Here is a 56,951-nt window from a genome sequence, read left to right on the forward strand (position 1 = left end):
GTACTGGGCCAGGTGCGCGGCGAGCGCGTCGTCCCGTGACCCGACCTTGAACAGGGCGTAGGTGTCGACCTCGTTGTTGAGGCGGATGCGCAGCACCGTCTCGACGACGTGGCGTACGTAGTAGTCGCGCTCGATCCATTCGCCGGCGTGCAGTTCGCGCATCCGCGGCACGCGGGCGAACTGGCGCTCCATCAGCTCGGCCGCCAGCGACTCCAGTCGCTCCCGGTCCAACACGGCTCCCGACACAAGAACCTCCCAACTCACCAACACGGACACCCCCACCCTGCACACCGGCCCCGCACCGCCCACAGAGCCAAACCCACACCCATGGCCCCGGGGCGCCGTATTCAGGAACCGGCCGATCGCGCCGCGCGCCACCGCGACAGGGCGTACACACCCGCCCCGGACACCGCGAACACCGAAGCCAGCACCAGCCAGCCGAAATCGCCCGCGGTGAAAACGAATCCGATGAGAAAGACGGGACCGACGACCCGCTGCAATCCGTAGCCCGTGTTGAAAGCCGCCATGTATTCGGTACGACGGGATGTGGGGGCCAGGTCGAAGGAGAGCCGGTAACTGGTGACGGAATGGAGATTCTCCCCGACCGTCAGCAGGACGAGGGCCAGCGTGCACAGGGTGACCGTCGCTCCCGGGGAGACCCGTCCGGCCGCCATGCAGACCGCGCAGAACACGACGAGGAGGACGACGGCCAGGCCCAGCATGGCGGCCGGGCGCCGCTGGGCGCCCGCCATCCGGCCGAGCACGATCTGGAGGACCACACTGAGTACCGTGTTGACCACCAGCAGGGCGGACATCACCACCGACGACACGCCCAGCGACGCCACCATCCACAGCGGCAGCAACTCGTTGAGGACGGAATCGTGCAGGAACAGCATGCCGTTGACGCCCGACAGGGCCAGGAAGCGCGCGTTGCGTACGACGGGCGGCGCGTCGGCGGGTCCGGAACCGGGTTCGGGCGGCGGGCCGGCGGGTCCGGAACCGGGTTCGGGCTGCGCGTCGGCGGGTCCGGAACCGGGTTCGGGCGGCGCGTCGGCCGGTCCGGAACCGGGTTCGGGCGGCCCGGCCGGTCCCTCCTGCGGGTTGCCGGGCCCGTGCGGGAGCCGGCGTCCCAGTCGCGCGATCACGAGGGCGAAGAGGAGGAACGACAGCCCGTTGGCGGCCAGCAGCGAGGCGTTGACCCACCGGGATCCCGTCGACAGCGCCAGCCCCCCGAGGAGGGTTCCGGCGCCCAGCGCGGCGTTGCGCACCGCACTGACGGCGGAGATGGCGCGCACCCGCCCCGCCTCCCCGAACAGGCCCGCGATCAGGGACTGCTGGAGCGAACTCGTCGTCCCCTCCACGGACATCAGCAGCAGGGTGAGACAGAAGAACCAGCGGTAGTCGTCCACGACCGCGTACGCGAGGAAGCCGGCGCCGCGCAGGCACAGCGCGGTGACGTACACCCGGACCAGGCCCAGGCGGTCGGCCATCCGGCCGACGGGAATGGGGGTGAGGAGACCGAGCGCGGCGCCGATGGACAGGGCGGCGGAGACGGAGACGGTGCTGAAGCCGATGATCCGGACGAAATACAGCAGCACGACGACCGTGCTGAGCCCGGTGCCCAGGGAGTCCACGGCCGAGCCCGCGACCAGCCGTCGCAGCGCCCGGCGCCCCGGCCGGGACAGTCCTGGCGCCGCTGCCTCGTCCGCCAACGCGTCGGTCATGTGGGGTGCCCCTGTTCCGGTACGTCCGTTCCGGCGGGCAAGCATCGGGCGGGCCGGTGGTCGCTCGGTGGTGCGCCGGGCGCCCGGGCCGGGTGCGGCGGCTGGAGGTGGTGGCCGGGTGCGGTGGCCGGGCGTGGTGGCTGGGGGCGGTGGCTGGGCGTGGTGGCCGAGGGCGGTGCCGGGCGCGGCGGCTGGAGGTGGTGGCCGGGTGCGGTGGCTGGGGGCGGTGGCCGGGCGCGGCTGCTGGGCGTGGTGGCCGGGCGCGGCGGCTCAGGTGTTGGCGCCGCGGGCCGTCACCGGCCAACGGTCGACGACCTCGCCGCGCTGGACGACCAGCAGCTCGTCGGCGAGATTGACCGGCGTGCAGACGTGGGAGGGAACCACGGCGACCGTCGACCCCAGGGCCGGCCCGCGCACCTCGGCCGACAGCCGGACCACGGCGTGGTGTTCCCACAGCGAGGTGATCGTCGCCTCGGGGAACGCGGGAAGCAGGCCACGGCCCCGCACCCAGGGGGACCGGTCCGAGCCGAGCACTTTGCTCCCGACGTCCAGCACGAAGCGGTCCGGGGCGGGAACGCTGATCACCGTGGCGACGGCGGCCAGCGCCAGGTCCCCGGCCGCGCAGGTGCCGATGGCGAGTTGCGTGGCGTCGTTGAAGACGTAGACACCGGGCCGCAGTTCGTTCACGGTGCCGGGCCGCCACCGGCCCACGGTCGGGGTCGATCCGCCACTGAGCACAGCGGCCTCGAGACCGGCATCGCGCAGCGCCTCGGCGGCCTCGCCCAGCGCCCGCTCCTCGTCCCGCGCGGCTCGCTCGCGCGCCTCGGGGTCATGACCGTAACCGTGCCCGGGGAACGTGAAGGCGCCGACGACGCGCAGGCCCGCCTCCGCGGCCGCCTGCCCCACCTCCCCGGCGGCCTGCGGCGGCACCCCGGTCCGGCGGGCACCGCTGTCGACCTCGACGAGCGCCTCGACCGGTCGTGCGGCGCCCCGCACGGCCTCCCCGAGCCGCCGCGCGCCCTCCGCCGAATCGACGCCCACTCTCAGGGCGACGTCGTCCGCCAGCCGGCGCAGCCGCCGTGCCTTACCGGCGTCGGGCCATACAGGAGAGGCTATGAACAAGTCGTCCACGCCGGCCCGGGCGAATGCCTCGGCCTCGCTGATCGTGGCCACGGACAGCCCACGGGCACCGGACCGCAGCTGGAGGCGGGCGATGTCCGCGCACTTGTGGCTCTTTGCATGCGGGCGCAGGGTGAATCCCCCCGCCCGGGAAGCCTCGGCCATGCGTGTGATGTTCCCGGCCATGACGTCCAGGTCGACCACGAGCGCCGGCGTGACCAACCCCTCGGGCAGCTGTGTCGCCATGTCTTGCTCCTCCTGCCGATCGTGATCAAACGATCATGACAGCAGCGACCTGACCAGGACTGTCACCCCCCGACTCCTCGAGCCGGACCGAAGACCGGGACAATGGCCGGTGGCGCCCCGGGCAGGACTCGAACCTGCGGCCAAGCGCTTGGAAGGCGCTTGGTGTGTTTGCATGGGGCCTGCTCCTGACCTGCGCAGTCACGCCTTCCCTTCGCCGCGTGCCACCTGCCGTCGACACGCATTCGACACGCCCTTGGTGGGCCTGTCGGCCTCAGGCTTACGGCCGTTGGTACGCCGAGGAGTCGACACCTGCTGCGGGATCTCTGGTGAAGGTTACGTACGCGGGGTGCTCAGGGTCGCCGACCTCCATGAGCGCGAAGAGATCAAGGTCGTGGTTCGCGAACCTGTGGAGGTACTGAAGGAACAGCTCCATCTCCTCGTCCGACAGCCGCTCGCCGTGCCGCTCGTTGCGCATGCGGTCACGATACGGGCCGAGAGAGGCGACCTTGCCGGGGAGCGGGCCCGCTACCGGTTGATCGGGATCTCGTAGACGATCTCGCAGTGGGCGGCGGGCACCACGATGTCCGCCGTCTCGACCGGCCGTCCCTCGTCGCTGTAGTACGTCCGCCGGATGTGCGTGACGAGCGCGGCCTTCTGGATGCCCAGGAGTGACGCCTCCTCGGCGGTCGCCTGCCTCGGCTCGGGCTGCTCCACGGCGTGGCTGACGGTGATCCCGATCGCGGCCATGCGGTTCACGACACCCGCCCCGGCATGCGGGCCGCCCTCGGGGAGAACGATGATGGTGCCGGCGGTGAGGTCGTACGGCTCCCAGCTCGTGGACAGCTGCACCGGCCTGCCGTCGCCCAGGAACTCGTACGTCGTCCGGACGCACAGATCACCCTCGCTGATGCCGAGCCGCGCCGCGATGTCCGCGGGAGCCGGCACCTTGGCCTCGGTCCGGCTCTCCCAGTCCCCTTGCCTGCCCGCGGCCTTCATGTCCGCCCGGAACGGAGACCCGTCGGGCCGCTCACGCGCCGACGACCGGACCATGCGCATGCGCTGCCGAGGCTCGGCGACGTACGTGCCCGAACCGGCGCGGCCCTCCAGCACACCCTGGGAGATCAGCAACTCCTGCGCCCGGCGGACCACGTTCTCGCCGACCCCGTACTCCTGGCCGATCTGGGCGCGAGACGGCAGACGGTCCCCGGGCTCCCATACGTGCTCCGCGATCCGGCGCCGGAGTTCGTCGGCGATGCGGAGATAGGGCGGCTGCTCAGGCATATGGAAAATCTAGTCCACTAGCTCTAATCTAGTTAACTAGCTTCACTGAAAGTGATCGCCGGTTGACGGAGGCTGCCCTGTGCCCGCTTCGGGATCTCGCGCGGCGGCCATCGCCGCCCGGCTGTCCGCCATCGGGCTTGCCACGCGCGTGGAGGAGCACGACCGGTACACGTCGATCGAAGCGGAGGTACCGGAAGCGCTCTCCGCCGACTCATGGCGGAAGGCCCTGGAAGCCGTGGCAGAGGCCGACCGGTTCGGCCTCCTCGCCACCAGCCTGAACGGCCGCACCCTCTGGGCGGTCGTACACAAAGCGGTCCCCGCGACGGGCGATGTCGGGGGACCGAGCCATCAGCGATAGGAGCTGAGCAGCGTGCTCAACCGTATCCGCCGTGCCGTCTCGCTCGCCAGAGCGCGGTACGCCCCCAAGGGCAGGCACCGCCGCCCCTTAACGCCCTCCCAGCCGACGGTCGCCCCCACCTTCCCGGCGTCCGCCGCTGCGTCGAGGCGACCACTGGACCGGTTCTCCGACAGTGCCGACCATCGACTCCCGCTCGCAGGGGAGGACAACGCACTCGTCCGCCCCTACGTGCTGGCCTGGGAGGAACGAGTACGGCCACGGGCGGTGGCCGTCGCTTCCCATCTGCCGCCTGAAGCCTGGTCGACTCTCGCGGGGGCCGGCTGATGTCTCCACGCCAACAGCTTCGCGTCACCGACGCCTCGACGGTCCCCTACCGGTCGACCGCCTGCCGTATGGGCACACACCCGCTCTGCACGGAGTCCTCTCCCGTCTGCGCGCCGGTCGACCTGCCGGTTGTCTATGAGACGTGCGCGTGCCCGTGTCACTCGATCCCGGGCCGCTCAGAGCCCAGGGAGGTACAGCGGTGAGCGGCTGGGCACCGGGCGGCGCCATGGTTGCCATGGTCGAGGTCACGGCGACCACCGTGCAGCGTGGCGACGTCATCCAACTGGGCGGCAGAGCGTGCCGGGTCATGAACCTCTTCGAACTTCCCCAAGGGGCCAAACGACTCCTCTTCGAGTCGGGCGAGCTGCTGACCATACACGCGCGAACCCGGCTCGCCGCCGTTCGCGTGCAGAGAAGGCGGTGATCCCGTCCGTGCCTTCACGCCACCACGACATCGCCGACGATCTCCGGCGCCGGATCACAACCGGCGCAGTCAAACCGGGTGAACACCTGCCCTCCGAGGCAGACCTCGCCGACCGATACAAGGTCAGTACGACCACACTGCGAAGTGCGCTCGCAGTCCTCCAAGGCGAAGGTCTCGTCGAGAAGATCCACGGAAAAGGCAACTTCGTCCGCCGCTCACTCCGCAAGATCATGTACGTCGGGGGATGGGGAACGCTGGATCCATGGACCGCCGCTGAAGCGGCCGTGCGCGTCACTGTTCGCACCGCCACCGTGCAGGCAGACGGCCACCTGACGTCCTTGCTGAGGGTGCCGACGGGCAGCCCCCTCGCTGAGTTCTTCTGCATCAGCCACGAGGGGGACGCACCGCACGGTCTGGCCCGCATCTACATCCCGCGCGACTTGGCGCCGGCCGGGGTGCTGGGCGACGACTCCTCATGGCGGAACACGGCCGCGCGATTCGCCGTCCTCGGCTCGGCACCGGCAACTGTCCGGGAGACGGTACGTGCTCGTCCACCGACACCGGACGAGGCATCCGTCCTCCGGATCGGCCCAACGGCGGCAGCCCTGACGATCACCCGGATCGCGACCGACTCCACCGGTCGAGTCGTCGAGGCCGCGCTACTCGTGTTCCCAGGGGACGGCGTTGACGCGGTCTTCACCACCCACGACGTCACCGAAGAGAAGGGAACCCAACAATGACGGCACCGAACCAACTGCGCCTCCTCCCGTGGTCGGGGCCCGGCGGGAAGCCCTGCTACTTGGACACCGACGACAAGGCCAGCTACATGTCCCGCCTGGCGGACAACATCGAAGCGGTGCAACTGGGGACGGCGGCCGAGTTGCTGGAGCATGCCTCCGAGACCCTCGACGACCAGGACGCCGGCCTGGAAGACTTGCACCCGCTGGCGAGGGAACTGGCCGGGTCGCTGCGGGATGTTCTCCGCGTTGCAGTCAGCCGCGGTCACCTCCTGGCGGTGAGCGACCCTCATCGACCCTGAGGACCACTGACCAGCGGGACAGAAGAAGCCCATGGCTCTGACCTTGTCAGAGCCATGGGCTTCTGTCGTTGTCGGTCGGCGCCGACTGACGTCGTCGACCAAGGGACGGCTACCTTTGGCGACTGCGACGCAGGCCCGCCTAGGGCCAGGCGCTCTGCGGGTCGCCGCGTACGTATGCCGTGGAGTATGCAGAGCACTCTGGGACGACCCTCATCGTCACCACGAACCAACCTCACACCGGCAACTGGCTAGAACGCTCGCGACGCTGCGGCTTCCTTCTACCTGAAGGTACCCATCGGTATTTACCGAGACCCTACTCAATCTGCGGCAGCTGAGGTAACGTGCATGAATCATGACGCTGAGTTTGGGGTGCTCTGCGGAGTTGAGGGGGGCGCATGGTTCAGCGTAGGACTCGTCGGCGCGGGGCGAACTTCAATTTGGGCGCCGAACAAGCGGAAGCAGATAAGCGGCTACTGCATTCTGCCTTCTATGAATCTGACGACTACTTGACAATCTCCGATAAAGACGACCGTCGCTGCTTTCTGATCGCTCGTACAGGAAGTGGTAAGTCTGCTGCACTTCAGCAGCTGCAGGAGGATAATCCTGAGCATGTTGTAAGGATCATCCCGGAAGACCTTTCCCTCCAGTATATTACCAACCTTGGGGTAATGCGTTACCTCGATGGGCTAGAAGTAAGTCTAGATCCTCTGTTTATCGCACTATGGAAACATGTTTTGCTTGTTGAGTTGATCCGTCACCGTTACAAGGTCAACACTCCGGCAGCGAAGGCCACATTCCTGGCCACTCTACGAGATAAAATTCGAAGAGACCCCGGCAAAAAGGTGGCCCTGGAGTATCTAGAAGAGTTTCATGACCGATTCTGGGTCGAGGCCGACCAGCGAGTTCGGGAAGTCACTGAAAAATTTGAGGAGCGTATCAATAAGGAAGCTAAGGGAAAGGTGACTCTACCAGGATCTACTGACGCAAGCCTTGGGGCTTCATCTGGGGACACTTACTCGTCTGAAGTTCGCATGGAATTAGCGGACCGATTTCAGCGCATCGTTAATGAGACGCAGATGGCCCGGCTCAATAAGATGGTGAACGTGCTGGATGAGGACATCTTGGATAGCCGACAAAACTTCACCTATGTCGTGATCGACGACCTGGACCGGGATTGGGTCGACGACAAGTTGGCAAATGGCCTGATCAGGTGTCTTTTTCGAGCAGTGCTAGACCTGCAACGCGTTGATAATCTCAAAATCATCGTTGCTCTACGTACCAACATTTTCGAGCATCTCGACTTCGGACACCGGTCAGGCGGACAGGAAGAAAAGTTCCGGGCGCTCGCGCTTCGGATGCGCTGGACGGCAGCAGAGCTGCAGGAATTGGTCTCCGAAAGAATTAAGGTCGCCACGGCTGGATTTGATGTCCAGCTGCGATCAGTTTACGACATTCTTCCGCGTTCAAATGTAACTCGTGGCGATGCTCTCGCCTATATGCTCCAGCGGACGCTGATGCGTCCACGGGATATCATCGCCTTTTTCAATGAAACTCTCGCTAGCTCAGGAAGGGGTGAACGCCTCACTTGGGAAGATATTAGAGGAGCGGAAGAGGCGTACTCGCGGAATCGCCTGTTAGCCTTGCGTGACGAGTGGAAGACTTCCTACCCTGGGATTGATCGGATATTCGAGGTGTTTGAGGGAATGACTCTCCCAATGACGGCTGACGAATTCACTCGCAGGCTGGATGATGCCATCACGCAAACGGCCGGCGACCCAAACTTCGCCGGAGCCGACTGGGTCGCCGAACTCACCGCGAAAATGTGGACCCATTCGGAGGGAAGTTGGTCTGACTGGTACGGACCGCTAGTATCCCTCCTATACAACATCGGCTTCATCGGCTGCAAGACGGGCAGTCGCTCCGAATTCCGCTTCGCTCAGGATCACCCAGACTTCGCCGAGAGGACGCGAAATCTGGAATCGATCACGGACGTAGATATTCATCCCGCTTTCCAGCTAGGATTGGATTGCCGCGTCAACTATTCTCGACCGTGAGTAACTGTGACGAAGCTGCGTTACGGCGGGCATTTAATAGTGCCATTGAAAGCGCGGCACGTGTCACGTCCGAGCGGGCGCACCTGCGGCCCACAGTTTATCCCGATCTAACCAGGGTGACGGCTCCGGTGGTGCCCATGTTCCACGCTCTTCGCTGCCAAGAATGCGACGGCCGCTTCGCCTCGATGCATGGACCACAGCCCACGACGGCGGACCCGCCGATCACCCGGGCGTGTATGTATGTTCTTCCCCGACTCCGCCGGCCTCAGCTACTCTGTCCGTGCCGTCGAGCAGAGCAAGCCACGACGGTCGCCTGTGACGACGGCGCCTGAGCCCTCAGCTTGGGAAGCTTGGGTTTGGCGCGCTCGGTAGGCTTGCCGACCTGCTGCGGAGCGGCAACATGGCATGTTGACGTGCTGGGTGAGTGACCGTTGTTCCCCGCGGTTCCCCGCACTATCTGGCACGCTGCTTACCGCAGCCCTGGCGGCTCGGGGACACCCTCTGCAGGGACGGATGTCCGGCAAGCATGTGCACCAGCCAGTCGAGTGGTGGTCGCAGCCGCCGCAGGCTCCATGCGAGGTGAGTCGACTGGATGTCGCTCGTTGGAAATCTGGATACCTGTGGTGCGGACTTGGCGCTGTGGGTAGGGTCGCCACCCTGGCAGAGAAGTATGGGGGCGGCAAATGTCCAACGGTCCGGCATGGTTGGCGGCAGCAGCCGGAGCAGCAGGTGCTGGTGCAGCATGGTTCGCTGCCGTGAATGGCGTTCGCACATTGCTCCAGACTCGACGTGACAGCATCAGTAGGAGTCGGCCAATGGTGGCGGCGGAGTTCCGCGATGCACTGCCGTCCCGTGGCACTTTGTATCTCGTAATCCGAAATTACGGACCGTCGGTAGCGAAGAACGTACGGGTTAGTTTCGATCCTGCGATTCCTGACCCTCCTCCCGACATGGCCCGAGAGAGCGTCGTACCCTTCCTGAAGAGCCGCTATTCGAGGGTAATTCCCACGTTGACACCAGGGACTGAACTCCGCAACGTTTATTACGTAGGCGAGCCCCAGGGGGACCATTTCGTCAACTCGGAACCAACCCCAGAGCGTGTCACAGTCACGATCTCATGCGAGTCGGCGGACGGGAAGCAAGAATATACAGATACATTTGATCTCGACGTCGATCTTATGCAGAGTGAAACGTGGGTCACGTCACCACTTTCTACGGAGTCTCAGATCAAGGAGATTCGCGCATCCCTAAAAGGAATCGATAAGTCGATGCAGGGCATCAGTCGCGCTCTCCAGTCAGGGCGCAGAAGCGCGGATAATGGTGGCTCGTAGTGACTTCTGAATCCAGGCGCATTACGGAAAAGGGTGCCGTCGGTGCCGCCGGATGGCTTGCAGCGGAAGACCGGAGTCACGATGCCATGGGTGAGGTTCTTGTAGACGCCGGTCAGCTCGTCCACCTCGACGTGGATACCTGTCTCTTCCAGGACCTCGCGGGCTACGCCGGCCTTGGGAGTCTTGTTGGGTTCGAGGATGCCGCCTGATGGAGACGACGTACGACGTGAAGGAGTACAAGATCCTCGCCTGCAAGGGCGCCCGGAAGACCACGTACACCGTGTGTTGGGTTGTCGCGGACAAGCGCTGGCGTGAGCCCTTCAACACCGTCGCGCTCGCCGAGGGCTTCCGGTCGGACCTCATCCGGGCCACGGGCAACGGCGGGGCCTTCGCCGTCGCCACGGTCTCCCGGTGTCTCATCGGTCCAAGTCGGCTTCTGTGAGCTGGTACAAGTTCGCCGTCGAGTACGTGGACGCCCGTTGGCCTCACCTCGGCGGCAACAGCCGCAAGAACATCGCGAAGACGCTGACCGCCACCACTATCGCCCTGCTGCGGGCGAAGCCCACGCAGTTCGCGCCTGCGGCCGTGCGGACGGCCCTCCGTGAACGGGCGTTCAACACCAACCGACGTCCGGGCGCGCCCCAGACGTAGTGGCCATCCAGAAGTGGGTGGAGCGGAACTCCCTGCCCGTCTCGGTCTGGGAGGACCCGGAAAAGGTCGACGAGGTCTTGCGCGTCATCGACACCCGCCTTGACGGCAAGCAAGCGGCGGCCTGGTCCCGGAAGCGCAACCGCAGGATCCTCAACGTCGCCATGAAGTACGCGATCCGGCGGCGCATCCTTCGGGTCAGTCCTCTTCCCAAGGGCAAGGAGTCGACGGCGGTCGCGAAGACCATGAACGCCGTGGACAAACGGTCCTTGCTGAACCCCGAGCAGGCGGCGGCGATCCTCGACTGGATTCGGCGCCGTCCGCGGGGCGGCAAGCGGCTCCACGCCTTCTTCGCCACGTGGTACTACTGCGGTCCCACGGCCCGAGGAAGCAGTAGCCATGAGGGTGGAGGACGTGACCCTGCCGGAACCCGACGCCGACGACCAGTGGTGCGAGCTGCTGATCCACGCGGCGACGCCGGAGATCGGGAAGCAGTGGACCGACACGGGGGAGATTCACGAGCGACGGTATCTGAAGGGCCGTACCGAGGGTGAGACGCGCGCGGTGCCGGGGCATCCTGCCCCACACGCATCCTGCGGCGGCACATCGAGGACGAACAGCTCCAGCCGGGTGATCTGCTCTTCCAGGGTGAGTCCGGCGGCATCCTCGCCGGCTCCGTCGTCCGCCGGGCGTGGCGGAGTGCGCGTAAGGCCGTACTGCCCCCGCACGTCTTCGAGTCACCCACTGGGCGGCGCGGGTACGACATCCGGCACACGCGCCTGACGAAGTGGCTCAACGACGGGATCCCGCCCGTCCAGGTGGCCGAGTGGGCCGGGAACGGCGTCGCCGTGCTGCTGGCGCCGTAGGCCCGGTGCGTCGACGGGCAGCTGCCGGACCTGAAGCGGCGGCCGGTAGCCGCGGGTGATCTTCCGGAGGCGGAGGCGGAGGTGCCGGGCGCCGGCTGATCTTCCACCGGTCGAGAACTTCGACACGTGTTCGACACGGCCACCCGCGAGAACCCGGTGATAGCCGGACGGCCCCGGAGTCAACCCTTGATCGTCAAGAGGGCGCCCGGGGCTTTGTCGTGCCTACTGGCATCCGCTCTGACCAGCGAAAAGCCCTCCCGAGCGGGAGGGCGGAGACTGGCGCCCCCGGCAGGACTCGAACCTGCGGCCAAGCGCTTAGAAGGCGCCTGCTCTATCCACTGAGCTACGGGGGCCGGGTGGGGTGGCCTCGTGCCTGGTGGCCTGGTGGGGGCCGATCCGTGACGTTGCCGGGGTCAAGGATAGGGCTCCCGGTTCCTTGACCCTGTCGCTTCCCCTCCGTGGCTCGATGTGGAGGTTCGGTGAAGCGGTCCTGATAATCGCAGGCAGGTGCGAATCGTGCACCGCTTTTGGCGTCTGACGCCCCGGGTGTTGTGCACTCGTTATGCCTGGACTGTGCCAGTGTCCCACTCGTCCTTTCCGTCCGTTGTGTTCTGTCGGCGCGCAGACATGTCCATATGCTTCAGAATTCCCCTAAAATTGGGCATTCTTCGCATGTGGTGACCTTGGACGTACGGCCTCAGCTGCTCGACACACTCTCCGCTCTGCGCGACCGTGTCGCCGCCGCACGCTTTCCGCTGCCCCTGGCCGGGGCCCCACGCGCGCGTGCCAACCGCGACGAACTCCTCGCGCAGCTCGACGACTACCTCGTCCCCCGATTGCGGCACCCCGAGGCGCCGTTGCTCGCTGTCGTCGGCGGCTCCACCGGCGCGGGGAAATCAACCCTGGTCAACTCCCTCGTCGGCAGACGGGTGAGCGAGGCGGGCGTGCTCCGGCCGACCACCAGGACACCGGTCCTCGTCTGCCATCCGGAGGACCATCACTGGTTCAGCGGCATGCGCGTGCTCCCCGCCCTCACCCGCGTATGGGACCCCGACCGGGACCCCGCCGAGGAGTTCCCGCCCACCGACGACGAGCACGCGCGCGTGCTGCGCGTGGAGACGGCCGACACCCTCCCGCGCGGCCTCGCTCTCCTCGACGCCCCCGATGTCGACTCCCTGATCGCGGACAACCGCGTCCTCGCCGCGGAACTCATCTGCGCCGCCGACATCTGGATCATGGTCACCACGGCCGCCCGCTACGCCGACGCCGTCCCCTGGCACCTGCTGCGCACGGCCAAGGAGTACGACGCGACCCTCGTCACCGTCCTGGACCGGGTGCCCCACCAGGTCGTCTCCGAGGTCTCCCGGCAGTACGGCGCCCTGCTGACCAAGGCCGGACTGGGCGACGTACCCCGCTTCACCGTGCCCGAGCTGCCGGAGTCCGCCTGGGGGGCCGGACTGCTGCCCGCCACCGCCGTCGCGCCCCTGAAGAGCTGGCTCGCCCACCACGCCCAGGATCCCGCCGCCCGCCAGCACATCATGGCCCGGACCGCCTACGGACTGCTCGACTCGCTGAAGTCCCGCATGCCCGAGCTGGCCGGCGCCGCCGCGGCCCAGTACGCGGCGGCCCTCCGGCTCACCTCCGCCGTGGACGCCGCCTACGACAGCGAGCACGCGCGCGTGCGCAGCCGCCTGCAGTCCGGCGCCGTACTCGCCGGCGACGCCCTCAAGCGCTGGCGCGCCTTCCCCCTGGACTGCACCGCCGCCGAACTCCTCGACGCCCTCGTGGAGAGCCTGGCCGCCCTGCTGCTGTGCGCCGTCACCGCCGCCGACGAGCGCGTGGACGACGCCTGGCGGCGCGAGCCCGCCGCCCGCGCCCCCGAGCTGACCGCCCGCGACACCTCCCTGGAGAGCGCCGAGCACCGCATCGGGCTCGCGGCCCGGCGCTGGCGGCGCGAGCTGGAGGAGTACGCCGAGGACGAGGTACGGGTCCTGGAGCGCACCGGCGCCCCCGACCCCGAGGTCGTCGCCGCCCTCGTCGCCACGGCGGTGCTGGGCGGGCGCCGGGCGCGCACCGCCGGCGAGGGGCTCGCCGAGCGGCTCGGCGCCCACGGTGTCCTGCGGCTGCGCGACCGGGCCGGACGGCTGCTCACCGAGCACGTGGACCGCGTCATGCACGCCGAACGCGAGCGGCGCCTCGCCCCGCTCGACGCCCTGGACGTCCACCCCGAGCCCCAGGCCGAACTCATCGCCGCGCTGTCCGTACTGCAGAAGGAGAGGTGACCGGTGACCGCCGTCACTGACCAGGACCACACGGAGCACACCGACCACATGAGGCGCACCGACAGCGGCAGCGGCGACACCGGGTCCCTGGAGCACGTCGGTCACACCGGCACGGACGCCCTGGACGGCACCGAACGCGCCGGCGGCCTCGCGCACGCGCGCCTGAACCCGGTGAAGGAAGGCCCCGAGGACGACGGCCCCGGCACCGGTGGCCGCCACGAGAGGCGGGGTGACCACGCCACGGACGACGGGACCGGCGGCGGACCCGAGGCAGGCGCCGGGGACGGCCCCGGTGTCCTGCACGCGCGCGTACCGGACGAGACCGTCGAGGGCGGCCCGGACACCGGCCGGGAGCGTCCCGCGCGCGCACGCGACGAGAACGCCGACCGCGACCAGGGGCACGGCCAGGGCACCGACCGCGAGCACAGCCGTGACACCGACCGCGACCGTGGCCGTAGCACCGGCCGCGACCACGACCGCGACCGCGACCACGGCCGCGCCCATGAGCACGAGCGCGAGCGCGACGGCCACGCCGAAGAGGGCGGCGAGCGTCACGCCGTACAGGACCGGGACCGGCGCGGTGTCCAGGATCATGACCGTCACGGTGCACGGGACCACGACCCGCGCGGCGTCCAGGACCATGACCGTCACGGTGCCCAGGACCGTGACCGGCGCGGTGCGCAGGACCACGACCGGTACGGCGCCCAGGACCGTGACCGGCGGCCCGGTGAAGCCGGTGGCAACGACGACCGGGACCGTGCCGCGCGCGGGCGCGCGGCCGAGCAGGGCGTCTCGGTGCCTCGCCCCCACCCGCACCCCGCACGCTCCCCGAAACCCCGCCCCGCAACGGGCGCCACGCCCCCCAGGACGACCACCGCGCCGGGCGCCGCCACCCCCGCCCCCACCTCCGCCACGGACGGCGAAGCCGGTGCCGCCCAGGAGGCCTGGGACGACGGCCTCATCGCCCGCCGCGTCACCGGGTCCGCCTCCGCCGCCCTCGCCGCCGAGCGCGCCTCCGCCGGGGAGCAGCCGCACCGCGGGCCGGGCGCGCAGGTCCCGGTTCCGCTGGCGTACGACGGCCCGCTGCGCTCCCGGCTGAACGCCCTGCGCGAGCTCGTGGGGCTGTCCCGTACCCGGCTGGACAGCCGCACGCTCGCCGAGGCGGGCCGGGTCCTGAACGAGGCCGCCGCGCGCCGCAAGCTCTCCGGCCGGCACACCGTCGTCGCCCTGGCCGGCGCGACCGGCAGCGGCAAGTCCCAGCTGTTCAACTCGCTCGCCGGGGTGGCCATCTCCGAGACCGGCGTACGCCGCCCGACCACCGCCGCGCCCATCGCGTGCAGCTGGAGCGACGGCGCGGCGACCCTCATCGACCGACTGGGCATCCCGGGCCGGCTGCGCCGCCGGCCCATGCACAGCCCGGACAACGACGGGCAGCTGCGCGGGCTGGTCCTGGTCGACCTGCCCGACCACGACTCCGCCGCCGTGCAGCACCGCGAACAGGTCGACCGGATCCTGAAGCTGGTCGACGCGGTCATCTGGGTGGTCGACCCCGAGAAGTACGCCGACGCCATGCTGCACGAACGGTATCTGCGGCCGATGGCCGGCCACGCGGAGGTCATGTTCATCGTCCTCAACCAGGTGGACCGGCTGCCCGGTGACGCCGCCGACCAGGTCCTGGACGACCTGCGGCGGCTGCTGGACGAGGACGGCATCGCGCTCGGCGAACACGGCGAACCGGGCGCCACCGTCCTCGCGCTGTCCGCGCTCACCGGCGAGGGGGTCGGCGACCTCCGCGAGGCGCTCGGCCAGTTCGTGGCCGAGCGCGGCGCGCCGGCCCGCCGGGTCGCGGCCGACCTGGACGCCGCCGCGGCGGGGCTGCGGCCCGTGTACGCCACCGGGCGGCGGGTCGGTCTCACCGAGGAGGCCCGTGAGGAGTTCGCCGCGCGGCTCGCGGACGCGGTGGGCGCCACCGCGGCGGGCGAGGCCGCCGAACGCGCCTGGCTGCGCAACGCCAACCGGGCCTGCGGCACGCCCTGGCTGCGGCTGTGGCGCTGGTACCAGGGCCGCGGCGAGGCCACGACGGGCCGTCACGCGGTCCGCGGCCAGGCCGACGAGGAGGCCACGGCCCGCCAGCGGGTGGAACAGGCGGTCCGCACGGTCGCCGACCGGGCCTCGGCCGGGTTGCCCGCGCCGTGGGCACAGGCGGTGCGCGAGGCGGCCGTACGCGGCTCCCAGGGGCTGCCAGAGGCGCTGGACGCGCTGTCGGCGCGGGCCGGGCTGCCGCCGGGCCGCCCGCCCCGGCCGGGTTGGTGGCCGGTGGCGGTACTGGTGCAGGCGGCGATGACCCTGCTGCAGATCGTGGGCGGCGGGTGGCTCGTGGGGCAGATCGCCGGACTGATGGCGCCCAACCTGGGCGTTCCGGTGCTGTTGATGGTGTGCGGGATCGTCGGCGGGCCGCTGGTGGAGTGGGGGTGCCGGATGGCGGCCCGGGGGCCCGCGCGGCGCTACGGCCAGGAGGCGGAACGGCGGTTGCGGGAGGCGGCGGCGGGCTGCGGCCGGGCCCGGGTGCTCGATCCGGTGGCGGCGGAGCTGCTGCGGTACCGGGAGGTGCGGGAACAGTACGGGAGGGTCGCCCGGAGCAGGACCGGGGTGGTGTGAGCGGGCCTGGGGGCAGGGGCGACCGGTGGGGCTAATGGTGGCCTCGCTGGTGGCGGCGGCGGGGGCGGTGGTGGCGTCGCTGGTGTCAGTGGCGTCCGTGGTGTTGGTGGTGGGGCTGGCGGGGTTGGTGGGGTTGGGGGGCGGGGGGAGGGGGTGGGGTTCACCCGCGCGGGTGACGGAGTTATCCACAGGCGGGCGGCCGTCCACAGCGCTCAGCGGGCCCGGCCCGGCGGAGGCAGTCTGAGGCCACGGCGATCGCACGGCGGGTCCGGCCGCACAGGCGGCGGACGGCGCGAGCGGTCGGCGAAAGGTGCGGGCGCGTACGGCAGTCGTACGCGCCGGCACGGCAGACGCAGCCGTACGGGGCGGGCCCGTACGTGTGTCCGCCCGGCCGGAGGAGCGCGGGCGGGGGAGGGGAGCGAGACATGAACGAGACCATCGTCTGTGTGGTGGGCAACGTGGCGACCCAGCCGGTCTACCGGGAGTCGGCGGCGGGTCCGTCGGCCCGGTTCCGGCTGGCGGTGACCGCGCGGTACTGGGACCGGGAGAAGAGCGCCTGGACCGACGGGCACACCAACTTCTTCACGGTGTGGGCCAACCGGCAGCTCGCGGTGAACGTGGCGGCGTGCGTGGAGGTGGGCCAGCCGGTCGTCGTCCAGGGCCGGCTGAAGGTCCGCACGGAGACACGGGAGGGACAGCAGCCGTGGGCCTCCGCCGACATCGACGCCGTGACGATCGGCCACGACCTGGCACGCGGTACGGCGCTCTTCCAGCGCGCGGCCAGGCCCGACGCACCGGCCGCTGCGGCCCGCCCGGAACCGAACTGGGAGACACCGAGCCGCACGGACACCCAGGACGCCCCGACGGATCAACAGGCGCCTGAACCAGCCGCGGTGACGTGACGTCACACGCGCGAGGTGACTTGCCGTCAGCCGCGAAACCGGTGGATTTGTCGATAAGGCCAGCTCGTGGACGGTCTCTGCGATAACGATTACAGATCGGATCGGCCATCCGATCATCCGACCGGCGGGTTGGGCTCCGAGTGATCCATAGGATGCCGGGCGTGCCCCTAGGGGCTGCCGATTTCTGCTGGTGGGACCGTCCCCCACGTCCAACGGGTCCTGCTCGAAGGGGAATTCTGTGCTTGCTGCGCTCTCTGGGCTGTGCCGGTCCACCGGAACGGCACGCCTGGCCGCCGCCACGACGGTGTCCGGCCTCGTGGCGGCCGGCGTGCTGTCCGGTGCCGGTACGGCGGTGGCCGACGAGACACCGCGGACCGAGGGCGGGGCGACGGCCACGAACAACGGTCTGAAGACCTACGGCGAGGCCGTCATCCACGGCGACGGCGGCGACCAGCGAATCCCGGCGGGCCTGTTCGAGATGTCCGTGGACGGCGGCGGCACCCTCCAGACGTACTGCGTCGACCTGCACAACCCGACCCAGCGGGACGCCAGATACCAGGAGACACCCTGGAGCGGTACCTCGCTGGGCACCAACAAGGACGCGGGCCGGATCGGCTGGATCCTGCAGCATTCCTACCCCCAGGTCAACGATCTCGCCGCACTGGCCCGCAAGGCGGGCGCACCCGGGCTGACCGAGCAGGACGCGGCGGCCGGCACCCAGGTGGCCATCTGGCGCTACTCCGACGGCGCCGACGTCGACGCCCTCGACCCACAGGCCGAGAAGCTCGCCGACTACCTGGAGAAGAGCGCCCGCGGCGTCGGTGAGCCGAAGGCCTCGCTCACCCTGGACCCGCCCGCCGTCTCCGGCCGGCCGGGCGACCGGCTCGGCCCGGTCACCGTGCACACCAACGCGAGCGCCGTCACGGTGAGCCCGCCGGTGGACACGGCCACCGGCGGGGTGCGGATCACCGACAAGAACGGCAAGGTGATCACCTCCGCGAAGGACGGCACCCGGCTGTACTTCGACGTCCCCGAGGACACGGCCGAGGAGGCCGCCCACACCGCCGGCAGCGCGGCCGGCACGGCCGAGCTGACCGTGCAGGCGTCCACGACCGTGCCGGTGGGCCGGGCCTTCGCCTCCGAGAGCCGCAGCCAGACCCAGATCCTGGCCGGCTCCAGCGAGTCCACCGTCTCCGCGACCGCGACGGCCGGCTGGGCCGCCGACGGCCCGATACCGGCGGTGTCGGCCCGCGAGAACTGCGCCAAGGGCGGGGTGGACATCACCACGGTCAACAACGGCGACGAGCCGTTCACCTTCCAGCTGATGGGCGCCGGCCACACGATCCCCGCGGGCGCCACCCGCACGGTGACCGTGCCGCTCCAGGAAGACCAGGCCTACGACTTCACGATCACCGGCCCCCATGGCTTCAGCCACCGCTTCACCGGCGTCCTGGACTGCAAGACCCAGGGAGCGGTCACGACACAGACGGCGGCCCGGCTTCCCAACGAGCCCAGCCCGGCCTCGGTCGGCGGCCGCGCCTTGGACACCACCGACCTGGCCGAGACCGGCGCCTCCGCCCTCACCCCCCTGATCACCGGCGTGGCCATAGGCCTGGTCGTGATCGGCGGCGCGGTCCTGGTCATCCTGCGCCGCAAGGAGACGACACCGGACGCGTGAGAGCGCCGGACGGAACGGCGGGCTCAGAGACGGCCGCCGTGAGCCCGGCGGCCGGACCCACGGTGAACGGGATCCGGCACTCCTCTCAGCAGCCGATCGGTGCCGAGCCGACGGCCACGTCGTCGAACCACAGGGTGTCGTCACCGGTGCCGTAGCTCTCCCAGCCGAGCCGGAGGGCGGTGGGCCGGGGCGGGGTGGTGCGGGAGAGCCACTGCTGGTCGATGTCCTGGGTCGGTACACCGTCGGCGTGCAGGCCGGGGACCTGCTGGTCGCCCAGCCAGGTGTCCAGCTTGGGCGCGGAGGTGTCGATGGCGAACCGCAGGCACTGCCAACTTCCCGTCGGCAGCGGCTTGCTCAGCGCCACACCGGCCGGGCTCTGCGCGGGAAGCGTGGCGTCGTCGCTCTCCCGGTTCCACTGCAGGGCGCCGTTCTGGCCGCCGACCCTGAGCGCCCGGCCGCCCTGGGAGCTGTCCGGCATAGAGACGAAGGTGACGTGGGAGGAGGGGAGCGCGGTGGTGTGCCGTACCCACATACGGACGTACAGCACCGGGCCGACCGTTGACAGGTCGGTGGTGGCGGCCACGAAGGCGTGGTTGCAGTAGCCGGCCCGGCCGTCCACCCGGAGGGACTTGGCGCCGCTGTGTGCCACGGCCGTGTCGATGGTGGCCGTGCCCGTGCCCTGGCAGTCGGGCGCGGTGAAGCGCCAGTCGCCGGACGGGGAGGTGCCGGCCTGGTTCTCGAAGTCGCTGCACAGGGCGGCGCCGCCGCAGTCGGCCGGTGGCTGGGTGGGAGACGGGGTGCCCGGAGTGGTGGGCGGTGTGGTCGGCGGCTCGGTGGCGTCACCGCCGCAGGAGACGCCGTTGAGGCTGAAGTCGGTGGGCGCCGGATCGGCGGACTGCCAGGTGCCCTGCACACCGAAGTCGGCGGCGCCGCCGCTGGGCAGGGCGGCGTTCCAGGCCGTGCCGACGGCGGTCACGGAGCGCCCGGTCTGGGTGACGGTGGCGTTCCAGGCGGAGGTGATGCGCTGGTCGCCGCCGTAGGTCCAGGTCAGCCGCCAGGCACTGAGCGCGGGGCCGAGGTTGGTGACGCGGACCTGGGCGGTGTAGCCGCCGGACCACTCGTTGACGGTGTAGTCGACCCGGCATCCGGCGGCGGCTCCGGCGCCGACGCCACTGGCGGGCGCCGCGACCAGGAGGGACACCGCCAGCCCGAGCACGGCCACAGCCGCTGTCCAGGGCGTGCGCACCCATCGGGGGCACTGGGTGGGCAGTAGGGGCATGTGGGTCTCCTGGGGGTGGGGAGGGGGGTGGGGAGGGGGAGGGGGAGCCCCCAGAGAGGACTCCCCCCGAGGGAGCCCCAGAGCGGTTGGGAGCGCTCCCAATCGGATGGACGTGACCCGGGTCGGCGCCGGGTCGCGTCCGGTGGGTGCCGGGGCGCCGGTGGCGGCCGGGTCAGCGGAAGTTCACGTCACTGCACAGGAAGTAGGTCTGGTCCATGTGCGAGGCCTGCCAGATGGTGTAGACGACGTGGCGGCCGGTGTAGCCGGACGTGCTGACGGGGATCGAGTAGTTCTGGCTGGGCGCGTACCTGCCGGTCTTGGTGACCAGTTGAAGGTCCTGCCAGGTGAGCGGCTGGGTGGTGGGGTCGAAGCCCTGCCGGGTGACGTAGACCAGGAAGTAGTCGGCGCCGTGGCTGGCCTGGTCGTTCAGCTTCACGGTGAAGTTGGAGCCGATGTCGGTGGTCTTCCAGGGGCCGACGGCGTCGAGGGAGTTGTAGCGGCCGCTCTCGGTGTGGCCGCCGCTGCACAACTGCCCGTTGGGGATGACGGCCTGGAAGTTGCCGGCGGAACCGTTGCGGTACAGGCCGTTCCAGTTCCACATGGCGTTGGGGTTGTCCTGCCAGGCCTGCCAGCACATGGGGTCCTGCTGGGCCATCGCCGGGTTCTGGAAGTCGCTGCCCCAGCGCTGCCAGCAGCCGTAGTTGCGGGAGGCGGGGTCGACCACCGAGCCGTGCGCGGAGGCTGTGCCGCCCCAGGTGATCAGGCTGATCAGCACGCCGACGAGGGTGCTAAGGACGAGCGCCAGCCGACGGCCGGTGTCGCGCAGCGTACGGCGCTGTGCATGCTCATGACAATCCATTGCGGGGTTCTTCCTGTGGGGGACGTCTTCACTGTGCGGGTGCCGGAGGCGTGGGAGCGCTCCCGCGCCTCAAGGCTGCGCGGCCTGGAACGAGGCGGCAACGCCTTGTTTCCGCCAAACCTGAAAGGCTCGACCCGTGGGACAAACTCCCGCGAATGGCTATGAACCATCCGCCAGGGCCCCTACCGGACGCACGCGAGCCGTCGGCGCATTCCCTGCGGGAGTCGAGTGGCGCATTCGCTTCGGTCGGGAGGGAGGCGGAGTGCATCAGGGGTGTGCGCCGAGCGCGAACCGCAACCGAGACGGCAGCCATGGATCGCTGTGCCTCTGGCGGCAGACCGGTCGCGCGGCAGCGTGTCGCTCTCAATCCGTTTCGTCTTGCCGCTGCCAGGCGCGAGGCCAGTTGCCGGACGGTGGTGGGGGTCCGACGATGCCCAGGTCACGCCGTGCGAGAGCGTAGAAGGCATCACGTGCTCGGCTCATCTGCCCGACTGCTGTCTCCCAGCCGGCAGGGTCGTCTTTCAGGCCGCGAGCATAAAGTTCGACGTTCCACACGGATTCGTGCCACCTGCGAGCCGCCGCTATGGTCTCCGCTTCCCCGACGAGCAGCATCGTTTCCCACTCGGTAGCACGCCGCGCCTCGGCCTCGGCTAGCTGCGCCAGGCCCTGCTCCGGATCCAGCGGGTCAACAGCGTGTTGGAACCCCCTTGCGGCTCCTATGCGCTGGGCGATGTTGATCTGATGCTTCAGGCTGTTCGCGTAGGACGCGTAGGTGTCCAGTCTCTTCTGGTCCCAGCGTTCGGCTCTCACCCGTCGCCACCTGCTCCGTTCCGTGAGGCTGGTCGCCACGTAGGAGCCGATGGCTCCCACGACTACGCCGGCCAGAGCAGGGAGCTGCTCCCACAATGCTGATCCCCCATCACTGACGAAGAGGCGGTCGGAGACACAGTGACGCCAAGCAGCCGCCCGTTTTTCCGCCAGCTCCCGGGGGACAGCGGCCGGAGCGAGCTCCTGAACCGGGTGTTGCCGAGGTCCGACGTCATTCCTCGCGGTGCTGAGCGAACACCCTCCGCTGTTCGTCCCGCCAACTCCAGTCGGCCGAACGGGAGAAGGGAAGGCTTCGGGCAAGCTCGGAGAACTGGCCGGATGGCTCGCCGCTGGCCTTGTTCACCACGATCGCCGAAAGCATCGGTGCTCGTCCGTCCTCGTTGCGGTGGAGGCAGACATCCCTGAGCAGATAGGTCATGACTCCGCGGTGAGGCGGGATGGAGTCGAAGCCTTGTGACGCCAGCTCGGCGCTCAGCTCCCCGTACGTGATGGTCCGCCCCTGCCGGGCCCGCTCCCGCAGGATGTCCACGGCGGCTTCGAGCGCTGCCGGGTACTCCGGGTCCTTGGTCCTCATGGTCCCTCCCCCGTCCGGTGAACACTGCCCAGCCTGCGCATCGTACCGGCCGGGCAGCGGCCCCGTACCGCTCCTAACAGCCGAACAGGCAGACCAGGCAATGCGGTTGCTCCAACAAAGGTCAACTCCGCGGCCACCCGCAGGCGACCGAGGCTTACCGACCTCAGAGCGCCACCCGGTCGTCGCTGACGGGCAGGTCCTCTCGCGTGTGCCCGTCGGTCCCTGTGCCGCGTCTGCCTCGGGCCGGTGGGGCTCGTACGAGCTGGTGGTCCGGCAAGACGCGGGAACGGCGGGTTCGGATGGGGGCGTTGAGCGGGCAGGAGCGGTCCCGGCGCTCCGGCTCAGCGGGCCATCCAGCGGTCCATCTCCCGTGCTCGCGTGTCCAACGCGGCGACGACGATGGCTGACGCGGCCCGGGGATTGCCGGGGACCTGCACATCGGACTGGACGCCACCACACACATGGCCGGGCCCCGGTTCGGGCATCTCGACATCGATGCCCGCCCGCCGCGCGAGCGCGATCGCCGTCGACACGAATCCCTCCGAAAGCGCGGTGATCACGGCGTGCCCGGCTTGGCAGTGCCAGGCGACCAGGCCGCGTACGAACTGCGCGAATACAGCGGGATCGACCTCAAGCGTGTCCGGGTCGCCCCAGTACTTGCCCTGCCCGATTCCCGAGGGCAGTCCGAGTTCCGCCTCGAAGACGCCGACCTGCCGTAGGAAGAGGCGGCCGGCACCGTTCGACGGGTTCCACAACGTCTCGTCACCGATGTCGAAGTACATGCTCATCCGCGGATCCCCCCTGTTCGGATGCCTCGGCTCAAGGTAGAAGACCGGGCGGGGGAGGGGCACTTGAGTATCCGGTGCTTTGGGGAGCCCAGGTCCGCTGCTCTCGCATGACCTCCAAAGTGCGGTAGCCCTCGGACAAGCCCTACTTGTCGGCGCGGCTGGACATGGCCTTGTTGAGGGCGTCGAGGATCGCGGTCTTCGCGGAGGAATCACGGGGAAGGACGAGGCTGAGGACGGCCGTGAGGATGAGGGTGACCCGCACCCCGTTCGCCACGTCGGGCGCTTGCGCCACCGCTGGGATCCAGGGCAGCGCAATGGCCGCGGTGAGGAGGACGACCGGGGGCCACACCGCGGCCGCGGTCCTGCGCAGCCGGGAAAGGGTGGTCACCGGGGGAGCCGCGGCGGTCAGGGTCTCCCAGTCGTCTTCGACCAGTGCGAGCACTCCGGTCCAGAGGGACTTGGTGACGGTGTCGAAGGAGGCTGGACCGCCGGCCCGGGCTATGGGGGTCCGGTGCTGCCGGATAACGGCGGCCAGCCGCAGTGTGTCGGCCCGCGCGGGCCCGCGCCCGTCGGGGAAGGGACGGGCGGGGAGTGCGGTCTCCGCCTTGCGGGCCGCTGTCTCCAAGGCGCGTTCCACCGCCTTTCGTGAGCGTTCCCGGAACCAGGTGGCGCGGTGGGCCTGCGTGACTTCGCAGACGTCGACCAGGCTGAGGAGCAGCAGGTCATAAGGGCGCAGGACGGGGCGGACCACCCACTTGATCAGGGTCAGGCACATCGACATCCAGACCGCGGCGAGCATGCCTAATGCCAGGGTTATCAGTACAGCCTGGGCGCCCTCGGCGGCCAAACGCACCAGGGCGTCGCGGGCGGTGGGCCACTGTCCGCCGTGGACGCCTCCCGAGTAGGCGAAGAAGAACCAAGAGACGGAGGCGAGGACGAGGACGAGGGTCTGGAGCAAGGCCATCCGTCCGGCACGCAGACTCCGCCCGCGGGGCGGCCGTATGTACAGATGCTGGGTCCGCAGCGCCATGACGCACGCCACGACGAAGAAGCCGAAGCCGATCCACAGGAACGATGAGCGGGGCCCAGGGGCGTCATGCGTCTTGATGACGTGGTTGAGCCAGGGGAGACCAAGGGACACCTCGTCGTTCCCGTGGACTGCCATCAGCCGGATGATCCACGGAAACGCGGCGGCGAGGAGGAGCCCACCCGGGATGGCGAGCGGCCACCACTCTTTTGTGACCTCCTGATGGATGGCTCTGCGGGCAGCGGCCCTGGCCACCGCCCTGCCGACGAGTGCGATCTCCTCCGCGCTCAGTGCGTCGGCGTGGGAGGAAGTCACACAGTTGCGGTATCGCGCGGCCTCCGCGCGGACGAGATCGATGGACGACTCGCTCACGGCCGTTCCTCCCGGGGCGGATGAATCAGCAGAACCCCAGCACTATGCCTGCCCGAGCTTGCCCGGACGCACGGTTCGTCACCCCCGGCCAGTGGCACGCACCTCGCCGCCCCCTTCGCCATGGAGATCGACCTGGGCCGGGTCTGAACCGGCCGCTCGGGCCCGTGAGGCCGTGATCCGGGACCGGGACGAGGTACGTCGGCAGGGGATTCGTCGTCCGAGGATGGCCGGCGGTGGCCGGCAAGGCACCGTCCCCGCCAGTAAACGCCCAGGTCAGCGCCGCCCGGCCCGGTGGGTTTCCCCGTTGGGGTGGCGGTACGGCAAGATGGGGTGTATCTGCCCACTGCCAGATTTCAAGCTGCCGGACGGTTTCTCTTGGCTGAGTTCATTTACACCATGCGCAAGGCGCGCAAGGCGCACGGCGACAAGGTGATCCTCGATGACGTCACCCTGAACTTCCTCCCCGGAGCGAAGATCGGCGTCGTCGGCCCGAACGGTGCCGGTAAGTCGACCGTGCTGAAGATCATGGCGGGGCTGGAGCAGCCGTCCAACGGTGACGCCTTCCTCTCGCCCGGCTACAGCGTCGGCATCCTGCTCCAGGAGCCCCCGCTGAACGAGGAGAAGACCGTCCTGGAGAACGTCCAGGAGGGTGTCGCCGAGATCAAGGGCAAGCTCGACCGGTTCAACGAGATCGCCGAGCTGATGGCGACCGACTACTCCGACGCGCTGCTCGACGAGATGGGCAAGCTCCAGGAGGAGCTCGACCACGCCAACGCCTGGGACCTCGACGCCCAGCTCGAGCAGGCCATGGACGCCCTCGGGTGCCCCCCGGGCGACTGGCCCGTGGTCAACCTCTCCGGTGGTGAGAAGCGCCGCGTCGCGCTCTGCAAGCTGCTGCTGGAGCAGCCCGACCTGCTGCTCCTGGACGAGCCCACCAACCACCTCGACGCCGAGTCGGTGAACTGGCTGGAGCAGCACCTGGCCAAGTACCCGGGCACCGTCGTCGCCATCACCCACGACCGGTACTTCCTGGACAACGTGGCCGAGTGGATCCTGGAGCTCGACCGCGGTCGGGCGTACCCGTACCAGGGCAACTACTCCACCTACCTGGAGACCAAGGCCGCCCGTCTGAAGGTCGAGGGCCAGAAGGACGCCAAGCGGCAGAAGCGGCTCAAGGAAGAGCTCGAGTGGGTGCGGTCGAACGCCAAGGGGCGGCAGGCCAAGTCCAAGGCGCGTCTGGCCCGCTACGAGGAGATGGCCGCCGAGGCCGAGAAGATGCGGAAGCTGGACTTCGAGGAGATCCAGATCCCGCCGGGCCCGCGCCTGGGCAACGTCGTGGTCGAGGTCGACGACCTGCACAAGGCCTTCGGGGACAAGGTCCTCGTCGACGGGCTGTCCTTCACGCTGCCGCGCAACGGCATCGTGGGTGTCATCGGCCCGAACGGCGCCGGCAAGACCACCCTGTTCAAGATGATCCAGGGCCTGGAGACGCCGGACACCGGTGACATCAAGGTCGGCGAGACCGTCAAGATCTCCTACGTCGACCAGACCCGCGCCAACATCGACCCGAAGAAGACGCTGTGGGAGGTCGTCTCCGACGGGCTCGACTACATCAACGTCGGCCAGGTCGAGATGCCGAGCCGGGCCTACGTGTCGGCCTTCGGCTTCAAGGGCCCGGACCAGCAGAAGCCGGCCGGTGTCCTCTCCGGCGGTGAGCGCAACCGGCTCAACCTGGCGCTGACCCTGAAGCAGGGCGGCAACCTGCTCCTGCTCGACGAGCCCACCAACGACCTCGACGTCGAGACGCTCTCCAGCCTGGAGAACGCCCTGCTGGACTTCCCCGGCTGCGCCGTCGTCGTCTCCCACGACCGCTGGTTCCTGGACCGTGTCGCGACGCACATCCTCGCCTACGAGGGTGACTCGAAGTGGTTCTGGTTCGAGGGCAACTTCGAGTCGTACGAGAAGAACAAGATCGAGCGGCTGGGTCCGGACGCCGCCCGTCCGCACCGGGCCACCTACAAGAAGCTGACCCGGGGCTGATCGGTCTTGCGCCACATCTACCGCTGCCCGCTGCGCTGGGCGGACATGGACGCGTACGGCCACGTCAACAACGTGGTGTTCCTCCGCTATCTGGAGGAGGCCCGGGTCGACTTCCTGTTCCGTCCGGACAAGGACTTCCAGCAGGGGTCCGTGGTGGCGCGCCACGAGATCGACTACAAGCGGCAGCTCGTCCACCGGCACGAGCCGGTGACCATCGAGCTGTGGGTCAGCGAGATCAAGGCCGCCTCCTTCACCCTCGCCTACGAGGTGAAGGACGGCGATCTCGTCTACGCCCGGGCGTCGACGGTCATCGTCCCGTTCGACTTCGACGCCCAGCGCCCGCGGCGGATCACCGCGGAGGAGCGTGACTTCCTCCAGGAGTACACGGACGCCGGCGAGGGCGCCGAGGCGGCCGACGGGGAGGCCGTCGCCGCATGACGGTGCTGCACCTGGCCGACGAGACGGAGGCGGCGGACCTCGCCGCCTTCCTCTCCCGGCTGCTCCACTACGACCGTGGGGCCGCGGTGCGCCTGAAGGCGGCCGGCACGGCACTCGCCGTCTTCGGCCGGCCGCCCTCCTTCGAGGTGCTGGCCGTCCGCGCGGTGCGGCTGGCCAAGCCGTACGAGGACGGGCTCGACGCCACCCTGGACGTGACCGTCTCCGCCGGCGAGCTGCTGGAGTCCGTGGACGAGCGGGCGGCCACCGCCGCCGTCCCGGACCCGGTCACCGGTCCGCCGTGGGCCGGGCTGCTGCCGCCGCGCGCCGGCTGGCGGCCCGAGCCGGGACTGCCCGCGCCGGACGCGCTGCGCGCCACGGTCGCCGCCGCGGTGGCCGAATTCCGCTCCCGCACCGAGGAACTGGCACCCGAGGCCCGTACCCGCGCGGAGCTGGACCGGATCGGGCGGGACATCTGGTCCCGGCGGATCGAGGGCACCGGACTGCCGGTGCGGGCCGTGCACGCGGCCCAGTCCCTGGGCTTCCTGCGGCCGGGCACCGGGCCCGGTGACACCGGGCTGTTCTCCTCGGGGTCGTGGCTGCGGCTGCGGACGCCGTACGGCTCGGTGGCCGTACGGCAGGCGGGGCCGCTCGGGTCCCTCGGGGTCAGCGTGCGCTGAGCCGCACCGGGGCCCGACGCCGCACCCGGCTCAGCCGGGGGAGTTCACCATCGACGCGGCGGCGTACGTCAGGTAGTTCCACAGGGTGCGCTCGTGCTCCTCGGACAGACCCAGTTCCTCGACCGCCACCCGCATGTGCCGCAGCCAGGCGTCGTGCGCCGCCCGGTCCACGGTGAACGGGGCGTGCCGCATGCGCAGCCGGGGATGGCCGCGGTTGTCGCTGTAGGTCGTGGGGCCGCCCCAGTACTGCATCAGGAACAGGGCCAGCCGCTCCTCGGCCGGGCCCAGGTCCTCCTCCGGGTACATCGGCCGCAGGAGCGGGTCCTCGGCGACTCCCTCGTAGAAACGGTGGACGAGCCGGCGGAAGGTCTCCTCCCCGCCGACCTGCTCGTAGAAGGTCTGCTCCTGAAGCGTGCCGCGCCGAATCTCATTCACCCGTCTATCGTCTCAGACCCGGTGACCCAGGACGGAAGACTTAGGACCGCCCCGTGCGGGGGCCGCCCGCCCCTCCTGTGGACACAGGGCCCCTACTGTGGACACATGGGCTACGACACCGGCACCGAGGCTCTCGCCGACGCGGCGCGGGCCGAACTGGTGCGGCGCATCGACGCCGACGGGGCCTGGGCGGACGACCCGGTGTGGCGGGAGGCGTTCGCGGCGGTGCCCCGGCACCTGTTCGTGCCGTACTACTACGTCCCCGGGCCGCGCGGGTACGAGCGCCGCTGGGGCGAGAGCCCCGAGCCGGCGGCCAGGGAACGCTGGGTGCGCGGCGCCTACGCGGACGTGCCGCTGGCCACCCGGCTGCGCGACGGCGAGCTGGTCTCCTCCAGCAGCCAGCCCTCCCTGATGGCCCGGATGCTGGTCGCCCTGCGCGTCGAGGACGGCGACCGGGTCCTGGAGGTGGGCGCCGGCACCGGCTACAACGCGGCCCTGCTCGCCCACCGGCTCGGCGACGGCGGCCTGGTGACCACCGTCGACCTGGAACCGGAGATCACCGAGTCGGCCCGGCGGCACCTCGCGGCGGCCGGCTACCACCCGGCCGTGGTCACCGGCGACGGGGCGCGCGGAGTGCCCGAACGCGCCCCCTACGACCGGATCATCGCCACCTGCGAGCTGTGCGCGGTGCCGCGCGCCTGGCTCGCCCAGTGCCGCCCCGGCGCGCGCGTCCTCACCCCGCTCGCCACCGGACTGCTCGCCCTGACCGTGCGGGACGCGGAGCACGCCGAGGGCCGCTTCCTGCCCGGGGCCGTCTTCTTCGTGCCGCTGCGCGGCCAGGGCCGGGCCGGAGCCGGGAGCGTCAGCCTGGCCGGACTGCCCGCCCGGGCCCGCGAGCAGGAGCCGCTGCGCTTCCTGCTCGAGCTGACCCGCGGCGCCCTCGGCCCCCGGGAGGCGTACGCGCTGTGGGAGCGCGAGGGCGAGCCCGGCCGCGGCCGCTACGGCGTCACGGTCCGCGGCGAGCACGCCTGGGCCTGGCTGGACGACCCTGAGGGGCCGTACGCCTGGCCGCTGTCCTGAGCGCGGTCAGCCCCGGCGGACGGTGATCGTCGTCCAGGCGCCCACGTGCACCCGGTCACCGTCCTGGAGCGGGACCGGCACGAACGGCTGGATCGGCTCCTCGGACATGTTGACGGTGGTGCCGTTGGTCGAGTTCTGGTCGACGACCGCCCAGCTGCCGTCCGGCTGCTGCACCAGCATGGCGTGCTGGTGCGAGACGCCCGGGTCCTCCGGCGGCACCGACAGGTCGATGTCCGGGGTGTCGCCGGTGGAGTGCCGGCGGCGCCCGATGGTCACCTGGTTGCCGGTGAGCGTGCGCTGCTGCTCGGGCGAGTACGCGGGCAGGTTCAGGCCCGCGGCCTCGGGGCCGGAGCGCTGCATCATCGCCATGAAGTACTCGCGGTCCGGGCCGATGGTCGCGGTCCAGGTGCCCGACCGGGCGCCCTGGGACTGGGACTGGTGCGGGGCCTGGGGCGCCTGCGGGGCCTGGGCCTGCTGAGGTGCCTGCGGGAACCCGCCCGGTCCGCCCGGTCCGCCCGGTCGTCCGCCGGGACCGCCCTGTCCGGGCGGTGCCTGGGTGGCGCCGGGATGCGGGTAGCCGTAGCCGCCGCCCTGGCCGCCGGTGTCCTGGCCCGGGCCGCCGGACGACGGCGGGGAGATCACCCAGTCGTCCTCACCGGCCGGGGGCCGGCGGTTCCCGCGCGGGAACGCGGGCGGGGCGGGCGGAGCCGAGGCACCGGCCTGCTGGAACGCCTGCGGCGCGCCGCCGGGACCGCCGGGTCCGCCCGGACCGGGCGGGGGCGGAACCGGACGCGAGGGGTCCCCGCCGAAGCCGGAGGGACCGGGGCCGCCAGGGCCGCCGGGAGCACCGGGACCCGACGGGCCGCCGGGACGGGAGGGATTGCCGGGACCCTGCCCCGGACCGCCGCCGAACCCGGACGGGCCGGACGGACCGGAGGGACCGCCGGAACCGGGACCCTGCCCCGGACCGCCGCCGAACCCCGACGGACCGGAGGGAGCACCGCCCCCCGGGCCCTGCCCGGGACCGCCGCCGAAGCCGGACGGCGGCCCCGCCGGACGACCGGCACCGGGACCACCGGGACCACCGGGACCGGCCGGACCCCCGGGACCACCAGGACCCCCGGGACCACCGGCACCAGGACCACCGGGCTGCTGACCGGGGAACCCACCGGGACCGGCACCCTGCCCCGGGAACCCGCCGGGACCGGACGCGCCACCGGCACCGGGACCACCGGCGCCAGGCCCATTGGGCCCACCGGGACCACCAGGCCCCTGTCCGAACCCCTGCGGGGGCGCGGGCGGGCGGCGGTCGCCGGGCGGGAAGGGCGGCCGGCCCGAGGGGCCGGGGCCGAACGGGGTCGGGCCCGACGGCTCGCTGCCGAAGGACGGGATCGGTTCGGCGGGCCGGTTCACCTGCGAGGGCCGGGAGCCCTGGTACTCGTACCCGTCACCGCCGCCGTAGGTCGCGCTGGGCGGCTGGAACCGGGGCTGCGGCGGGCGCGGCGCGGCCGGGGTGTACGAGGTCGCCGTGTTGGTCAGGAAGTTCCACCGGCACTCCTCGCAGAACGGCGCGCCGCCCTCGCGGGGCGTACGGCACTGCGGGCACAGCTCCGGTTCGGGGTCGGCCGCGGCGGGACCGGGCCGGCCGGGCGCACCGGCGGGCGGCGGGAAGCCGTAGCCGCCGGCGCCCGGGGGCGGCGGCGGGGGCGGAGGTACGGCACCGGCCATGCGGTGACCGCAGACCTCGCACCAGTCGTCGGAACCCGACTGGTGTCCGTTCGGGCAGGTCGGCATGTCGGTGCTTCCCCTTCTCCTACGCTCTGGAGGGTCACTTCTTCACACGGACGGTCTTGGTGGACCGGGTCTCCAGAGTCATCTCGTCGGCCTCCGTGACCCTCGTCTTCAACCGCACAGTACCTGTCGCGGCGTCGACCACGTCCACCACCTTCGCAAGCAGTTTCGCAGTATCGGCGTTGCCGGAGGCGTTCGCGAGCTGAACCGCCCTCCCCAGTTTGGCCGTTGCTCCATCGAAATCGCCCGCTTTGCGCAGGTCGATACCCTGCTGGATGACTTGTGCCAGTTCGGCCTGCCCGGTGTAGTGGGCGACTTGGGGGCTCATGGCGGTCGAGGCCGCCGCGTCGTCGGTCCACACGGCCCGTACGAGGCCCTGCGCGCCGAGGTTCTGTACCGTTCCGTCCGGTTGCGGGACCACCAGGGAGACCCGCGCCGCCAGCATCTCCTGGCCCAGTCCGGCCGGCGGGACCGTCACGGACAGGTGGTAGTCGCGGGACTCGTCGCCCCAGGATCCGGTCGGATAGTCCCCGGCGCGCGGCCCGGCCTCGGTGCGACGGTGCGTCAAGTCCTCGACGGCGGGCGCGACTTGCTTGACGAACCGGAGGGCCGCCCCGGCCGGCGTCCACACCCGCAGGGCGACGTCGGCGACCTCCTTGCCCATCGCCGTCTCCATCATCCGCGTGAAGTCGGCGGCGAGCCCGGCCGGATCGGCGACGATGTCGGCGGTGCCGAGCAGCGCCGAGGCGATGCCTGTGACTTCTTTCACGTCCCAGTCCGTGCCCACGCCCCGCGCGTCACAGGTGAACCGGCCCGCGCAGGCGTCCAGGGTGGCCCGCAGGTCCGCGGGCGACTCGTGTTCGTTGCGGCCGTCGGTGAGCAGGATGCCGTGCCGGAGGGTGACGTCCGCCGCGGACAGCAGCCGGTCGGCGAGCCGCAGCCAGGTGCCGATGGCCGTGCCGCCGCCCGCGCTCAGCCGGCGCAGTGCCTGCTTGGCCTGCTCGCGGGTGGTGGCGTCGGCGACCGCGAGCCGCCCGCCGCCCGGGTAGACCTCCTGGGCGACGTGGGTGCCGCCGATCACCGCGAACCGGGTGCCGTCGCGCAGGGTGTCGATCGCGGCGGCCGTGGCCTCCCGGGCGCCGCGCATCTTCGCGGGCGGGTACTCCATGGAGCCCGAGCAGTCGACCATGACCGCCACCGCGGCGCAGGGCCGCCCCGGCGGCACGAGGGCGCCGCCGAGGGTGCCGCCGCCGGTCGCGGTCACCGTCACTATGGCGTCGACCTGGCTGCCGCCCTCGGGCAGGTACTCGTTCTGGTAGACGTCCACCGAGAACCGCGGTCCGTCCGGCTTCGCGAAATTGGCCATGCTGTGACGCATCCCCCTCGATTGCCTCGCCCACGCCGGGCGCCGGCCGCGAGCGGACCGGTCCCCTCCGGTCCGCCCCGGCTTCCCCGTGCCGCAGTCCCGAGGGCTACGGCCTTCAGGCCGATCCTGCCCCCTGCGGCGGCGCCGGGAACGGCAGTACCGCCACTGTTACGTTGTCGTGGCCCCCGCCGTCCAGGGCGTGCCCGACCAGCACTCGGGCGCCGTGCAGCGGGCGGGTCGCCGCGTCCGGCGGGACGACCTCGGACATCTCCTCGGCCGTCTCGGCGTAGTTCCACAGTCCGTCGGTGCACACCACCACCGCGCCGGGCCGGTCCGGTCGGAAGCAGGCGGTGTGCGGCTCCAGTTCGTAGGCGTCCGCGCCGAGCCAGCCGGTGATCGCGTGGGCCCGCTCGTCGGCGTACGCCTCGGCCTCGCTCATCAGTCCGGCGGCCACCATCTGCGCGGCCCAGGAGTCGTCCTCGGTGAGCCGGGCGGACGGCGCGGTGCGGTCGGTGGGCACCCAGTAGACCCGGCTGTCACCGACCCAGCCGACGACCAGCAGCCCGGAGGTGACCACCGCGCCGACGATCGTGCAGGCCGGCGCGTTCTGGTGCGGGGCGTGCTCGCGGGCCGTGGCGGGTTCGTCGGCGAGCGCGTTGACGGCGTGCGCGGCGGCGACGATCGCCTCGTGCATCGCCGCCTGCGGGTGGGTGCCGCGCGGCAGCGCGGCCAGCAGGGTGTCGCCGGCCGCCCGGGAGGCGGCCAGCGAGGCGGCGTCGGGGCGGGTCGCGGAGGACACGCCGTCGCAGACGATCGCCAGCGCCGCCGGGGTGCCGTCGGGCAGCGTGGTGTGGCCGACGGCGAACGCGTCCTCGTTGCGGTGGTGGCGCAGTCCGCGGTCGCTGACGGCCGCGACCGGGCCCGTCTCCCGCTCCAGGTGGTCGCGTTCGCGGGGCTGGGCGTGCCCGCAGTTCTCGCAGTAGCCGTCGTCGTCGACCCGGCCCGTGCGGCAGGCCACGCACAGCCGGGCCGCGGCGGCCGGGGCGGCCAGCCGCGGGTCGGGCGCCTGCAACGGGTACTCGTCGGGCTCCGCCGGCCGGTCGAAGCGCACCCCGGAACCGGCGGACCGCTCGTCCTCGGGTTCCTGTCCGTGCGGCGGGGTGCCGCCCGCGCCGGGGCCCGGCGGATCCGTCTCGGGCGCCGGCGCGGGATCGGCGGACCGGGGGGCGGGCCGTTCCGTTCCGTTCCCCGGCTCGGCGGTACCGGTCATGGGGAGCGTCGGATGGTCCTGCGGCGGTGCGGGCACCACCGAAAGGTCGTATCCGCACGCTCCGCAGAACAGGTCACCCGGCTCCACCGGTTCCGCGCAGCTCGGGCACTTCGGCAGTGCGGCCTGCCGGGGCATCTGCGACATCGACTTACACCCACGTCCGGGGGCGGTAACGGTTGGCCCGTTCCACCAGCTCGATCCTCTCCTTGCCGCCGGGCGCCAGCCGGGCCAGCGTGCGGTAGGCACGCTCCAGGCCGAAGCGCAGACCCCGCTCGTCCAGACCGCTGCCCAGCAGCGTCCGGCCCGCCGCGGCGGATCCGGCGCCCCCGGAGAGTACCCAGTCCAGCGCGCCGCCGAGCACTTCCGCCGACAGCCGCGCGCGCCGCGCCGGGTCCAGACCGTACGCCTGGAGCGCCTCGACCTGTCCGGCGGCGGCCGTCAGGTCGTCCCCGAACGGTACGTCACCGGGGCCTGGGGTACGACCTCTCAGCCGGGCCCGGACGGCGGCGACCCGGGCGGCCGTGTAGTGGATGGAGGACTCCGGTACCGACTCCAGCGTGCGGACCGCGCCCTGCCGGTCCCCGGCCGCGAGCCGCACCCGGGCCAGCCCGAACGCCGCGCTCACGAAGCTCCGGTCGGTCGTCCACACCAGCCGGTAGTACTCGGCCGCGTTGTCCGGCTGGCCCAGCACCTCCGCGCACAGGCCGAGCGCCAGCTTGGGCGCGCTCTCGCCGGGGAAGGCGTCGTAGACGGCGTCGAAGGCCAGGGCGGCGCCCTCGAAGTCGCCGGTGGCCAGCGCTGCCACGCCCCGCTGCCACACCACCCGCCAGTCGTCGGGCCGTTCCTCCTCCAGCCCGGCCAGGCTCGTCAGGGCGGCCCGCGTCTCGCCGCTCTCCAGCCGGGCGCGGATCTGCCGCAGCCGGGTCTCCACGGTCTGCTCGGGGGCCGCGGCCAGCGCGCCGATCAGCTCGGCCGGACCGGAGGCCGGCAGGCCCGCCAGGAAACCGGCGGCCGGGTCGCCGGGGTCGACCAGCGCCAGGGGCAGGGCGAGGGCGGCGGCCGGGGTGTCCACGGGCCGGACGAGCGCCGCCGGAGCGGGGGCGGGGGCCGGTCTCCGGCGGTCCCGGCGGGCGCCGAGCCGGGAGACGTCCCCGTCCAGGGGCGGGAACAGCTCGGTGTCGGTGACCTTCACCTCGGGCCCGAACAGGGTGGACAGCGCGGGCCGGGGCTGTCCGGTCCCCAGCGCGACCACCTCGCGCAGCACGCCGGTCAGCTGCTCGGCCATCTCCTGCGCGGAGCCGAACCGGCGGTCCGGGTCGGGGTCGGTGGCGCGCACCAGGAGCCGGTAGAAGGACTCGTAGCGGCGGAACACCTCGATGGTGTCCGGGTCGGGCAGACAGTCGGCGTAGACGGTGGTGTAGCCCTGGAAGTCGAAGGTGAGCACCGCCAGGGTGCGGCCCACCGTGTAGAGGTCGCTGGCCACCGACGGGCCGGTCTCGGCGACCTCGGGGGCCTGGTAGCCGATCGTGCCGTAGATCGCCGACTCCACGTCGTCCATGCGGCGGACGGCGCCCATGTCGATCAGCTTGAGCTGGTCCTCGGTCTGGATGGCGTTGTCCACCTTGAAGTCGCAGTACAGCAGGTTCCTGCTGTGCAGGTGGCCGAGCGCCTCCAGGGCCTCGATGCCGTAGGCGCACGCCTGTTCCACCGGCAGCGGGTCGCGGCGGCCGTCGGGGGCCCGGCGGGCGTTGGCGATCTCCTTCAGGGACTTGCCGCCGACGTACTCCATGACGATGTAGCCGTCCAGGGAGCCGGTGCGCTGGTCCAGGTGCTCCACGAAGTTGTAGATCCGCACGATGTTGGCGTGCTCGATCTCGGCGAGGAAGCGGCGTTCGGAGATCGCCGCGGCCATCGCGTCCTGGTCGCCGGTGTCCAGCAGGCCCTTGAGCACCACCCAGCGGTCGGAGACGGCCCGGTCCACGGCGAGGTAGATCCAGCCCAGCCCGCCGTGCGCGAGACAGCCGGCGACCTCGTACTGGCCGTGCACGATGTCCCCGGCGCGCAGCTTGGGCACGAAGGAGTAGGGGTGCCCGCACTTGGTGCAGAAACCCTCCGTGCGGCCCGGTCGGTCACCGCGCGCCCGGCCCACCGGGGCCCCGCAGTCCGACCGGGAGCAGAACCGCTTGCGTTCGGGCACCTCCGGGCGCTCCAGCACCATCGCGTGCGGGTCGGGCCGCGGCACCTGCGGCACGGACACCAGCCCGGCGCCCAGCCGCCCGCGCGCCGAGGAGCCGGTGGAGGCGCCCGAGCTGCGCACCGACACCAGGCGGCCGGTGGACTTCCCCGACACCGAACGGGACAGCCGTCCGGACACCGAGCGGCGCGAGCGCGACGACTGCGAGGACGTCCGGGCGCTGCGCGAACCCGCGCCGTCCGTGGCCCCCTTGGCGACCCCGGTGGCCTGTGAGACCACCATCCCCGCCCCGGAGGAGGGACCCCCGGCCGACACCACCGGTGCCAGGCCGCAGGTGTCGCAGTACAGCCCGCCTCCGCCGACGTCCTCGTAGGCGCCCTGGCACCCCGGCCGCTGGCAGGCCTGCCCCGGCCGGCTCATGACGCGTCCCCCTTGCGGTCCTCGGGCGCGTCCGCGCCGTCGATCAGCTCGGCCGCCGCCCGCTGGTAGCGCAGCACGGCCTGTTCGGCCACGCGCAGGTCACAGGGCGCGCTCCACAGCATGCGGCGGGCCGCGTCGTAGCGCTCCACCAGCAGCGGGTCCTCGGCCAGGCCGTGCCGGGCGACCTTCGCCTTGTACGCGTCGAGCCGGCCGCGCAGCTCGGCGCGGACCGCGAGCGGCGCGGTGACCGCGGTCAACGACTCGCGGGCGCGCAGCAGTTCCTCCTCCGCCTTCTCCTCCAGGGACTCCAGCAGCGGCGACAGCCGGTGCCACCGGCCCTGCCTGCGGTACTCCACGGCGGTCGCCAGCTGCTCCTGGAGGACGGTCGGCGGGCCGCCGACCACCGGCACCTCGGTGGCGGCGATCTTCGCCAGCACCTCGCCGCGCGCGGTCCGGGCCTCGGCGAGGGTGCGGTCCGCCCGGGACAGCACGTCCCGCACCCGCACCAGCCGCGCCTCCGCGTCCTGGCGCACCGTCAGCACGGCGTCGATCTCCCGGCGCACGTCCTCCAGGGCGCGCGCCGCACGGTCGTACACCGTCGTGTCCGGGCGTCCGCCGCCCGGCGCGGAACTGCCCTCGGCCGGCACCCAGAACGCGAGCGGGTCGGCGACGACGTCCTCGCGCAGCCGGGTCAGCGTGCGGGTGATCCGCTCCAGGTCGTCGCCGGCCGGGTGTTCGCCCGGGCGCACCCCGACGGAGTGCGCGAGCTGACGGGTGCGCTGGAGCTCGGCGGCGAGCAGGTCGATCCGCGCGGGCAGCGCCGACCACACCGCGTCCGCGGCGACGATCACGTCCAGGCTCGTCGCGTACAGCTCGTTCATCCGCTCCACCAGCGCCGGCAGCGTGAACGTCTCGCTGAGCCGGCCGCTCTCGCCGCCGGGGACGGTCACGGACTCGCCGCGCAGCAGCCCGGTCAGCTCCGCCAGGTCCTCGCGGCTGGACCAGCGGCGCCGGGCGCGGATCTCACGGGCGCGGCGGAGCGCGGCCGTGTAGGCGTCGAAGTACGCCCACAGCCGGGTGATCCGTGCCTCCGTGGCCTGCCAGCGTTCCCGGGTGACGCCGGTCAGCCCGGCGCCTTCGAGGAGTCTGCGGCCCGCGTGGTCCTGGAGGGCCAGCAGGGAGGTCTCGATCGCCTCGTGCTCCTGGCCGAGCCGCGCCAGCGCACGGTCCGCCTCGTCCCGGTCCATCACCGGCCCGGCGGGGTCCGTGACGCCCATCGATCACCTCTCGCTCGCTGTCGGTTCCGGTCGGGCGCGGCTCAACTGCCGCGCAGGTAGCGGGGCGCGGGCGGCTTCGACGCGGCCGGGTCCTCGCCCAGTGTCGCCGACAGCCAGTCGTCGTACGACTTCTGCCAGCCGTTCGCCGAATAGTCCACCAGAACGCGGTTGACCCGGCGTACCAGATCGTCGGCGTCCTTCTTCATCGCCACGCCGTAGTACTCGGTCGTGAACGCCTCGCCCTTGAGTTCCACGGTCGGGTCCTGGGCGGCCTGGCTCGCGGCGAGCGCGCCGTCGGTCACCACCGCGTCCACCTCGCCGAGTTGCAGCCGCACCAGGCAGTCCAGCTGGTTGGGCACGGTGGTGGACAGGTCGGTGGAGCCGGGCAGCCGGCCCGCCTTCCGGTCGGCGTCCAGCTTGGCGTACGCGGTCGAACCGGTCGCCGTGCACACCTTCTTGCCCGCCAGCGAGCCGTCGTAGCCGGTGATCGCCGAGGACTTGGGGGCGAGGACCTGCTGGCCGGTCCTGAAGTAGGGCGCGGAGAAGGCGACCTGGCGCAGCCGGTCACAGGTGATCGTCATCGTGCGCACGACCATGTCCACGCGCCCGTCCTGGATCGCCGGGATGCGCTGGTTGGTCGGGATCGCCTTGAACTGCACCGCGTCGCGGTCGCCGAGGATGTCCTCGGCGATCCGGTGCGCGAGGTCGATGTCGAAGCCCTCCAGCCGGGCGTCCTCGGTGTTCGGGTTGCGGTAGCCCCAGCGGTAGCTGTTCTGGTCGACGCCGACGACCAGCTTGCGCTTGGCGCCCGTACGGGCCCGGATCGCCTCGATCGTGGGACCGTCGGCGCCGGCCGGGGCGAGCGTCTGCTCGTGCGCCTCGGCGTCCACGCAGCCGTCGGCGCGGGCCTGGGTGCCGGTGGCGACCCGCGGCACCGCCCGGCCCGGCTCGCCCGGCGCCCGCTGCGTGCACGGCAGCAGCAGGACGAACGCCAGCGCCAGCGCGCACAGCACCGCCATCGTGGCGACTCCGCCCCAGCCCCGCAGCGAGGCCCGCGCACGTCTCGCGTCCATCGCCCTGCCCCCTGTCACCGGTACTCCGAAAGCCTGCGGCCTATGCCGGCGACCGAGCCCGCCGCGCCCAGCACCGCGAGGGCGGCGGTGCCCTGCGGCAGCCAGGCCAGCGCGTCCCGCCCGTCACCGGCGGCCTGCCCGAACTCGGCCCGCTCGTGGCCGATGGCCCTCTCCAGGCCGCGGTCGACGCCGTCGAAGCACTCGGCGGTCGCGTCCTCGGCGCCGATCACCTTGTCCAGGGCCTGCTGGTAGTTGCCGTTCTCGTCCTCGGCGCGGGCCGCCGCGTGCCGCCGCTGCCACACGGCCGTATCGCCCTGGGCGGCCGTGACCGGGGCGCTGCCCGCGTCGTCGTCGGCGAGCCGCGCCGCCTCGGACAGCGCCTCGCGGAGCACCGCCATGTCCTTGTCGAAGTCGTAGTAGTGGGCGTCGTACGTCTGCCCGCCCACCGTGACGGTGTCCGCGCCGCGTGCCACCAGGCTCAGGTTCTCGTTGCCGCGCGCCTTCAGGGCGGCGATCCGGGCCTCGTGCAGCACGTTGAGCGACCTGATGCCGTGCGCGTAGGAGCCGTCGAGCCCCGAGCGGGCGACCGCGTGCCCCACGACCAGCCACAGCAGGGCGGCCGTGGTCGCGGCGGTGGCGGCGACCAGGCCACGGTTGAGGACCCGGTTGGTGCGCCGGTACACGCGGTGCTGGGCCCAGCCGAGGGCGGCCAAGGCGAGCACGCCGAGCGCGATCGCCGCCCACGGGTACGGCGTCGCGTCGCCGTAGTCCGCGTCCAGCCGGCGGTTCTCCGTGGTGTAGAGCGTCTGCGCGGCCGGGAGCATGTGCTTCTGCATCTTCTCGTCGGCGTACCGCAGATAGGCGCCGCCCACCGGGTAGCCCTGCCGGTTGTAGGTCCGGGCCCGCTCGACGAGGCCCTTGTACTCGGGCAGCAGCCGGTTCAGCCGGGCGACGGTCGCCTCGGCGGCGGAGCCGGGTTCGGCGTTGGCGGCGGCGGTGACGAGCCCGGCGGCGGCCTCCCGGATGTCCTTCTCGTACCGGTCGCGGGTCTTGGCGTTCTCCTGCCCGCCGGCCAGGAACGTGCCGGCCGCGGCGGTGTTGGCGTCGGCCAGCGAGCGGTAGATGCCGGCCGCGCCGAAGCTGAGCGGCTGGCTGCGGTGCAGCACGTCGTCGGCGGCGGCCGCGCGGGTGCTGGTCTGCCAGGCGGCGACCGCGCCGAATCCGAGGACCAGCAGGGCCAGTACGGCGCCGATGATCCGCAGCCGTCCCGGCTCGGTGGTCGCGGCGGCCCGCACCCGCTCGGCGCCCTCGGCGAAGGCGGTGCGGCGCGTGGGCGGGGCCGGGGCCGGGGCCGGCGGGGCGGCGGGCGCGGGCCGCCCGTGCGGCTGGGCGGGGATGCCGGGGGCACCGGCGGGCCCGGCCGGCGGCGGCGCCGCGCTGCTCTTCGGCGGGTGTGTCACTCGACCTCCCCCATGGTCATCCGTTCGCCGCCCAGTATCACCGTCCGCGCCGGCATCCGCACCGGCCTTCACTGGATCTTGATCGGATCGCGGTGGCCCCCGGGGCGCGTGGCCGGCGCGCACACCACCCCCGGGGGCGAAGACGGCGGTGACGGCGCATCGGTTCCGCCGGGGGCGGCCGTCTCCCCGTGCCTGCGCGGTCAGAGGGTGGCCGTCTCCCAGTACCCGCGTGCCCGTTCGCCCGCCTCCGGTCCCGCGCCCAGGTGGTCCAGGCCCAGCAGGGCCGCGCCCAGCACCGGGCGGGCCGTGACCACGCGGACGTCGGCCCGGGGGGCGCGCGCGGCGAGCAGGGCGCGTACGGCGTCGTCCAGCTGCCGGTGGCCGGCGGTGAGGACGCTGCCGCCGAGCAGCACCGGGGTCCGCTCCGCCAGCAGGTCCAGCCGGGTCAGCGCGACCGTGACCATCACCGTGACCTCCTCCGCGAGCCGGGTGACCAGCGCTCCGGCCACCCGGTCGCCCTCGGCCGCGGTGGCGAACAGCACCGGCGCCAGCTCGTGCCGGCGCGCGGGGGCGATCCGCTCCAGGTGCAGGGCCTCGATGAGCGCGTACATGGTGGGCAGCCCGAAGTGCGCGGGCAGGGTGCGGGCCAGCGCGGTCGGCTCGCCCCGGCCGTCCTCCGCGCGGGCCGCGTGCCACAGCGCCTCCTCCGCCAGGCCCCAGCCGCCGCCCCAGTCACCGGAGATCCGGCCTATCGCGGGAAACCGGGCGGTGCGCCCGTCGGGGCGCATCCCCACGCAGTTGATGCCCGCCCCGCACACCACCGCCACCCCGCGCGGCTCGGCGACGCCCGCCCGCAGGATCGCGAAGGTGTCGTTGCGGACCTCCACCGACGCGCCCCAGGCGCGCGCGTGCAGCGCGCCCGCCAGCCGCTCCTCCTCCACCGGGAGGTCGGCGTTGGCCAGGCAGGCCGACACATGGGAGACGGAGGTGACACCCGCGTCGGCGAAGGCGCGCGCGACCGGTGCGGCCAGCGCCTCGACCGCCGCCGGCACGCCGACCGCGGGCGGGCGGAAGCCGCCGCCGCGGGCCGTGGCCAGCACCTCGCCGTCGGCGCCGACCACGGCCACGTCGGTCTTGCTGTTGCCCGCGTCGATGGCGAGCACGGTCGAGGTCAGGCCCACGCGAGGTGCTCCCGGTTGTGTGCGACCAGCCGGTCGGTGAGGGCGTCGGCGTACTCGTACTGCCCGATCAGGGGGTGGGCCAGCAGGGCGCGGAACACCCGGTCCCGGCCGCCGCGCAGCGCCGCGTCCAGGGCCAGGTCCTCGTACGCCGTCACGTTCGCGATCAGGCCCGAGAACAGCGGGTCGAGCGCCGGGACGGACAGCGGGACCGGGCCTTCGGGTCCGACGGCCGCCTGTACCTCGATCACCGCGTCGTCGGGCAGGAACGGCAGCGTGCCCCGGTTGAGGGTGTTCACCACCTGGTACGGGCTGCCGCCCCCGCCCAGCAGGGCCGCCGCGAGGTCCACGGCCGCCTCCGAGTAGAAGGCGCCGCCGCGCTTGGCCAGCAGCGCGGGTTTCTCGTCCAGCGCCGGGTCGCCGTACATCGCCAGCAGCTCCCGTTCCATCGCCGCCACTTCCGCGGCCCGGGAGGGCTTGGTGCGCAGTTCGCGGACGACCTCGTCGTGGGCGTAGAAGTAGCGCAGGTAGTAGGAGGGGACCACGCCGAGGCGGTCCAGCAGGGGGCGGGGCAGGCGGACGTCGGCGGCGATGGCCTCGCCGTGCTCGGCCAGCAGCCGGGGCAGGACGTCCGCGCCGTCCGGCCCGCCCAGTCGCACGCCCGTCTCCCAGGTGAGGTGGTTCAGGCCCACGTGTGCCAGGTGGACCTCGGCGGGGGCCGTGTCCAGCAGGGCGGCGAACTTGCGCTGGAAGCCGATCGCCACGTTGCACAGGCCGACCGCCCGGTGCCCGGCCCGGAGCAGGGCGCGGGTGACGATGCCGACCGGGTTGGTGAAGTCGATGATCCAGGCGCGCGGGTTGGCCCGGCGGACCCGTTCGGCGATGTCGAGGACGACCGGGACCGTGCGCAGGGCCTTGGCCAGGCCGCCCGCGCCGGTGGTCTCCTGGCCGATGCAGCCGCACTCCAGCGGCCAGGTCTCGTCCTTCTCGCGGGCCGCCTGGCCGCCGACGCGCAGCTGGAGCAGCACGGCGTCGGCGCCGTCGACCCCGGCGTCCAGGTCGGAGGTGGTGACGATCCGGCCGGGGTGGCCCTGCCGGGCGAAGATCCGCCGGGCCAGGCCGCCGACCAGCTCCAGCCGGTCCGCGGCCGGGTCGACCAGCACCAGTTCCTCGATGGGCAGGGTGTCGCGCAGCCGGGCGAAGCCGTCGACGAGTTCGGGGGTGTAGGTCGAGCCGCCGCCGACCACGGTGAGTTTCACAGTCAGATCAACCCTTTACTCCGGTGAGCGTCACGCCTTCGACGAACGCCTTCTGGGCGAGGAAGAACACGAGGATGACGGGGGCCATGACCAGCACGGTCGCGGCCATGGTGAGGTTCCAGTCGGTGTGGTGGGCGCCCTTGAAGGACTCCAGGCCATAGGAGAGGGTCCAGGCGCCGGGGTTCTCGGACGCGTAGATCTGCGGGCCGAAGTAGTCGTTCCAGGCGTAGAAGAACTGGAAGAGGGCCACGGCCGCGATGCCCGGCCTGGCCATGGGCAGCACCACCCGCAGCAGGGTGCGCAGTTCGCCGCAGCCGTCGACCTTGGCCGCGTCCAGGTACTCGTCCGGGATCGTGGTCAGGAACTGGCGCAGCAGGAAGATGGAGAACGCGTCCCCGCACGCCATGGGGAGGATCAGCGGCCACAGGGTGCCGGACAGGCCGAGCTGCTTGGCCCAGAACAGGTACATCGGGATGACGACCACCTGGGGCGGCAGCATCATCATCGAGATCACCAGCATCAGCGACAGCTTGCGGCCCCGGAAGCGGAACTTGGCGAGCGCGTACGCCACCGGCAGCGAGGACACCACGGTCAGGACGGTGCCGAGGCCCGCGTAGAGCAGTGTGTTGCGCCACCAGGTGAGGAAGCCGGGGGTGTCGAACACCTTCCGGTAGTTGCCCCACTCCCAGGTGTGCGGGACCAGGTCCCGGCTCAGGGCCTGGCTGTCGCTCATCAGCGAGGTCAGGACCAGGAAGACGAAGGGCAGCGTGAAGAACAGCGCGGCGGCCACGCCCAGGGAGTGGACCGCGATCCACTGAAGAGATGCCTTGCGGCGGGTCATGTGTTCAGTCACCTGCCTGGATCAGGCCGCCGCGGCGCCGCATCAGCAGCGCGGTGAACGCCATCGACAGGGCGAACAGCACCAGCGCCACCACACACGCCGAGCCGTAGTCGAAGCGCTGGAAGCCGAGGTTGTAGACGAGCTGGGGGAGGGTGAGCGTCGACTTGTCGGGATAGCCGGGCTCGAACTGGGTGCCGGCGCCCTGGATCACCCCGGAGGCGACCTTCCCGGCGACCAGCGGCTGGGTGTAGTACTGCATCGTCTGGATCACTCCGGTGACGACGGCGAACATCACGATCGGGGAGATGGCCGGCAGCGTCACGTACCGGAACCGCTGCCAGGCCGAGGCGCCGTCCAGCTGGGCCGCCTCGTACTGTTCCGCCGGTACGTCGAGCAGCGCGGCCATGAAGATCACCATCAGGTCGCCGATGCCCCACAGCGCCAGCAGGGTCAGCGCCGGCTTGGACCAGCCCGGGTCGCCGAACCAGCCCGGCGCGGGCAGCCCGGCCCGCTCCAGCAGGGAGTTCACCGGCCCGGTGCCCGGGTTGAGCAGGAACGCGAAGGCCATGGTGGCCGCGACCGGCGGGGCGAGGTAGGGCAGGTAGAACAGGGTGCGGAAGACACCCGTCGCCGTCTTGATCTTCGTGATGAGCAGGCCGACGCCCAGCCCGAAGACCACCCGCAGGCTCACCATCACCACGACCAGCCACAGCGTGTTGCGCAGCGCGGGCCAGAACAGCGGGTAGTGCTCGAAGACGTAGACCCAGTTGCGGCCGCCGGTCCACTCCGGCGGCCGGAAGCCGTCGTAGTGCATGAAGGAGAAGTAGACGGTCGAGATCAGCGGGTAGGCGAAGAACACCGCGAAGCCGACGAGCCAGGGCGCCATGAAGGCGAGCGTGCGCAGGGTCGCGCGGCGGCGCTTGGCCGCCAGGGTGCCGGCGCTCATGGCCGCGCCTGCACGATGTCGGTGTCGATCTGCGCGGCCGTCTTCTCCAGCCCGGCCTTCAGGTCGGTGGCCTTGCCGCTCTCGTAGTCGTAGCCGAACTGCTGGATCGTCACCAGGTACACCCCGCCGTTGACGGAGGCGGGCGCGGAGGTGGACCAGGGGTTGGCGGCGATGTCCAGGAACGTCTTGAACCGCGGGTCGTACTTCAGCTTCGGGGACTTCAGCGCGGCCAGCGTGGAGGGCACGTTGTGGATGTCGTTGGCGAAGCCGGTCACCGCGTCCGTGTCCGTGGTGACGTACTTGACGAACTCCCAGGCCGCGTTCTGCTTGCGGCTGGTGGCGGCGATGCCCGCGATGGTGCCGGTGATGTAGCCCTTGCCGTACTCGTCGGCCCGGTCGTCCGGGACGGGCAGCGGGGCCACCCCGATCTCGAAGTCCGGGTTCGCCTCCTCGGCCATCCCGAGCCGCCACTCGCCGTCCATCTGCATGGCGACCTGACCGGTGTGGAAGGGGTGTTTGGGTCCCCACTCGTCGCCCAGGGTGGACCGGAACCGCTCCAGCCTGCGGAATCCGCCGAGTTCGTCCACGAGCTTCTTCTGAAGCGTGAACGCCTGCGCGAACGCCGGGTCCTTGGCGACGTTCGACTTGCCGTCCTTGTCGAAGTACGCCGGGGAGAACTGGCCGAGGTAGTGCTCGGTGGTGGACTCCCAGCCGTGGTAGTTCGGCATGAACCCGAGCTGCCGGTAGCCGTCGCCCTGCCGGACGGTCAGCTTCCTGGCGTCGGCGAGGAACTCGGACCAGGTCCTCGGCGGCCGGGTGATGCCCGCCTTCGCGAACGCCGTCTTGTTGTAGTAGAGCCCGTACGCGTCACCGAGCAGCGGGACCGCGCAGCGGTCGCCTTCGAACGCCGTGTACTCGGTCATGGGCTTCGGGAACGTCTTCTCCGGGTCGATCCCGGACTTGGCGAAGAAGGGGTTCAGGTCCACCAGGGCGCCCGAGGAGCAGAACCGGCCGACGTTGTTGGTGGTGAACGAGGAGATCACGTCCGGGGCCCGGTCGCCGCCCGCCCGCAGCGCCTGGTTGATCTTGTCGTCGGTCATGTTCCCGACGACCTTCACATGGATGTTGGGGTGCGCCCGCTCGAACCCGGCGACCATCGACCGCACGGCCTTCACCTCGTTCGGCGCGCTCCAGGCGTGCCAGAAGGCGATCGTGGCCTCCTTCGAGGGGTCGTCCGTGGCGCTTCCGACGGCCTGGCCGGTACACGCGGTGGTGAGCAGCACCGCGCCGGCGGCCAGGATGAAAGCCGCTTTTCGGGCGGCTCTGGGTATGGGTGTGGGCATGACGAGGTCTCCCAGGGGACGGGGGGTGAGGAGGGGGAAGGCCGGGGGCGCTCAGCGCGAGGTGTCGAAGACCTCGTCGCGGGTGGCGGCGAGCGCGGACTCCAGCGCGCCGCGCAGCACGGGGTGTTCGCGGACCTCGCCGACGACCAGCCGGGGCCTGGCCGCGGCCAGCTCCGCCAGTTCGGTCTGGACGAGGGCCCGCAGCACCTCGCCGCCGGCCGTCAGCGCGGAGCCGCTGAGCACGACGAGTTCGGGATCGAGGACGGAGACGAGCGAGGCGAGGCCGGTGGCCAGCCGGGTGGCGTAGGCCCGCAGCAGTTCCCGGTGGGGGCCGTCGGCGTGGTCGGCGGCGCGGGCCACGAGGAGGGCGGCGGCCTCGGCGTGCGGTCCCGTGGGCACGTCGGATATGCCCAGGTCCCGGGCCAGTCCCGGCAGCGCCTGGGAGCCGGCCAGCTCCTGGTAGCCGCCGCTGCCCGCCCGGCCGACGTGCCGCACCAGCGGGGCGCCGGGCACCGGCAGGAAGCCGACCTCGCCGGCGCCGCCGGTCCAGCCGCGGTGCAGCCGGCCGCCCAGCACCAGGGCCGCGCCCAGCCCCTCCTGGTTCCACAGCAGCACGAAGTCCTCGTGGCCGCGGGCCGCGCCCAGCCGCTGTTCGGCCACGGCAGCGAGGTTGACGTCGTTCTCGTACTCCACCGGCATCGGCAGCGCCGCCGCGAGCTCGTCCAGCAGCGTGGGGGAGTGCCAGCCGGGCAGGTGGGAGGCGTAGCGCAGCCGCCCGGTGCCCGGGTCGAAGGCGCCCGGGGTGCCGATGACCAGCCGGCGCACATCGGACCGGGCGAGCCCGGCGGCCTCGACCGCGCCGTCGAGGGCGTCGGTCACCTGCCGTACGACCGGCCGCGCGGGCCGCCGGCCCGGGGTGGGCAGCTCGTACTCGCCGACCGTGCGGCCGGTGATGTCGGCGACGGCGGCCCGGATGCGCTGCGGGGTGACGTCGAGCCCGGCGGCGTACGCCACGCCCGGATCGATCGCGTACAGCTGGGCGTTGGGGCCCGGCCGGCCCTCGCTGGTGCCGGTCACCCGGACCAGTCCGGCCGCCTCCAGGCGGGCCAGCAGCTGGGAGGCGGTGGGCTTGGACAGGCCGGTGAGCTTGCCGATCCGGGTGCGCGACAGCGGCCCGTGCGCCAGTAGCAGGTCCAGGGCGGCGCGGTCGTTCATGGCGCGCAGGACGCGCGGGGTGCCCGGCGTACCGGCGGTTCCTGCCATGGGGGTTCCACACCTGCCTCTCCAGCCGCCCAGCTTTTCAGTGACCCGGGGGAGGCGTCCAGTCCTTGATCGACGGACCCATGAAGATCACTGCGGTCATTGTTAGGAAAGTTTCCTGTTCGGTGGGAGGAACGTAAGCCGAGGGCGAAGGGGGCGTCAATAGGCGTCAATGGCAGCGGCCCCTTGGGCAACGTTGTCGTTGTTTCCAAGGGGCCGCGGGGGCCGGGGCTCGGCTCTAGACGAAGGGGGCGGTGTCCAGGGCGGGGTACGGCGCCGGGAGGGGGAGCGGGTCGCCGAGGGTGACCTTGGTGTCGGAGCTGTAGTAGGCGTCGACGGAGGCGTCGTCCTCGTCCTCGTCGGCCTTCTCGGGGCGGACCGGGTCCGTGTAGCAGTGGGCCGTCTTGGCGTGGCGGTCGATGAGGACGTAGACGGGGATGCCGGCGGCGGCGTAGGTACGGAGCTTGGGGCCGGTGTCGGTCTCGTGGTTGGTGGAGGTCACCTCGCCGACGAGGGCGAGCATGTCGACCGGGTACCAGCCCCGGTGCGCCTTGCGGTACGACTCGTCGAGCTCGGAGGCCTTGCGGCGGCGTACGTAGAAGTCCGGGGCGACCAGCGCCGTGGTGGCGCCGTCCTTGTCGGCGGCGCGGAAGCCGCTGCCGAAGCCGACGAGATGGACGCCGGCCGTGCGGAACTGGAGGTACAGCTCGCCGATGCCGTCATTGTGGTTTTCGTCAGGTTGCGGCGGCACGTAGACCGTCCCCTCGACATACTCGGGCCGAATCGGCATCGGCGACGCCGCTTCGAGCTTGCTCAACAAGTCGATGGGGTCCACCTGCGGCTGCGGCACGACCGGTTCCATGATCGGCTCCATGATCGGTTCGGCGCTCATCGCTTCTCCTCGTCACGCTGATGCCAGGCTAAGCCCGCGTCGGGCGCCCCGGCAGAACGATGGGGCAGTCCGTGCGCCACCGCGCCGGAACGCCCCATCTGTTCACTCGAACGAGTGTGCTGAAACCGTTCCCCTATTTCGCCGGCGGTGCCGGTCGCTGGGTGACGATCGGGGACGCCGCCGCCGACTGCGGCGAGTCCGCGTTGGAGTACACCGAGGGGGCCGCCACCGTCGCCGTCGGGTCCGGGGCCTCCTCGGCGTCCTCGACCGCCGTCGCGCCGCCCACGATCCGGATGCTCGCCGCGTCGAACGCCCGCTTGATCCGCCAGCGCAGTTCCCGCTCCACCGTCACCGACTTGCCCGGCATGGTCTTCGCCGAGACCCGCACCACCATGGAGTCGATCAGCACCGAGTCCAGGCCGAGGACCTCCACCGGGCCCCACAGCAGCTCGTTCCAGGGCTCTTCCCGGCTCATCCGCTCGGCGACCTCGTCCAGCGTGGCCTTGACCCGGTCCAGGTCCTCGCTCGCCCGGACGGTCACGTCGACCCCGGCCGTCGCCCAGCCCTGCGACAGGTTCCCGATCCGCTTGACCTCGCCGTTGCGGACGTACCAGATCTCCCCGCTCGCGCCGCGCAGCTTGGTCACCCGCAGCCCGACCTCGATCACCTCGCCGGTGGCCACGCCCGCGTCGATCACGTCACCGACGCCGTACTGGTCCTCCAGGATCATGAACACGCCGGACAGGAAGTCCGTGACCAGGTTGCGCGCGCCGAAACCGATCGCCACACCCGCGACACCGGCCGACGCCAGCAGCGGCGCCAGGTTGATCTCGAAGGTGGACAGCACCATCAGCGCCGCCGTGCCGAGGATCAGGAAGCTCGCCACCGAGCGCAGCACCGAGCCGATCGCCGCCGAGCGCTGCCGCCGCCGCTCGGCGTTGACCAGCAGCCCGCCCAGCGCGGTGCCGTCCACGGCCTGCGCGGTACGGCCCATCCGGTCGATCAGCTGGGTGATCGCCCGCCGCACCGCCGCCCGCAGCGCCACCGCCACGATCACGATCAGCAGGATCCTCAGGCCCATCGCGAGCCACGTCGACCAGTTCTGCTCCACCCAGCTCGCCGCGTTCGTCGCGCTCTCCTGGGCGTCCTGGAGCGTCGGCACGGCCGGGCTCGTCGACTGCGACGGCGACGGCGACGGGGACGGCGACGCGCCGGCGGTCACGAGGAGGGCGGGCAGGGACGACACGGCAGGTACCTCCAGGTGCTGCGCGGTCCGTACCGGCGGGGGCAAGGTCACGAAAAGGTCACCGGTCGGACGGAACCACCACACTAACGGGGCAGCGCGGGTGTCCCCCGCCGTTCCGTGCGGCGGGCGCGCAGGAGAGACACGGCTCACGCGGGCTTGAACAGGGCGTGGTCCGGGGGATGAATCAGATGTGGTCGAAAACACTCTCAGCCCGTTACCGGGACATGGTGGCGCTTCCACCAGGCATGAGGGGAGACTGACTGCAGATCGTCCCGGCGCGAGCCACGCGCCGCCGACGCCCAAGGAGGCACCCGTGCCGCATGTCCTGGTCCTCAACGCGTCGTACGAGCCGCTCGGCGTCGTACCGCTCCGCCGCGCGCTCGTCCTCGTCCTGGAGAACAAGGCCGTCTCCCTCGAGGAATCCGGCGCCTATCTGCACAGCGCGACCGTCACCCTCCCCGCACCCAGCGTGGTCCGGCTCAAGCGATTCGTCCGGGTCCCCTACCGGGGACCCGTCCCGTTGACCCGCCGTGCGCTCTTCGCGCGCGACGGGGGCCGGTGCATGTACTGCGGTGGCGTCGCAACCAGCGTCGACCACGTCATCCCGCGCAGCCGCGGGGGCAAGCACGTCTGGGACAACGTGGTGGCCTCCTGCCGCCGCTGCAACCACGTCAAGGCCGACCGCCACCTGGTCGAGCTGGGCTGGCGGCTGCGGCACAAGCCGGCTCCGCCGACGGGGCTCGCCTGGCGCATCATCGGCACCGGCCACCGGGACCCGCGCTGGCTGCCGTACCTGCAGCCGTACGGCGCGGACGACGCCCTGGCCCGGATCGACGGAGTGTCGGCCTAGAACGGAGCGCCCGCCCGGGTCCGGGCCGGTGCGCCTACGCCCGGCGGGCGGGCCGGGCCGCCCGGGGCGCGCTCCGCCGGTCACCGGGAGCGATGCCGGATCACCCGGGGGTCGATGCCGGCTCACCCGGGGACCGATGCCGGCTCACCGAGGGACCGATGCCGGATCACCCGGGCGCCGGTCATCCGTCGCGCGTGGGCGCGGGCTCACGGGGTAGGCCTGCCGTAACCCGGCCACGGCCGACCCGTGGCACCCGCACACCGACAAGGAGGCCCCCGTGGCCGCTCGCCTCACGATCCCGGCCCCGTCCAAACCCGTGGCGGCGCCGTCCGCCGAGCCCGGCCAGGCGCCGCTGTGCGTCTTCAGCGCGGAGAGCGCGTCGGCGCAGGCCCCGCTGACCAGCGAGCCGCCGCTGCCCGACGCCGAGCCGCTCACCAGCGAGCCCCCGCTCGCCGAGGCCACCCCGCTGACCAGCGAGGCCGACCCGGTCCCGGACTTCTGCGCGTCGGGGCTGTAGATGGCCGCGGCGCCCGCAGAGCACCTCGCGGAGGATCTCGCCCGGCTCGCCGGACTGCACGGGGTCGCCACCTCCTACCGCCCCGCCCCGGACCGTACGGTCCACGTCCCCGCCTCCGCCGTGATCGCCGCCCTCGCCGCCCTGGGCGTCGACGCGTCCGGCCCGGAGGCCGTCCGCGCCGCCCTCGCCGCCCGGGAACACGAACTGCGCGAGCGGCTGCTGCCGCCGGTGGTGGTCCGCTGGGCCGGCGCCGAGCCGCCCGCCGCCCTCACCGGTCTGCCCGCCGGCACCGCGCTGCGCGTGGTGACCGAGGAGGGGGAGGACCGGGAGGGGACCGAGGGCCTGCCGCCGGGCGTCCACCGGCTGACCGCCACCGCCCCCGACGGCCGCACCGGCGAGGCGCATCTCGTCGTCGCCCCGGACCGGCTGCCCGCCCCGCCCGGCCGCTCCTACGGCCTGATGGTCCAGCTGTACTCCCTGCTGTCCCACCGCTCCTGGGGCATGGGCGACCTCGCCGACCTAGCGGAGCTGGCCGGCTGGGCCGCGCGTACGGCCGGTGCCGGCTTCGTGCAGGTCAACCCGTTGCACGCGGCCGTACCCGGCGCCCCCACCGACCCCTCCCCGTACCGTCCCTCCTCCCGCCGGTTCCCCGACCCCGTCCACCTGCGCGTCGAGGACGTCCCCGAGTTCGCGTACGCCGCCGGCCGCGAGCGGCTGAGCGGCCTGCTGGAGCGGGCCGGGCGGCTGCGCGCCGCCGTCCTGGACAAGGGCGCCCTCATCGACCGGGACGCCGTGTGGGAGCTGAAGCGGGAGGCGCTGGAGGCGGTCCTGGCGGTGCCCCTGGGCCCCGGCCGGCAGGCCGCCTACGACGCCTTCCGCGCCGCCCACGGCCAGGCCCTCGTCGACCACGCCACCTGGTACGCCCTAGCCGAGGCGCACGGCCCCGACTGGCACGGCTGGCCGGACGGGCTGCGCGACCCGCGCTCGGCCGCCACCGCGCGGGCGCGGGCCCGGCTCGCCGACCGGGTGGAGTTCCACACCCGCCTGGCCTGGCTCACCGACGGCCAGCTCCGGGCCGCCCAGCGCGCCGCCCGCGAGGCCGGCATGCCCGTCGGGATCGTGCACGACCTCGCCGTCGGCGTGCACCCGGGCGGCGCCGACGCCTGGGCCCAGCAGGACGTGTTCGCCGCCGGCATGTCCATCGGCGCGCCGCCGGACGCCTTCAACGCCCGCGGCCAGGACTGGGGCCTGCCGCCCTGGCGCCCCGACCGGCTCGCCGCCACCGGCTACGCGCCCTACCGCGAGCTGCTGCGCGCCCTGTTCCGCTACGCGGGCGCCCTGCGCATCGACCACGTCATGGGCCTGTTCCGGCTCTGGTGGGTCCCCGCGGGCAGCCCGCCCACCGAGGGCACCTACGTGCACTACGACGCCGACGCCATGCTGGCCGTCCTCGCCCTGGAGGCCGACCGCGCCGGGGCCGTGGTGATCGGCGAGGACCTGGGCACCGTCGAGCCCGGTGTGCGCGAGGCGCTCCAGCGGCGCGGGGTGCTCGGCACCTCCGTGCTGTGGTTCGAGCGGGACTGGGAGGGCGACGGCCGCCCGCTGCCGCCCGAGCGCTGGCGCGCCGACTGCCTGGCCACCGCCACCACCCACGATCTGCCGCCCACCGCCGCCCGGCTCACCGGCGACCACGTCGAGCTGCGCGACCGCCTCGGCCTGCTGACCCGGCCGGCCGTCGAGGAGAAGGCCGGGGCCACAGCCGACGCGGCCGAGTGGCTGGCCCTGCTGGGCAGCCTCGGCCTGCTGGACCTGACGGCGGCCGGGCCGCCCGGCTCCGACGAGGAGGAGGAGATCCGCGCCGTCCACCGTTTCCTGCTGCGCACGCCGGCCCGGCTGATCGGCGTCTGGCTCCCGGACGGCGTCGGCGACCGGCGCCCGCAGAACCTGCCCGGCACGTGGGACGAATACCCGAACTGGCGCCTTCCGCTCGCCGACCCGGAGGGCCGCCCGGTCCCCTTGGAGGAACTGGTCGACTCGCCGCGGCTGCGGGGGCTGCTGGACGTGCTCCGGGAGGACCGCGCGCCCGGAGGCTGAGCACGGGGCGCCGGAAGGGGTGTGCGGGGGCGCCGGCCCCCGCCCCGCCGGCCCGGCGCCCCCGGCGGTAAGGCACCCCGGGCGCGCGGCCTTCAGCCCGGTTCGCTAACTTGAATGCGTGGACAAGAACAACGCCCTGCGCGCCGGCGCCCTGGCCGCCGGTACGACGCTGATGATGCTGCTCATGTCGTCCCCCGCGCTCGCGCTGACCCGCGACGACGGTGACGACCCCGGCCCGGGCCTGAGCGTCATCCAGACGCTGGGCCTGTACGTCTTCCTCCCGCTGGTGCTGTTCGCGGTGATCGCCGGTCTGGTCATGCTGCTGGACAAGTCGCGGGCCAAGAAGGACACCACCTCGTCCAACGTCAACGTCAAGTCCGGGGCAGGGGCCAAGGCCTGACCGCCCCGCCGGATCGTTCGCCGGGGGCGCCCGTCCTCCCGCCGGTACGCGCGTGCGCCGTACCCGGGTGAGACCGGCGCCCTCGGCGTTTTCGCGTGCCCGCGGGGGGTGCGGGTGCCGTCCGTGCGTTCTCACTCCTCGGACGTCGGGTCCGCTGCCCGGCGCAGGGCGTCGAGGACCCTGGCGGTCGCCGGGGCGGCGGCACCGCCGCTGCGCACCGCTGCCACCACGTGCCGTACCGGGCCGTCGGAGCCCAGTTCCCTGAGGACCACGCCCGCGCGCCGGCCGGCCGCCATCCTCGGGACCAGGGCCACCCCCATGCCCGCCTCCACCATGGCGAGGATCGCGGTCCAGCCGGAGGCCGAGTGGCCCTGGTGGGGGGTGAAGCCGGCCGCCTCGCAGGCGCGGCGGGTGATGTCGGACCAGGGGCCGCTGCCGCCGTAGATCCAGGGCTCGGCGGCGAGGTCGGTGAGGGTCAGGCCGGGGGCCGAGGCCAGCGGGTGGTCCGGGGGCAGGGCCACGTCCAGCGGGTCGGCGAGCAGCGGGACGTGGGTGAAGCGGGGGTCGGCGGCGCCGGGTGCCTCGGCCGCCAGGGACAGGGCCAGGTCGACGTCGCCGGCGGCCAGCAGCCGGTAGGCCTCGGCGGCCTCCGTCTCCCGGACCCGGACGGTCACCCGGGGGTGGGTGTCGCGCAGGGCCCGTACGGCCGGGACGACCAGGGCGGGGACGGCGGTCGGGAAGGCGCCGACGCGGACCTCCCCGGCGTCGCCGTGGGCGTAGGCCGCGAGGGCCGCGTCCGCCCGCTCCAGCTGCTCGAACACCGGCTCCGTGTGCGCCAGCACCAGCCGGGCCGCGTCGGTGAGCCGGACCCGGCGGCCGTGCGCCTCCAGCAGGTCCACACCGAGCTGGGCGGCCAGATTGGTGAGCTGCTGGGACACCGCGGACGGGGTCATGTGCAGGGCCGCGGCGGTCGCGGTGACCGTGCCCCGTTCGCGCAGGGTGCGCAGAATCCGCAGCTTCCTCAGATCCCACTCGCTCATGCGCGCACGCTACAGGGCACGGTCAGCGGCGGGAGCCCGCGCCCAGCACCACCCCGGCCAGGATCAGCGCCAGGCACACCAGGCCCACGGCGCCGGTGTGTTCGCCGAGCAGCGCCCAGGACAGCGCGGCCACGCAGACCGGCTGGAGGTAGTAGACGATGCCGGCGCGGGTGGCGCCGATCAGGGCGACGGCCTTGTTCCAGGCGAAGAAGGCGAGCGCGGAGGAGGCCACGCCGACGTAGAGCAGGGGCAGCACCGTGCCGGGCACGGGGTCGAAGCCGCCCTGCGCGGCGAGGCTGACGGCGTGCGCGGGCAGCAGCAGCACGGTGCCGGCGAGGAAGGTGGTGAACAGGAAGGCGGTGCTGTCGAGTTCGGCCGGCCGGCGGCGCAGCAGCGCGCTGTAGCCGGCGAAGCAGCAGGCGGCGGCCGGCATCCACAGGGTGCCCGGGGTGAAGCCCGCGCCGCCGCCGGCCACGAGCAGCACCACGCCCGCGCAGGCCAGGAGCAGCCCGGTGGTGCGCCGCGCGCCCAGCCGTACCCCGCCGAGCCGGTCGAAGACGGCCATGAGCACCGGTGAGGCGGCCATGATCATGCCCATGGTGGCGGCCGGGGTGGTCAGGCCGGCCTGGTTGACCAGGGTGTTGTAGAGGGCGACGCCGAGGAGGGAGACGAGGAGGACGTAGCGGGCGTGCCGCCGGAAGAGGTGCCGTTGCCGCCAGGCCCGGCGGGCGCCGAAGGGGGCGACGGCGAGCAGCGCGATCACCCACCGCCAGAAGGCGTGCTGGACGGGCGGGACGCTGTCGTGCAGGCCGCGTGAGGTGACGAAGCTGCCGGACCAGACGAGGGTGGCGAGCGCGGCACAGGCCAGGCCGAGGAGGGGCGCGGCGGCCTGCCGGGAGCGGGTGGCGCGGGGCGCGGGGGTGGTGGCGGTCGCGGGGGTGGTGGCGGTCTGGTGCGCGGCTGCGGGCATAGGGGGCCTTTCTGCTCGGCTCGGACGGGGCGGTGGTTCTACCGTTGCAGGGCCGGAAGCATCAGGTCCATCGAATCTTTTGGATGATTCTTTTCAGCTGTACTGAACGGTCGGGGCGTCCACGCCATCCCCGCCGGACGGACCGAGCGCCCGTCCGGCACCGGCATGCCCGGGTCACTCCGGTGTGAACTCGTACTGCACTTCGTAGAGGTGCCCCGCCTTGACCATGACGGTGGCTTCGATGGGGCGGTCGTCGTCGCTGTACACGACACGCAGGGTTCGGAGCACCGGAAGGTCGCTCGGCAGGCGCAATGCCTGGTGCTGCTCCTGGGTCGGCACTCGTGCGGAGACGCGGTCCACACTCAGGCGTGGCGGAAAACCGAGTTCGGCGAGCAGGGCCGGGGTGCCGCCCCTGATCTTCCGCTTCTCCGCGATGGCGGTCCCTCTGGCGAGTGCCGACGGGTAGTACGACTTGACCAGTTCGACCGGTTCCCCGTCGATGGAGAGCACCTGATGACGCAGGAAGACCGTCTCGTCGTCGGCGATGCCCAGGACCGCCGCGACGTCGGCGGGAGGCCGGACCTCACTCACGCCGAGGAGGGTGCTGCGGGCCTCGGAGCCCAGCTTCCCGGCCTCGGTAAGCCAGCGGAAAGGCTCCCCCGCCCCGGCTGGAGCCATGTACGAAGCGGGGCGCATGGTGCGCTGCCGATGCGCGCGGACGGTGACGGAGGCTCCGGCGCGGCCGACCACGAGTCGCTCGTCCTTGAGCAGTTGAAGCGCCTTTTGAATGGTCGCGTTGGAGGCATTGAACTTCGCCTTGAGCTGAGCGGTCGACGGCAGGGCGGAGCCCGGCGCCAGGTTGCCGCTCATGATGTCGTCCCGCAGGTCGGCGGCAATCCGCTCGTGCAGGGACCGTCGGTCCTCGGCACTGGTATCCGTAGTGGGCACGATCATCCGATCCGCATCTCGTAGCGCAGTCGCTGCCTGTGGGCCGGCATGACCATCATGTCGACCTGAATGGGCCGGTCCTCGCCGTCCAGAGTGACCCTGCTCAGGGTGAGGACCGGCGCATCGGGGGCCAGTTGCAAGGCGTCGCGCTCCTCCGCGCTGGGCAGCCGAGCGGTCACGTCCTCACACACACGCCTGCCGATGTGGCCGAGTTCGGCCAGCAGGGTCACCGCTCCACCGGGGATTTTCCCTTTCCGGGCGAGAGGAGTCCCGCGGGCCACGCGGGCGGGGTAGTACGTGTCCGTCAACTCGCAGGGCTCATCGTCCAACTGGATGATCCGTCGGCGTACGACAACGGTCTCTCCCACGGGCACATCCAGGAGAGCGGCGACTTCCTCCGGGGCGGGCACTTCCCCTGCCTGCACGATGCGCTGACTGCCCTTGCCGCCTCTCGCCGCGGCCTCGACTCCCCAAGCATCGGGCTGCCCCTGCTCCCGTGGCGTCAGGTACGGCATCGAAGTACTGACCCACGTGCTGTCGCCCACAGTGTCCTCCTGAGTCGGTCGCCGACCTTGCCGGTCTACACGGTAAGTGACGCACATCGGTGACGCCCTAACGAGTGACCAACCTTACTGCATTTCGCGAAAGGCGATATGGTGTCATCGATCGTGCAACCTGCAGCGAGGTGGTGGTGCGGCATGTCCCTTTTACGGCAACGACGTTTTCCCCGCTCTCCCAGATCCGTCAGAGCCGCCCGGGCGTTCGTGCTCGAAACCCTGACGCAGTGGGGATACCTCGACCGGCATGACGACGTACTCATCTGCGTCTCGGAGCTGGCCACGAATGCCGTACTGCACGGCGTGCCGCCGGGGCGCGAGTTCTCCGTGGGAGTTGTCGGGGGCGACTCAGTGATCCGCATCGAAGTGCGGGACAGCGGAGGCGGAGACCCGGAGATCGTGCGGGGCCCGGCCGAGGGGTGCGGGGG

General features: G+C 71.9%; 53 protein-coding genes, 1 tRNA gene and 1 pseudogene (1 of these 55 running past the window's edge). 22 read left to right on the plus strand and 33 right to left on the minus strand.

Features of this window, described 5'->3' with window-relative positions; genetic code table 11:
• The 5 genes from IE251_RS37610 to IE251_RS37630 form a co-directional block, all read right to left on the minus strand.
• The coding region (locus IE251_RS37610; RefSeq protein WP_229897112.1) for a hypothetical protein at window positions 1-231 on the minus strand (231 nt) is incomplete at its 3' end.
• 116 nt (window positions 232-347) lie between these two features.
• The gene (locus tag IE251_RS37615) at window positions 348-1,724 is read right to left on the minus strand and encodes an MFS transporter (protein WP_189757439.1); all 1,377 of its coding nucleotides are present in this window, start codon (window positions 1,722-1,724) and stop codon (window positions 348-350) included.
• A 270-nt stretch (window positions 1,725-1,994) separates the two neighbouring features.
• Window positions 1,995-3,089, minus strand: coding sequence for an alanine racemase (locus IE251_RS37620; RefSeq protein WP_189757440.1), 1,095 nt, complete (start codon window positions 3,087-3,089; stop codon window positions 1,995-1,997).
• A 277-nt stretch (window positions 3,090-3,366) separates the two neighbouring features.
• Window positions 3,367-3,564: a hypothetical protein gene (locus tag IE251_RS37625; protein WP_189757441.1), complete on the minus strand. Its 198-nt coding sequence runs from the start codon at window positions 3,562-3,564 to the stop codon at window positions 3,367-3,369.
• 50 nt (window positions 3,565-3,614) lie between these two features.
• Window positions 3,615-4,370 carry a GntR family transcriptional regulator gene (locus IE251_RS37630; protein WP_086696701.1) on the minus strand — a complete coding sequence of 252 codons (756 nt, stop codon included), beginning with the start codon at window positions 4,368-4,370 and terminating at the stop codon, window positions 3,615-3,617.
• A 79-nt stretch (window positions 4,371-4,449) separates the two neighbouring features.
• Between IE251_RS37630 and IE251_RS37635 the strand changes: the two genes are divergently transcribed.
• The 6 genes from IE251_RS37635 to IE251_RS42405 all read left to right on the plus strand — a co-directional run bounded on the left by IE251_RS37635 (window position 4,450) and on the right by IE251_RS42405 (window position 9,900).
• On the plus strand, window positions 4,450-4,728 hold the full coding sequence (locus IE251_RS37635; protein WP_189757442.1) for a hypothetical protein: 279 nt from the start codon (window positions 4,450-4,452) through the stop codon (window positions 4,726-4,728).
• Window positions 4,729-5,251: 523 nt separating this feature from the next.
• Window positions 5,252-5,476: a hypothetical protein gene (locus IE251_RS37640; protein ID WP_189757443.1), complete on the plus strand. Its 225-nt coding sequence runs from the start codon at window positions 5,252-5,254 to the stop codon at window positions 5,474-5,476.
• Entirely contained in the window at window positions 5,473-6,216 is a 744-nt protein-coding gene (locus tag IE251_RS37645; RefSeq protein ID WP_189757444.1) for a GntR family transcriptional regulator, read from the plus strand. The genes IE251_RS37640 and IE251_RS37645 overlap by 4 nt, the downstream gene beginning before the upstream one ends.
• Window positions 6,213-6,515, plus strand: coding sequence for a hypothetical protein (locus IE251_RS37650; protein WP_189757445.1), 303 nt, complete (start codon window positions 6,213-6,215; stop codon window positions 6,513-6,515). Before IE251_RS37645 ends, IE251_RS37650 begins: the two co-directional genes overlap by 4 nt.
• 395 nt (window positions 6,516-6,910) lie before the next feature.
• Window positions 6,911-8,569: a P-loop ATPase, Sll1717 family gene (locus IE251_RS37655; protein ID WP_189757446.1), complete on the plus strand. Its 1,659-nt coding sequence runs from the start codon at window positions 6,911-6,913 to the stop codon at window positions 8,567-8,569.
• A gap of 683 nt (window positions 8,570-9,252) precedes the next feature.
• Window positions 9,253-9,900 (plus strand): DUF8453 domain-containing protein, encoded by a 648-nt coding sequence (locus tag IE251_RS42405; RefSeq protein WP_491590665.1) that lies wholly within the window; start codon window positions 9,253-9,255, stop codon window positions 9,898-9,900.
• A 32-nt stretch (window positions 9,901-9,932) separates the two neighbouring features.
• Here the strand turns inward: IE251_RS42405 and IE251_RS41485 are convergent.
• Window positions 9,933-10,106, minus strand: a pseudogene (locus IE251_RS41485) (NUDIX domain-containing protein); the annotation flags it as partial.
• 2 nt (window positions 10,107-10,108) lie between these two features.
• On the opposite strand from IE251_RS41485, the gene IE251_RS41490 reads away from it, so the two are divergent.
• The 3 genes from IE251_RS41490 to IE251_RS41500 are packed head-to-tail and all read left to right on the plus strand — an operon-like array spanning window position 10,109 to window position 11,102.
• Entirely contained in the window at window positions 10,109-10,342 is a 234-nt protein-coding gene (locus tag IE251_RS41490) for a hypothetical protein (RefSeq protein ID WP_229897113.1), read from the plus strand.
• Window positions 10,339-10,551 carry a hypothetical protein gene (locus IE251_RS41495; protein ID WP_229897114.1) on the plus strand — a complete coding sequence of 71 codons (213 nt, stop codon included), beginning with the start codon at window positions 10,339-10,341 and terminating at the stop codon, window positions 10,549-10,551. The genes IE251_RS41490 and IE251_RS41495 overlap by 4 nt, the downstream gene beginning before the upstream one ends.
• The gene (locus IE251_RS41500; RefSeq protein WP_229897115.1) at window positions 10,551-11,102 is read left to right on the plus strand and encodes a site-specific integrase; all 552 of its coding nucleotides are present in this window, start codon (window positions 10,551-10,553) and stop codon (window positions 11,100-11,102) included. Before IE251_RS41495 ends, IE251_RS41500 begins: the two co-directional genes overlap by 1 nt.
• 589 nt (window positions 11,103-11,691) lie before the next feature.
• On the opposite strand, the gene IE251_RS37670 is transcribed toward IE251_RS41500, so the two are convergent.
• Window positions 11,692-11,767, minus strand: a tRNA-Arg gene (locus IE251_RS37670).
• Between the two features lie 321 nt (window positions 11,768-12,088).
• Between IE251_RS37670 and IE251_RS37675 the strand changes: the two genes are divergently transcribed.
• From IE251_RS37675 to IE251_RS37690, 4 genes are all read left to right on the plus strand, one after another.
• A complete protein-coding gene (locus tag IE251_RS37675) occupies window positions 12,089-13,696 on the plus strand; it encodes a dynamin family protein (protein ID WP_189757447.1) in 1,608 nt (535 codons plus the stop codon).
• Between the two features lie 3 nt (window positions 13,697-13,699).
• On the plus strand, window positions 13,700-16,354 hold the full coding sequence (locus tag IE251_RS37680; RefSeq protein ID WP_189757448.1) for a GTPase: 2,655 nt from the start codon (window positions 13,700-13,702) through the stop codon (window positions 16,352-16,354).
• 425 nt (window positions 16,355-16,779) lie between these two features.
• Window positions 16,780-17,256, plus strand: a complete 477-nt coding sequence (locus IE251_RS37685; protein ID WP_189757449.1) for a single-stranded DNA-binding protein — start codon at window positions 16,780-16,782, stop codon at window positions 17,254-17,256.
• 238 nt (window positions 17,257-17,494) lie between these two features.
• On the plus strand, window positions 17,495-18,934 hold the full coding sequence (locus IE251_RS37690) for a Cys-Gln thioester bond-forming surface protein (protein WP_229897116.1): 1,440 nt from the start codon (window positions 17,495-17,497) through the stop codon (window positions 18,932-18,934).
• Window positions 18,935-19,019: 85 nt separating this feature from the next.
• On the opposite strand, the gene IE251_RS37695 is transcribed toward IE251_RS37690, so the two are convergent.
• From IE251_RS37695 to IE251_RS37720, 6 genes are all read right to left on the minus strand, one after another.
• Window positions 19,020-20,213: a cellulose-binding domain-containing protein gene (locus tag IE251_RS37695; RefSeq protein WP_189757450.1), complete on the minus strand. Its 1,194-nt coding sequence runs from the start codon at window positions 20,211-20,213 to the stop codon at window positions 19,020-19,022.
• 172 nt (window positions 20,214-20,385) lie between these two features.
• Window positions 20,386-21,072 (minus strand): lytic polysaccharide monooxygenase auxiliary activity family 9 protein, encoded by a 687-nt coding sequence (locus IE251_RS37700; RefSeq protein WP_189757451.1) that lies wholly within the window; start codon window positions 21,070-21,072, stop codon window positions 20,386-20,388.
• Window positions 21,073-21,435: 363 nt separating this feature from the next.
• On the minus strand, window positions 21,436-21,882 hold the full coding sequence (locus IE251_RS37705; protein WP_229897117.1) for a hypothetical protein: 447 nt from the start codon (window positions 21,880-21,882) through the stop codon (window positions 21,436-21,438).
• A 229-nt stretch (window positions 21,883-22,111) separates the two neighbouring features.
• Window positions 22,112-22,474, minus strand: a complete 363-nt coding sequence (locus IE251_RS37710) for a hypothetical protein (protein ID WP_189757453.1) — start codon at window positions 22,472-22,474, stop codon at window positions 22,112-22,114.
• Between the two features lie 341 nt (window positions 22,475-22,815).
• Complete coding sequence (locus IE251_RS37715) at window positions 22,816-23,262, minus strand: DUF6086 family protein (RefSeq protein ID WP_189757454.1); 447 nt, start codon at window positions 23,260-23,262, stop codon at window positions 22,816-22,818.
• A gap of 142 nt (window positions 23,263-23,404) precedes the next feature.
• The gene (locus IE251_RS37720; RefSeq protein ID WP_189757455.1) at window positions 23,405-24,661 is read right to left on the minus strand and encodes a hypothetical protein; all 1,257 of its coding nucleotides are present in this window, start codon (window positions 24,659-24,661) and stop codon (window positions 23,405-23,407) included.
• 375 nt (window positions 24,662-25,036) lie between these two features.
• On the opposite strand from IE251_RS37720, the gene ettA reads away from it, so the two are divergent.
• Genes ettA through IE251_RS37735 form a run of 3 tightly spaced genes read left to right on the plus strand, consistent with a single transcriptional unit; the run spans window position 25,037 to window position 27,816 of the window.
• Entirely contained in the window at window positions 25,037-26,701 is a 1,665-nt protein-coding gene (gene ettA, locus IE251_RS37725; protein WP_189757456.1) for an energy-dependent translational throttle protein EttA, read from the plus strand.
• Between the two features lie 6 nt (window positions 26,702-26,707).
• Complete coding sequence (locus tag IE251_RS37730) at window positions 26,708-27,139, plus strand: acyl-CoA thioesterase (RefSeq protein WP_189757457.1); 432 nt, start codon at window positions 26,708-26,710, stop codon at window positions 27,137-27,139.
• A complete protein-coding gene (locus tag IE251_RS37735; protein WP_189757458.1) occupies window positions 27,136-27,816 on the plus strand; it encodes a DUF8185 domain-containing protein in 681 nt (226 codons plus the stop codon). Before IE251_RS37730 ends, IE251_RS37735 begins: the two co-directional genes overlap by 4 nt.
• A gap of 30 nt (window positions 27,817-27,846) precedes the next feature.
• Here the strand turns inward: IE251_RS37735 and IE251_RS37740 are convergent, their stop codons facing one another.
• Window positions 27,847-28,251, minus strand: coding sequence for a globin (locus IE251_RS37740; protein WP_189757459.1), 405 nt, complete (start codon window positions 28,249-28,251; stop codon window positions 27,847-27,849).
• Window positions 28,252-28,356: 105 nt separating this feature from the next.
• Between IE251_RS37740 and IE251_RS37745 the strand changes: the two genes are divergently transcribed.
• Complete coding sequence (locus IE251_RS37745) at window positions 28,357-29,331, plus strand: methyltransferase domain-containing protein (RefSeq protein WP_189757460.1); 975 nt, start codon at window positions 28,357-28,359, stop codon at window positions 29,329-29,331.
• A 6-nt stretch (window positions 29,332-29,337) separates the two neighbouring features.
• On the opposite strand, the gene IE251_RS37750 is transcribed toward IE251_RS37745, so the two are convergent.
• The 15 genes from IE251_RS37750 to IE251_RS37820 form a co-directional block, all read right to left on the minus strand.
• Window positions 29,338-31,125, minus strand: a complete 1,788-nt coding sequence (locus IE251_RS37750; protein ID WP_189757461.1) for an FHA domain-containing protein — start codon at window positions 31,123-31,125, stop codon at window positions 29,338-29,340.
• Window positions 31,126-31,159: 34 nt separating this feature from the next.
• Complete coding sequence (locus tag IE251_RS37755) at window positions 31,160-32,488, minus strand: vWA domain-containing protein (RefSeq protein WP_189757462.1); 1,329 nt, start codon at window positions 32,486-32,488, stop codon at window positions 31,160-31,162.
• A gap of 115 nt (window positions 32,489-32,603) precedes the next feature.
• The gene (locus IE251_RS37760) at window positions 32,604-33,902 is read right to left on the minus strand and encodes a PP2C family protein-serine/threonine phosphatase (protein WP_189757463.1); all 1,299 of its coding nucleotides are present in this window, start codon (window positions 33,900-33,902) and stop codon (window positions 32,604-32,606) included.
• Window positions 33,903-33,906: 4 nt separating this feature from the next.
• On the minus strand, window positions 33,907-36,372 hold the full coding sequence (locus IE251_RS37765; protein WP_189757464.1) for a serine/threonine-protein kinase: 2,466 nt from the start codon (window positions 36,370-36,372) through the stop codon (window positions 33,907-33,909).
• Window positions 36,369-37,649, minus strand: coding sequence for a hypothetical protein (locus tag IE251_RS37770; RefSeq protein WP_189757465.1), 1,281 nt, complete (start codon window positions 37,647-37,649; stop codon window positions 36,369-36,371). Before IE251_RS37770 ends, IE251_RS37765 begins: the two co-directional genes overlap by 4 nt.
• A 41-nt stretch (window positions 37,650-37,690) precedes the next feature.
• Window positions 37,691-38,722 carry a glutamate ABC transporter substrate-binding protein gene (locus IE251_RS37775; protein WP_189757466.1) on the minus strand — a complete coding sequence of 344 codons (1,032 nt, stop codon included), beginning with the start codon at window positions 38,720-38,722 and terminating at the stop codon, window positions 37,691-37,693.
• 14 nt (window positions 38,723-38,736) lie between these two features.
• On the minus strand, window positions 38,737-40,182 hold the full coding sequence (locus IE251_RS37780) for a GlnX family signal transduction membrane protein (protein ID WP_189757467.1): 1,446 nt from the start codon (window positions 40,180-40,182) through the stop codon (window positions 38,737-38,739).
• Window positions 40,183-40,382: 200 nt separating this feature from the next.
• On the minus strand, window positions 40,383-41,363 hold the full coding sequence (locus IE251_RS37785) for an N-acetylglucosamine kinase (protein WP_189757468.1): 981 nt from the start codon (window positions 41,361-41,363) through the stop codon (window positions 40,383-40,385).
• The gene (locus IE251_RS37790; RefSeq protein ID WP_189757469.1) at window positions 41,354-42,619 is read right to left on the minus strand and encodes a 6-phospho-beta-glucosidase; all 1,266 of its coding nucleotides are present in this window, start codon (window positions 42,617-42,619) and stop codon (window positions 41,354-41,356) included. The genes IE251_RS37785 and IE251_RS37790 overlap by 10 nt, the downstream gene beginning before the upstream one ends.
• 7 nt (window positions 42,620-42,626) lie before the next feature.
• On the minus strand, window positions 42,627-43,460 hold the full coding sequence (locus tag IE251_RS37795) for a carbohydrate ABC transporter permease (protein WP_189757470.1): 834 nt from the start codon (window positions 43,458-43,460) through the stop codon (window positions 42,627-42,629).
• A 4-nt stretch (window positions 43,461-43,464) separates the two neighbouring features.
• Complete coding sequence (locus IE251_RS37800) at window positions 43,465-44,406, minus strand: carbohydrate ABC transporter permease (protein ID WP_189757471.1); 942 nt, start codon at window positions 44,404-44,406, stop codon at window positions 43,465-43,467.
• Window positions 44,403-45,749 (minus strand): ABC transporter substrate-binding protein, encoded by a 1,347-nt coding sequence (locus IE251_RS37805; protein WP_189757472.1) that lies wholly within the window; start codon window positions 45,747-45,749, stop codon window positions 44,403-44,405. Before IE251_RS37805 ends, IE251_RS37800 begins: the two co-directional genes overlap by 4 nt.
• A gap of 51 nt (window positions 45,750-45,800) precedes the next feature.
• On the minus strand, window positions 45,801-47,012 hold the full coding sequence (locus tag IE251_RS37810; RefSeq protein ID WP_189757473.1) for an ROK family transcriptional regulator: 1,212 nt from the start codon (window positions 47,010-47,012) through the stop codon (window positions 45,801-45,803).
• 235 nt (window positions 47,013-47,247) lie between these two features.
• On the minus strand, window positions 47,248-47,901 hold the full coding sequence (locus tag IE251_RS37815; RefSeq protein ID WP_189757474.1) for a Uma2 family endonuclease: 654 nt from the start codon (window positions 47,899-47,901) through the stop codon (window positions 47,248-47,250).
• Between the two features lie 133 nt (window positions 47,902-48,034).
• Complete coding sequence (locus IE251_RS37820; protein WP_189757475.1) at window positions 48,035-49,147, minus strand: mechanosensitive ion channel family protein; 1,113 nt, start codon at window positions 49,145-49,147, stop codon at window positions 48,035-48,037.
• 313 nt (window positions 49,148-49,460) lie between these two features.
• Between IE251_RS37820 and IE251_RS37825 the strand changes: the two genes are divergently transcribed.
• The 4 genes from IE251_RS37825 to IE251_RS37840 all read left to right on the plus strand — a co-directional run bounded on the left by IE251_RS37825 (window position 49,461) and on the right by IE251_RS37840 (window position 53,008).
• Window positions 49,461-49,997 (plus strand): HNH endonuclease, encoded by a 537-nt coding sequence (locus IE251_RS37825; protein WP_189757476.1) that lies wholly within the window; start codon window positions 49,461-49,463, stop codon window positions 49,995-49,997.
• Between the two features lie 277 nt (window positions 49,998-50,274).
• Window positions 50,275-50,514, plus strand: a complete 240-nt coding sequence (locus tag IE251_RS37830) for a hypothetical protein (protein WP_030790326.1) — start codon at window positions 50,275-50,277, stop codon at window positions 50,512-50,514.
• Window positions 50,515-52,608, plus strand: a complete 2,094-nt coding sequence (gene malQ, locus IE251_RS37835; protein WP_189757477.1) for a 4-alpha-glucanotransferase — start codon at window positions 50,515-50,517, stop codon at window positions 52,606-52,608.
• A 118-nt stretch (window positions 52,609-52,726) separates the two neighbouring features.
• Window positions 52,727-53,008 carry a hypothetical protein gene (locus IE251_RS37840; RefSeq protein ID WP_181798617.1) on the plus strand — a complete coding sequence of 94 codons (282 nt, stop codon included), beginning with the start codon at window positions 52,727-52,729 and terminating at the stop codon, window positions 53,006-53,008.
• A 131-nt stretch (window positions 53,009-53,139) separates the two neighbouring features.
• Here IE251_RS37840 and IE251_RS37845 read toward each other — a convergent pair whose 3' ends face one another.
• From IE251_RS37845 to IE251_RS37860, 4 genes are all read right to left on the minus strand, one after another.
• The gene (locus IE251_RS37845; protein ID WP_189757478.1) at window positions 53,140-54,048 is read right to left on the minus strand and encodes a LysR family transcriptional regulator; all 909 of its coding nucleotides are present in this window, start codon (window positions 54,046-54,048) and stop codon (window positions 53,140-53,142) included.
• A gap of 22 nt (window positions 54,049-54,070) precedes the next feature.
• Window positions 54,071-55,018 (minus strand): DMT family transporter, encoded by a 948-nt coding sequence (locus IE251_RS37850; RefSeq protein WP_189757479.1) that lies wholly within the window; start codon window positions 55,016-55,018, stop codon window positions 54,071-54,073.
• A gap of 174 nt (window positions 55,019-55,192) precedes the next feature.
• A complete protein-coding gene (locus tag IE251_RS37855; protein ID WP_189757480.1) occupies window positions 55,193-55,972 on the minus strand; it encodes a GntR family transcriptional regulator in 780 nt (259 codons plus the stop codon).
• Window positions 55,969-56,511, minus strand: coding sequence for a GntR family transcriptional regulator (locus IE251_RS37860; protein WP_189757481.1), 543 nt, complete (start codon window positions 56,509-56,511; stop codon window positions 55,969-55,971). Before IE251_RS37860 ends, IE251_RS37855 begins: the two co-directional genes overlap by 4 nt.
• 153 nt (window positions 56,512-56,664) lie before the next feature.
• Here IE251_RS37860 and IE251_RS37865 point away from each other — a divergent pair, with 153 nt between their 5' ends.
• Window positions 56,665-56,951: the 5' portion of an ATP-binding protein gene (locus IE251_RS37865; protein WP_189757482.1), read on the plus strand. It continues 133 nt past the right edge of the window; 287 of the gene's 420 nt are visible here — the first part of the coding sequence; it begins with the start codon at window positions 56,665-56,667; its stop codon lies beyond the right edge, outside the window.

It is taken from the genome of Streptomyces eurythermus (assembly GCF_014649115.1).
Lineage (GTDB): Bacteria > Actinomycetota > Actinomycetes > Streptomycetales > Streptomycetaceae > Streptomyces > Streptomyces eurythermus.

Coding starts and splice junctions, on each gene's coding strand:
- IE251_RS37750 (WP_189757461.1), bottom strand. CDS start 31,125: ATGCCGACCTGCCCGAACGGACACCAGTCGGGTTCCGACGACTGGTGC.
- IE251_RS37795 (WP_189757470.1), bottom strand. CDS start 43,460: ATGACCCGCCGCAAGGCATCTCTTCAGTGGATCGCGGTCCACTCCCTG.
- IE251_RS37800 (WP_189757471.1), bottom strand. CDS start 44,406: ATGAGCGCCGGCACCCTGGCGGCCAAGCGCCGCCGCGCGACCCTGCGC.
- IE251_RS37700 (WP_189757451.1), bottom strand. CDS start 21,072: ATGGATTGTCATGAGCATGCACAGCGCCGTACGCTGCGCGACACCGGC.
- IE251_RS37615 (WP_189757439.1), bottom strand. CDS start 1,724: ATGACCGACGCGTTGGCGGACGAGGCAGCGGCGCCAGGACTGTCCCGG.
- IE251_RS37630 (WP_086696701.1), bottom strand. CDS start 4,370: ATGCCTGAGCAGCCGCCCTATCTCCGCATCGCCGACGAACTCCGGCGC.
- IE251_RS37695 (WP_189757450.1), bottom strand. CDS start 20,213: ATGCCCCTACTGCCCACCCAGTGCCCCCGATGGGTGCGCACGCCCTGG.
- IE251_RS37655 (WP_189757446.1), top strand. CDS start 6,911: ATGGTTCAGCGTAGGACTCGTCGGCGCGGGGCGAACTTCAATTTGGGC.
- IE251_RS37650 (WP_189757445.1), top strand. CDS start 6,213: ATGACGGCACCGAACCAACTGCGCCTCCTCCCGTGGTCGGGGCCCGGC.
- IE251_RS37845 (WP_189757478.1), bottom strand. CDS start 54,048: ATGAGCGAGTGGGATCTGAGGAAGCTGCGGATTCTGCGCACCCTGCGC.
- IE251_RS37850 (WP_189757479.1), bottom strand. CDS start 55,018: ATGCCCGCAGCCGCGCACCAGACCGCCACCACCCCCGCGACCGCCACC.
- IE251_RS37755 (WP_189757462.1), bottom strand. CDS start 32,488: ATGGCCAATTTCGCGAAGCCGGACGGACCGCGGTTCTCGGTGGACGTC.
- IE251_RS37620 (WP_189757440.1), bottom strand. CDS start 3,089: ATGGCGACACAGCTGCCCGAGGGGTTGGTCACGCCGGCGCTCGTGGTC.
- IE251_RS37815 (WP_189757474.1), bottom strand. CDS start 47,901: ATGAGCGCCGAACCGATCATGGAGCCGATCATGGAACCGGTCGTGCCG.
- malQ (WP_189757477.1), top strand. CDS start 50,515: ATGGCCGCGGCGCCCGCAGAGCACCTCGCGGAGGATCTCGCCCGGCTC.
- IE251_RS37775 (WP_189757466.1), bottom strand. CDS start 38,722: ATGGACGCGAGACGTGCGCGGGCCTCGCTGCGGGGCTGGGGCGGAGTC.
- IE251_RS37710 (WP_189757453.1), bottom strand. CDS start 22,474: ATGAGGACCAAGGACCCGGAGTACCCGGCAGCGCTCGAAGCCGCCGTG.
- IE251_RS37715 (WP_189757454.1), bottom strand. CDS start 23,262: ATGAGCATGTACTTCGACATCGGTGACGAGACGTTGTGGAACCCGTCG.
- IE251_RS41490 (WP_229897113.1), top strand. CDS start 10,109: ATGGAGACGACGTACGACGTGAAGGAGTACAAGATCCTCGCCTGCAAG.
- IE251_RS37745 (WP_189757460.1), top strand. CDS start 28,357: ATGGGCTACGACACCGGCACCGAGGCTCTCGCCGACGCGGCGCGGGCC.
- IE251_RS37810 (WP_189757473.1), bottom strand. CDS start 47,012: ATGGCAGGAACCGCCGGTACGCCGGGCACCCCGCGCGTCCTGCGCGCC.
- IE251_RS37760 (WP_189757463.1), bottom strand. CDS start 33,902: ATGTCGCAGATGCCCCGGCAGGCCGCACTGCCGAAGTGCCCGAGCTGC.
- IE251_RS37685 (WP_189757449.1), top strand. CDS start 16,780: ATGAACGAGACCATCGTCTGTGTGGTGGGCAACGTGGCGACCCAGCCG.
- IE251_RS42405 (WP_491590665.1), top strand. CDS start 9,253: ATGTCCAACGGTCCGGCATGGTTGGCGGCAGCAGCCGGAGCAGCAGGT.
- IE251_RS37765 (WP_189757464.1), bottom strand. CDS start 36,372: ATGAGCCGGCCGGGGCAGGCCTGCCAGCGGCCGGGGTGCCAGGGCGCC.
- IE251_RS37770 (WP_189757465.1), bottom strand. CDS start 37,649: ATGGGCGTCACGGACCCCGCCGGGCCGGTGATGGACCGGGACGAGGCG.
- IE251_RS37625 (WP_189757441.1), bottom strand. CDS start 3,564: ATGCGCAACGAGCGGCACGGCGAGCGGCTGTCGGACGAGGAGATGGAG.
- IE251_RS37805 (WP_189757472.1), bottom strand. CDS start 45,749: ATGCCCACACCCATACCCAGAGCCGCCCGAAAAGCGGCTTTCATCCTG.
- IE251_RS37735 (WP_189757458.1), top strand. CDS start 27,136: ATGACGGTGCTGCACCTGGCCGACGAGACGGAGGCGGCGGACCTCGCC.
- IE251_RS37855 (WP_189757480.1), bottom strand. CDS start 55,972: ATGATCGTGCCCACTACGGATACCAGTGCCGAGGACCGACGGTCCCTG.